Here is a 57,671-nt window from a genome sequence, read left to right on the forward strand (position 1 = left end):
CGCTCGGTGAGCCGCCGGTAGACGGTCTCCAGCCGGTGCAGCGGGGTCTCCGTCTCGGAGATCTGCACCTCGCTGACGGCCAGCCCGCGCCGCTTGGCCCGCTCCGCCAGCCAGCGGGCGAAGAACGTCTTGCCGGACCCGTACTCGCCCCGCAGCGCGTGGAAGGCGGAGCCGCCCCGGGCGACCGTGGCGAGGTCGTCGTCCAGGGCGTCGGTGAACCGGTCGAGACCGACGGCGAACAGGCCCAGCCCCTGCTGGGGCACGGTCCCGCGGCGCAGCGCGTCGGTCACGTCCCGGGCGCGGGCCGCGCTGATCCCGGGGGCGGTCGGGGAGTCGTCGTCCGGCGTGTTCACGGTGTGGTGTCTCCTGGGAACTGCTGCCGCAGCAGCTCCCTGTCGAGGTGGACGGTACGCCCGGACTCCACGAGCTGGAGCACGGGATAGCCGTCGATGTTCAGCAGCCGTTCGAGGACGGTCACGAACCGCTCCGGGTTGCGCTGCGACTTGCCGGTGGCTGCCTGCGCCGCGGCGGCGACGGCGGCCGGGGAGAGCTTGCCCCCGGCGTCGAGCAGCGCGTCGAGCGCGGCGGCCACGGCGGTGTCGGCCGGTGGCAGCCGGACGAACTCACGCTGTGTCCGGTACGGCGTGCTGCGCACGGTCCGTTCGCCGGCCGAGCCGTGTCCGGGCTGCGGGAACAGCCCCTCCGACTGAGGTGCCTGCTTGCGGGCGCCCTTGCCCTTGCCGGTCGCGGGAGCGGTCTGCTCGGCCGGCGCCGGTTCCGTGGTGCCGCGCCACCACTCCGGCGCGGTGTTCTCGGCGGGCAGGACGGTCCACCCCGCCGGGATCTCGCTGCCGGACGGCACGAACGCCAGCACGGGCACGGTGACTTCGGCGAGCGAGGCGCCCCCGTGGTACCCGGCCGCACGGGCGGTGTAGCGCAGGTCGTCCCGCCAGGCGGCGGTGATCCGTCCGGCCGCGGCACGCACCCGTGGCCCGGTCAGCTCCACCTCGCCCGCCTGGGCCTCGCCGGTGCGCCAGCGGGCGCCCTGGACGCCCTCGGCCTGGGTGATCCGGCTGTCCCGGGCACTGCGGTCCAGGAGGTGCCCGTGATCGGAGACGAGCAGCACCGGCCGTCCGGCGCCGAGCGCCGCGTCCAGCAGATCGGCCAGCTTGGCGATGTCCCCTATCCGCCACCGGCCCCGGCCGCTCTCCCGGCCGTCGGCGAGCGCGTCGTCGATCGTGTTGAGGATCACCCCGACCACCGTCGAGTCGTCGGCGAGCGCCCCCAGCAGTTCGGGCGCGAGCCGGTGCCCGGCCGTGCCCTCGAAGCCGCCCTTGTGGAACAGCGCCGACTCGCGTCGCCGCTTCTTCCAGAAGGCGGTGAAGCCCGCCCGCTCCACGTCCTGCCCGCCTTCGGCCGCCGCCCCGCTGAGCAGCGAGGCCCGGCTGACCCGGGTGACGGTGGGCAGCATGGCGACCGCGGCGAGCCGCCCCGGCTGCCCGCTGGGCACGATCTCGGTCCACACCCGGCGGTCGAGTCCGGCGGCCAGTTCGATGGCGACGTCGGCGCTCATCCCGTCCAGCACCAGCACGAGCGGCCGGCCGCCGTCCCGGGCGAGCGGCGCGGCGGCCTCCGTGAGCACGTCCTCGATCAGCAGCACCCCGTGCGGAGCCTGCTGCGAGGCGGCTTCGGCCCAGGTGGAGAGGAGGCCCGCGAACCGCTCGTCCAGCTGCCTCCGCCGGTCCCGCACCCGCCCGATCAGCCGGTGGTACGCCTCCCCGACGGTGCTGTCCCGGGAGGCATCGCCCTCGGCGAGCACGGCGACGGCCAGGTCCACCCACCCGGTGGACGCCAGGTGTCCGCGGACGCCCTGCGCGACGGACTCCGGCTCGGGCCGCGGCCCGTCGAGCCAGCGCAGCAGCCGTACGGCGGTACGGGCCCGTTCGGTGGAGTCCGCGTGGAGCACGGCGAGCTGGTGGTCGGCCAGTTCGCGCAGCGCCGTGTGCGCGGTGTCGGGCCGCCCGTCGAGCGTGGCGGCGACGGACCGCAGCCGGGTCCGGTAGCCGGACGGCAGCAGCCGGTCCCCGGCGAGCAGCCCGGTCAGGCGCCCGGTGTCGGCGAGCTGATCGGCCCGTTCCAGCACCGCCAGCACCCGGGTCCGGGCGTCATGCCCGGCGGGCCCGCCCGCTTCCGCCTGCGCGAGCCAGCGGGACAGCACTCCGGTGGCCGCCGCCGCGTAGGGCGCGAGCGCGTCGAAGGAACCGAGGGCCCGGCCGAAGAGCGTGCCGAGCGCGAACCCGGCGTCGGCGGCGGAGGGACAGGCCAGCGCCGCGGAGGCGAGCGCGCCGAGCGGCAGGGCGTCCGCGCCCCGTCCGTCGGCGGCGAGGGCGAGCAGCGTCGGCGCCGCGGGCCCGGTCACCTCCTCCAGCCACACGCCGAGCCCGGTCCGCTCGACCTCCGGCAGCTCCGCGAACAGCCGGGGGCCGACCGGTCCACGGCTCCAGTCGAAGAGCGTGTCGGCGTCCAGGTCCAGTGATTCGTCCCGGGTGTCGCCGAGGCCGACCCGGGCCGCGAGCAGGGCGCGCACGGCCCGGTCCCGGGTGAGCAGGGAACCGGCGCGCGGCCAGCCGCCGGAGGGCTCGGCCTCCAGCAGGGCGTCCAGCAGCCAGTTCTCCCGCACCATCCGGGTGTCCAGATCACCGGCCCCGAACAACTGCTTGACGATGTCGGCCCGCTCGACCGCCAGCGGCCTGCGCCGCAGCGCGTGCCCGCGCAGATCCCAGCCGAGCTGGTCGGCGGGCACGCGCCCGGTCACCACCAGGACGCTGTCCGCGGCCGGGCCGGTGTCCGTGAGGTGCCGTCGCCAGGCGTCGGCGATCCCGAGCGGTGAGTCCTGGTCGGTGACCCGCACCCGGCGGGGCGCCCCGTCCACCTGCACGGTGAACTCCCGCTCCTCGTCCCGCCCCGCCCACACGGCGTCCACGAGCACCAGCCGCCGCCCGTCGGCGCGCGGGAGTTCGGCCTCCAGCAGTACTTCGATGGCCCGCCGCCCGGCGGCCGGCCGGACCGCCGCCATCAGCGGTCACCGGACCCGGCGGCGGGGTCGGAAGCCTCCACCGGCTGCCAGCTGATCTCCACCGTCGCCCCCGGATGCGCGTCCAGGAAGGCCCGGATGTCGTCCCGCACGCCCGCCAGCTGATCGGCCACCAGCTCCTCCACGGGCGTCGGCCCGGAGGCGTCGATGAGCCGCCGCCGGGCGGGCTGGGCCCGCTGCGCCGGGGTCACCTGGACGGTCGGTGCGACGGGAGCCACCGGCGGTGTGCCGCCCGTCCCCGGGTGGGTGGTGGCGACCTCGGGCTCGCTGACCTGGACGTCCCGGGCGCCCGGCGTGGGTTCCTGCCGGGGGGTGAACACCGTCTCCACCTGGAGCGCGGCATTGATGATCGCGTTGGCCTTGTCACCCGCGTCGCCGAGCACCGGCACCAGCGACCGTTCGAACTCGGAGGCCCGCGCGGTGACCGCGATCTCGTCGAACAGCCGCCGGGCGCGGTCGCCTACCCCGTCCTCACGCCCGGTCAGCCCGCGCACATTGCCCAGCGCGGGCCAGGCGGCGTCGTCCAGCGTCCGCAGCACCTCCCCGGCGCTGCCCATGGCGGTGTTGAGGTCCCGCTCGCTCGCCGTGTACGAGGCGGCGGCCAGCTCGCGCACCAGCGCGGTGGCGTCGCTGCCGTGCCGGTTCAGCCGGGCGAGCAGGGCGGCGGCCTCCCGCAGGATCGCCGCACGCGGCGGCACACCTTCGCCGGGGGCGTCCAGGCCGAGCAGCGGACCGTGCCGCTCCAGCGAGGTCCGCACACCCGCGACCTCCTTCTCCCACCCCTCGGCCCTGCCCCGGATGTCCTCGGCGAGCCGGTGGACACTGCGGGCGTACATCTTGGGTTTGGCGGAGACACCGAACAGCCGGGCCGCCCGTTCCCGGGCCGCCTCGTACTCCTCGTCGCTGGGCAGCGGCTGGGCCCGCAGCGACCAGCCGGGCCCGATCTCGTGCAGTGCGGGCGCGTCCCGCTCGGGGCCGCCCTGGAAGACCCAGGCCCGGTCGTCCAGCAGCGCGTAGGTGGCGATGAGGAGGTTCCCGGTGAGCTTGTCCAGCCCGCCGAGGCCGACATCCTTGACGATCCAGCCGCGGATGTCCTCGACGGCCAGGTCCCCGCGCTGCTTGTGCGCGGCGGCGGCCTGGTTGATCCTCGTCCGCCAGTCCTGCCGCATCACCAGCGGCCCGTCGTGCACATCCCCCAGTTCCAGCGGCTCCACGATCCGCTTCACGGTCCGCAGATGATGGCTGTCGACGTTCTGCGCCCGTCCGCCCTCGTCCATCGCGCGCGTGATCCACTCCAGGGCGGTCCGCAGTTCGGCGGGCGCCACCGCCTTGCGCTGCCCCTTGGTGTCCGGGCCGAAGTCCGGGTGCTTCGGGTACAGCGCGGAGAAGAGACCGTCGGCGAGGTGCTGCACATTGGCCTCGAAGCCCTTGCCGCCCTCCTCGCGGGGCTGCGCGAACTCCGGCTGGAGCGACAGCACATGCCGCCCGTCGGGCACCTCGGGCCCCGGGTTGGAGTCGGTGGGCCGGGCCAGCCCGTACACCTCGGCGAGCGCCCCGGTGAGCTGCTCGGTGAGGGTGTCCCGGGCCACCTCCAGCTGCCGCCGGACCTTGGCCCGGTCGTCGGGCGGGAAGTTCCCGGTGTAGTCGGTCAGCCGGTCGCGCTCCAGGAGGAAGGTGATCCGCATGAGCCGGCCGAGCTGCGCCTTGCGCTGGTCGGAGAAGAAGTCGGTGAGCCACACCAGGGTCGGGGCGGTGACCCCGTCCTTGCGCAGCTCCTCCACCCGGTGGAAGTCGTCACTGGGGAAGTGGTCACCGTCGTCGAACGGATAATCAAGGACGAAGCGGACGTTCCCGGCGGTCGCGGGCAGGAACATCTCGGCCGGGAGATCCCCCCGGTCCCGCACATTGCCGAACACGAACTCGGCCAGCCGCCGCGTCCCCCGCCAGACGATCTCCTTCTCGGCGACGAACTGCCCGTCGCGTACGCCCATGGCCTCCCACAGCCGGTCGCGCAGCCACACCCGCCGCACCCCGGCCTTGTCCTCCTCGGCGACCGCGTCGAGCAGCGGCTCGATGTCCAGGTCGGACAGATGCAGCGAGAACACCGGGTCGGCCTCGCCGTCCGAGCGGATCTCGGAGGGGAACGCGGCCTGGAGGTCCCGCATCCGCCGGATCACCACATCACCGGCCGGGACGGTACGGGAGCGCACCGACCCGTGGTTGAGCGCGGCGAGCCGCGCCCCCGACAGCCGCCGCAGCGCGGGCACGTCCGGCGCCAGCGCGCCCAGCAGCAGCGTCTTCACGAACCGGTCGTCGGCCCGGAAGTCGGCGTGGGTGTCGGACCCGTACTTCTCCAGCAGATGGGTCCGGGCCTTGCCGTAGAAGCGGACGGCGGCCTCGGACTCCTGCTTGAGCTTGTCGGTGAAGGCGGCGCCGGTACCGTCCACCAGCACGTCCCACAGCTCGCCGAGCGGAATGAGCTGCCCGACCGCGGCACCGGCGTTCTTCTCCAGCAGCTGCTGGACCAGTTTCAGACCGGTCCGCTCCCGCTGGAGCGCGCCGGACAGCGCCACCAGCACATTCAGCAGTGCCGGGGAGAGCGGATAGACGGCCCGGAAGTCGTCCCAGTCGGCGTGGGTGGCGCCGCCGCCGTCCAGCAGGATGTCCTTGACCTGCTGATTCGACCGGTCGACCCCGGCGAAGGCCGCGTCCAGCACGGTCTCCTTGCCGGGCAGCGGCTTCAGCACCCGCTCCTTGATGATCTCCGGCAGGTTCCGGTCCTCAAGATCGACCGTGTCGAACCGCTCGTTCAGATACTCCAGCGCCTGTTCCATCGCCTTGACGTCGGCGCCGAGCACATCGGACCCGACGAGCTGCGACAGATCCCGCTGGCGCGAGATGAAGGAGACGATCGGCACAGGCCGGTCTGCGTCCCCCGACTCGATCAGCTTCACCAGCTTCTGGATCTCGCTGTTGACGAAGGTCCGGTCCCGCATATGGGCCTGGAGCCACAGCACCAGCTCATCGAGGAACAGCACCACACCGTCGTAGTTCAGCGTCTGCGCGTGACGGCTGATCGCGGAGAGCCCGTTCTCCAGCGGCACATACTTGGCGGCGTCGCCGCGCGCGCTCTCCGCGTACGCCTGCATCGGCCCGCTGAGCAGCGCGGACACCAGCCGCTCACGGCGGGCGTCCCCGGCCGGGGCGCGGAAGGCGTCGTCCAGCTCACCGGAGGTCCAGGCGCCACCGGACCCGATGACCTGAAGCTCGTCGTCGTCCTCGCCCTCCGGGGCGTCGGCGGGCAGCAGCCGGACGAAGGCGTCGTCGCCGAGCTGCTCACGCATCCGCCGGGCGTCCGCAAGCAGGGAATCGGACCGGAAGACGGTAGGAGTGGGCGCCTCGGGATGCTGCGCGCGCACGGCCCGCACGTACCCGCCGAGCAGCGCCTCGTCCAGGTTGGCGGCGCCGACCAGGTGGTACGGCACCATGAGGAACCGCTTCCCGCGCAGCCACTCGTCGTGCTCGGCGATGATCTCCCGCAGCCGGGGCTTGGCCCGAGCCGAGGGTTCCTCGTTCAGAACAGCGTGCAAAACGGTCAGAAAATGGCTCTTACCGGCACCGAACGACCCATGGAGATAGGCGGCGTACGAGGACCCCTTGCGCACCGCGCCCCGCACCAGCTTGAGCGCCTTGCTGAACTGCTGCTGGAGCTGGGGAGTGACGACATACTCCTCGACCCGCCCCGCGGCCTGCCCCGTGAACCCCTGGGACAGCTCGACCTTGAAGTCGCCGGCGTACACGTCCTCCTTGATGTCGAGGACGTCTCTCAGTACGGCCGTCGAGGCGCCTGTGGCCATCGGCTGCTCCCGCTCCCCTTGGTGTTCGCGAACCTGTCCAATCCTGCCAGGTCTGGACAGGGCGGGGATGGGCCTGGACGGATCGTGCGGGCAAGTGCGGCATATGTCAGGGGCCGGGTGTGCAGGCGATGACGGCCCAGACGGTTTTGCCGGGGTCGCCAGGGTCGCCGGGGCGTGGCGCGGTCCCCCACTCCTTGGCGAGCGCGGCGACGAGGGCGAGCCCGCGCCCACCCTCGGCGAGGACCGAACCGGCGGCGACCGGGAGAGGTAACCGCTCCCCACGGGCGTCACTGATCTCGACACGCACACAGCGGTGGTCGTCGTCCCGGCTGAGACGCAGCTCGACGTCGAGTCCGGGCGCCCGACCGTGGGTGACGGCGTTGGCGGCCAGCTCGGCGACGACGGTCTCGACGGTGTCGTTGGGCGCACTTCCGTAGGGCCATCCCCAGCGCTCCATCTGCTGACAGCTGAGCCGCCGGGCGAGTCGGGCGCCTCGGGGCGTGGCGGTGAAACGGAGGGTGAGGGCGGCTTCCGCGTCGTCGTGGATGTCGGTCATGGAGCGAAGATGGCGCGCGGGGATCACCCATGACCAGGCAGGACGCGGCTACGGACGGTCGCTGTAGGGGTGTGGGGCGGGCGTGTAGGGGCTGTCAGTGTCGCCGTGGTCGGCAGTGCTGGCAGTGGGTCTCGTCGCCGAGGGGGCGGAAGAGGGTGGGTTGGAGGTGATCGCCCTGGCATTCACGGCTGGCGAGGAGACGGGGGGAGAGCCGGAACCCGCCGGTAGGTAGAGGAGCGGGGGCGGGGCTGGAGGAGGGGGCATCTTCTTGGACAGGTGGGACATCGCGGAGGAGGTGGCGGAGGAGGCCGCCGGGCCGGTGGACAGGGGTGCCGTCGTCGGGGAGGCCGCGCAGGATGTGGGTGCGGATGGCGGTGGGCGGGTGCCCGGCGTCGAGCCAGCGGTCGGTGAGCTGGGCCAGCTCGGGGTGCATGGCGGTGGGGATGTGGCGGAGGTCGGGCGAGAGGTGGGGGTAGGTGGCGGCGAGGGCGCGGGCCTCTGCCGAGGGCTCGATGGGAGGTGCGGGGGGTTTGGGGGGTTGGTTGGGGGTGTTCTCAGGGGGTGTTGGAGTGGGATAGCGGTCGGTGGACGGGGTGGTCGGCGCACCGACGGCCGGTAAACCGGGACTCGGTGGGACCGGAGGGAGGGGTGGGAGTTGGCCGAGCAGCTTGGCGGCTTCGGTGTCGCTCAACGGCACGCTGGAGACGAGCTGTTGGGTGATCCAGTGCCCGCCGGGCCCTTGGAGCCGCCGCTCGTGCACGAAGCCCTCGTCCTTGAGCTGTCGTTTGGCGCGAGTGAAGGCGCAGGCGCCGATGTTGGCGCGCTCGGCGGTACGGGAGAGGGGTTCGCGGGCGCCGTCGGGCAGGGAGAGCTGCCAGGTGAGAAGGCGGACGGCGTCGGAAGAGAGGCGGGGGTGCCGGATGATGTCGTGGGAGAGCTGGGTGTACGCGCGCGAGGGCGCGATATGGTGCCTGTAAATCACGGGTGGAGGCTCGTTTCCACTGGTGGTCGAGGCCCTCGTCATCGGTTGCAGCCGATGCGGGGGCCGTATTTTTTACGATTCTCCGGTGACCGTACAGCACGGAATGTGCGGGTGTGGACGCGTTGAGTGAAGAAACCTTTCGGGAATCGTTCACTCACACGACTCAACTTGTCCCGGTCCAACCTCTGTTGACGTGCTGGAGTCCTAGCCTGCGCTCAGGGTGACGGGTCGGAAAGGAGAGGCGGGAGATGAGCGAGGCGGGAGCGGACGCGGGTGTGGGGGAGACGGAGCAGGATTCCAATATGGAGTTCCTCCAGTCCTTCGGACGGCAGATGAAGCTCCTACGCGAGGCGGCGGGCCTCACCCAGGCGCAGTTGGGGGCGCGGGTGGGGTACGGGGAGGCGCAGATCGCGGCGGTGGAGCAGGGGAGGCGGATTCCGAAGCCGGAGCTGATCGATGCGGTGGATCGGGCGGTGGGGGCGCGGGGGGTGTTGTCGGCGATGAAGGGGGAGGTGGCTAAGGCTCGGTATCCGTCGTTCTTTCGGCGGTATGTGGCACTGGAGGCGACTGCGGTAGAGCTGCACGCCTACATCAGCCACGTCATAAAGGGGCTGTTGCAGACGGAGGACTACGCGAGGGCGGTCTTCCGTATGTGGCGTCCGTTGCAGGATGAGGAGTCGATCGACCAGGGCGTGTCCACGCGGATGGAGAGGCAACGGCTGTTCGTCCGGCGTCCTGCGCCGCTGCTGAGTTTCGTCATCGACGAGCACGTGCTGAGGCGGCCTCTCGGGGGCCGTGAGGTATGGCGTGGCCAGTTGGAACAGCTTCTGATCTATGGGCATCAGCGCAATGTGGAGATGCAGGTCATGCCGGTGGACCGGGAGGAGCACGCTGGCCTTGCAGGTCCGTTCACATTGATCCACTCGGAAAAGCAGCGCAGGATGGCGTATGTGGAGGTGCAGGGGGTGAGCCGCCTGCACACGGAACCGAAGAAGGTCAGTCCGCTGGAGGCGACGTACGGCGTGCTCCGAGCCCAGGCGTTGACTCCTCGGGAGTCACTGGCCTTCATCGAGAAGCTGTTGGGAGAGCTATGAAGGCAAGCAGCCCCAAGCCTGCTGTCGGTGAACTGCGCTGGTTCAAGAGCAGCTACAGCGCTGGTGACGGCGGTGACTGCGTCGAGGTAGCGGACGCCGGCACGGCCGTACTGGTCCGTGACTCCAAGCGACCGGGAGACGCACTCCTCATGGTCGGAAACGACGAGTGGACCGCGTTCGTGCGGATGGCCGCGCGCGGTTGAGGTGAACGAGGGGCGGTCCGAGGCCGAGGCTGGCATCGGACCGCCCTTTGCGTTGCGCGTACTGCCTACTCGGCGGCCTTCTTCTGCCGCCCACGCGCCTTCTTCTCGGGGCGCCAGTTGACGAGGTCGGTCTCGGAGAGACCCGCGTCGGCGCGACCGGTGTCCAGGGCGGCCTGGAACTCCTCGGCGGGGTTGCCTTCCCATTCCTCGTCGTACTCGCCGTACCACTGGTGGACCCAGGGGAGGACTTCGCGGAGTCCGGCGAGGAGCGGGGTCAGCCGGGGGTCCTTCTTGTCCCAGCCGTCGTTCTCGACGCGGCTGCGGATCAATCCGACGAGGGCGTCGGCTTGGTCGCGGTGGTTCCAGCCGGCCCAGCCGAGGAGGAGGGAGGGGTCGGAGTCGGGGGAGGCGCCGGGGTAGGAGATGAAGCGCTCTTTGGGGACGTCGAGCTTGCCCCGGTTGGACCAGAAGGAGTTCTTGGCGAAGTCGGCGCTGGTGTACTTCGGCGGCACCTTGATGTCGAGCCGCTCCCCGGTCCGGTCTTCCTCGCGCTGCTGCTCCCAGACCTGCTCCCACTGGGCCCGCTTGCGCAGCCCGGGGTCCTTGTAGCGGAGAGCGGCGAGGTGCGGGACGTGTTCGGCGTCGATGACGGCGGCGAGAACGGTGGCGAGGGAGGCGTCCCGCTTGCCGAGGTGATCGGTGGCGTACAGCTCGGCTACGGCTTGGACGTCCTTGTCGGCGCGGAGCGCGTCGGCGAGCTGGTTGACGGTGAGGGGGCGGGGGACGGTGAAGCCGTCGCGCTCCTCGTACCAGATCGCTTCGCGCTCGGCGGCGTCGAGCAGCCAGGAGCGGAGGGCGGCGGCCTCGCGCTTCTCCCAGGGTTCGGTGGACCAGCGGCGCTTGTATTCGGGGCGCTCGATCAGGCGGATGTCTTTGTTGGCTTCGATGAGGTCGATACGGGCTTGGACGACTTGGCGGTAGGGCTCGGGCCAGTGGGCGGGGATTTCGGTGACGGGGGTCGACCCGTGGCGCTCGAACCAGGCGGTTTCGGCTTCCCCGGCAGCGACTTTACGTGCGAGCACGATCTCGAAGGCGCGCTGGCCCAGGGCGACTTCGGGGGCGTCGGAGGTGGTGGTTCGGGCTACTTCTTCGGGGGTGAGGAGGTTGTATGCGCCGTAGACGGTCCAGTCGAGTTCTTCTTGTTGGGCGATCATGCGGGCGCGGAGTTGGTCTTGGGCCTGGTGGGCTTCGTTCAATAGGCTGCGGGATGGCAATGTGCCCCGGACGAGTGTGGACGGCTGGTGTTGGGTCAGTTTCTCGGCGAGCCCGTCAAGCTCCTGGCTCAAGGCGAGTGGAATATTTGCTGGCAATGGGAACTCTTGGAGCTTGGTACCGGTGAATTCGTAGCGGTCGATCCATGCTTCCGGCGTCCATCGATTACCTCCGCCACTGGAGTTATCGGTCCCGCCCTTTGCCTGACTTACTTGCTTGAGCCAGAAGCAGGCCGACGAGGAATTTAGTACTCCTATCAACTCAATATGCTTCTGCTCGCTCGCTTCTTCCGGCAACTTGATCACCGGAGCCGAACGATTGAATACCCTTCCGCCTCGGTCTAGGGTGAAATGATTGTGTGTGGCAACAAAAGCAAATGTGATAGACAGCGGCGTTCGCAACTTGCTAGCCGTCAACCTTCCGTATTCCGACCACTCCAACCCGCCTTCGATTTTCGTCTTACCGCCGAATAGGAGATTGTTGGAAATGGTGGTTCGGCAGGCCCACATGAACCGATAAAGGATGGGAATCGTCTCAACTTTCAAGGGTCGAAAGTCGGAGGTGTATGGGAATACGGCCGAGCTGAAGTCTCCTTCAACCCAATCTCGGATCAGATCCCCTGTCGCCATGGAGCGGAGTTGTGCGGTTGGCAGACGACGTGTGGATGCCGCATGCCCGGGAAGGAGGAATAGATCGTCTTCCAGGGTGAAACATGTGATGCCGAGGGAGTCCGCCACATCATTGAGGCGCCGAGCTGCCATTGAATCGATCCGTGCCTGAGTGTCACCAGCACCCCCGCCGCTCAAAGACCAAGGGTGGTCGGCGAACCTCCTGCGGACAGAGTCCTCTGCACTCACCCACTCAGACTCGCTTCCAGGCACTCCCACCTGCCGCACAATCGCCGACCAAACCAGCCCCTCAGCCGCATCCTCCGGCTGATTCGGCTCCCCCCGAACCCCCAGCACAGCCCGAATCGGATCAGCCTGCCGCGCCTGATGATTGCGCCCGGCCAGGATCACCGTCGGTGTGCCATGACCGGGAATGAACGCACCCGAGGTGTCGATGACGTGAGTAAGGGTGACACCCGGGAAGTCGCGCTTGCGCCCCGTCCCGGGGTCCTTAAATTCTCGCCCGCCTTGGAAGTAAGCCTCGATCAAGACCTTACCGAACTCGCGCTTCATAAAGGAGTTCGAAGTGATCTGCCCAGTGAAACCACCATCCTTTCGATCCCCATCCGCCCGAATCGAAAGCTCGAAGATCCGCTGAGCGAAGGGCACCGAAAGTGCATATTTTCCGACGCAAGAGAAGTATGCCTTCCGATAATTCTGGCTCTCCTGGCTGTCCTTCACCGTGATGTACGGCGGATTACCCACAACCACGTGATAGGTGCCACGCCCGAGCAGGTCCACCTCGTCGGCGTACCCCTCCACATCCTCCGTCCGGTAGTAGAAGGTCTCCTCTTCCGCGAACAGCGTGTCGAACGTCTCCGTCACCGTGTCCAATGACCGCCCATGCAACAACGAATCCGCCACAGCCACCCGAATAGGCAACCCCGGAGCCGCGCTGAACTCCCGCACACCCCCGGCCTTCAGCGCCGCCACCAGCAACCGGAACCGGGCAATCGCCACAGCGAACGGATTCTTGTCGGCCCCGTGGACGGACTCCAAGGCCCGCCGCACCAGCACCCACGCCTCACTTCCGGGCTCGGCCTCCCGCCACTTCGCAAGGAGCCGCTCGAAAAGCCCCAGCAGGAAGTGCCCGGAACCACACGCGGGGTCGATACACCGAAGCCCCCGGACCACTTCCTCACCCCCGGGCCCGTCGGCCCACACCTCCCCCTCCCACCCACGGGGCCGGTGCTTCCACTCCGGGGTGAGCCCGAATTCCTCCACCGCCGGTTCAAGCGTCAGGTCGAGGATGAACTCCTCCACGAACACCGGCGTCTGAAGCAGCGCGTACGTCTTCCGGGCATGCTCGGAAAGGTCCTGATACAGGTCACCGAGGAAACGCGTATCGAGGTCACCGTCAGTGAGATCGTGCACGATCTCACCATCGGCACCACGCTGCCGCCAGAACGCCAGCAGCGCGGTCGCCGCCTCGTACGACGGAGTCACCTCGTACAGCGGATTGTGCGTACGGTCGAAAAGCCCGGCCACGGTCGCGTGGGACGAGGCGAGCGCGGCGAACGACTCCTCCAGCCAGTCCCGGTCGTTGTTCTCGGGGTTCTCCCGGAAGTACGCGTCATGCCGGTCCTGCGCCTCGGCGAGCCGCTCACCGGGCCCGGACAGCCACGGCTCGGGAATCAGCCCGTTGTCCTCACTGAACCGCACGAACACACACGCCAGCACCCACGCCGCAGCGATCTGCACGACCCGCTCATCACGCCAGGTCTCATACATCGCCGCCGTACGCTCCGCGGCGACCGCCTTGCCGTACTCCGCCTTCAACGCGTCCCGGAACTCCGGCTCGGAATCCGTCCGCAGCCGAAGGTCGTCCTCCAGCAGCCGCGCCTGCGCCTGGAGATCCTTCAGCAGCCGTACGCGGTCCAGCCCGGACCCCGTCCCCTCCGCCGTAGCCGTAGTCACCTTCGGACCACTCCTCACCGCTCGCGCACCCGCATCGCACGGACCCCCACGGTCCATCGCCCCATCCTGCCAGCCGGGCCGAGGCGCATAGGGGACGAACCTGGAAGATCCCCGGCTCAGGCCCGCAGGTGATCCGGCACGATCTGGGAGACCAGTCGCCACATGCCCGTTGACGGATTCGTCTTGTGTTCCTCACCGGCTTTCGCCAGCGCCTTCGCGCGCTTCACGGCGCTCGGCCAGGTGTCCCGGTAAGGGGAGAAGTCGAATTTGTCGGCTGTCTTGCTGTAGCCGGGGTGATGAGGCACGAGAAGCCGCGCGGCCTGCTGGTATCCGGTGATCGCGGCATGATGGTCCCGGAAATGCAGGAGGAGCCACAGTTCGAAGCACGGATGGGACAGCGCCACCTCGATGCCCTCGTCCCGGGCCACCTGAAGCGTCTCTTCCAGGTGATCGAAGTCGTCCACGTCCAGCACGCACCAGACGTGGGTGTAGTGCTCCCCCGCCTGGTCACGCAGCCGCACCGCGTATCGGATCACGGACACCGGGTCGCGCGGACACACTTTGACCCGCACATCCACCGCGCGATTGTCGACCGCCCGCAGCAGCCCCCGCAGATAGAGCGGCTCGGTGACCTTCGCACCGCACACCACCAGGATGGCCGGTAACTCTTCCCGATAGGCAGGCCGCCTGCGGAGCGTGGACTCACGCCTCGGGCTTCTCCGACCGTCCGGCTTCGGCTCCCTCGCCATCGGTATCCGCATCCCCCCGGCCGGCGATCGCCAGCGTGAACGTGTCATCGATCATCGGAACGGCGCCGTAGCTCCCGCTCAGATAGCGCCGCTCCCGGTTCTCCTCCTGGCGCGGACGGAAGTCCGACAGCGGATAGAGCGAGCTCTCCCCGAACTCGTTCTTCGTGACGAACCAGACCTGGTCCCGCTTCAGGATGTCCTCGCCCGCCCTGCGTCCCAGCAGGCTCGCGTCATGACTGGTGAACAGCAACTGGGCGCCCCGCGGATTCCGCTGGGGATCTTGGAAGAGCGTGACGAGGAACGCGCTGAGCCGGGGATGCAGACTGCTGCCCAACTCGTCCACGACCAGCGTGCCGCCATGGCGGGCCACACTCTCCAGGGTCATGGCGTACTCGACCAGTGCCTGCGTACCAGCGGACTCGGCGGCAAGCGGCACCTCGAAGGGACCGTTCCTGCCGGTGTGCCACAGCAACAGCTCGTGCCGCAACCGCTTCGGGCGCTGCTTGACCGTGAAGCGGGGGTCCTGCGCGGCGCCCAGCGGGAAGCGGGCCTGGACTGCCGCTCCGACGGTCAGGTAACTCTCCTCTTCCCTTGTCTCGACTCGGAAGTTCTCGATCCCCAGGTCCGCGACGCGCAGCAGCTCACGCAGATGGATGGGCTCACGGCCTCTGATCAACCGGCCCGCCAACTGCTTGAGCAGCACACTGCGGTGAATCGGACCGCCACCCATGCTCAACGGTCCGCCGAACACCAGATCATCCCGGAACCACCGATAGACCGGGCTCACCACATCCATCGCCGTCTTGGACCGGCCCGCCATGGTCAGGAACAGCACGTTCGACGCGGTCACATCCGCGACCGTACGCAGCTCCTTCTGATGCTCCTGAGAACTGCCGGCACGGAAGTCCTCGGCATCCCGCTCGAACACCACCCGTTTGCGTCCCTCGGGATAGGCGTACAGCCACTCACCGACGACACGCAGATCGTCCACCTCGAAGCCGTAGGCATAGCGCACCCCGTGCACCAGGAGATCGGCGACGTACCAGGACGAGCCGGTGTCCACGACGTCCTCCAGGAAGGGATGCCGTGTCACGCCTTCGCCGTCCTCGGCCAGGAGATGCGAGCCCTTGACCATCTCCGCCATGTACCGCAGCGCGTCCACCACGTTGGACTTCCCCGCCGCGTTCGACCCGAAGATCCCCGCGACCGGTACCGCCTTCCAGCCCGTACCCGGTGGGCGATCCCCCTCGTAGACCGGCTGAAGCTGCCATTCCAGTTCATCGCGGATGGACCGATGGTTGGCCACCCTGAAATTCAAGAGCATGAGCACCCCCTCTCTCAGGCTAGTTTCACCAGCTTTCGTGCAAGTGAATCGCCGGTAGGGGTAGCTGGCAAGCGAAACAAGGCAATCAGGCCATCGAACGAATCTTCCGTCACGCGGTCGCCGCGGCCCGCAGCCCCTTCAGATAGAGCCCGTCCAGGACCTCCCACTCGGTGACCCGGTCCACCACCTCCACCGTCCGCCCGTCCAGCGTGGGCGTCGCCCGCGGGTCCTCCGCGGGCAGCAGCAGCCACATCCCGTGCGGAACGTCGGCGGGACGGCGGGCCGCCTGCTGGAGCGTGGCCAGCAGCTCCCTGCCCCCGGCCTCCCAGTAACGGGCCAGCAGCCCGGCCTCATGGACCAGCACGATGGAGCGCGGGCCCGCGGACTCCGCCAGCTCCACCACCCGCTGCCCCACCCGCTCCGCGGCCAGCCGCGTGTACGACGCCAGCGCCGCGCCCAGCGTGCCGGTCGTCGCGAACTTGGCGTCGGCCCTGAGGAGGGCCTCCCACCGCACGGACTGCTCCTCGGACAGCGTCCGCAGGGCGTCCAGGAAGAGCGTGTTCGCCGGGACCGGGGTCACCTGGTGGTGCTCGGCCAGCGCCTGGGCGATGCCCGGCAGGTCAGGCCCCTTCAGGGTGAGCGCCAGGAAGCCGCCGCGGCGGTGGGCCTCCGTGAGCCGCGCCGCCAGCAGCTCGCGAGGGTCCTGCCCCTCGGCTATCCGGCCCTGAGCCGCCGCGTAGAGGGAGCTGGTGCTGGTCAGTACCGAGGAGGAACCGACCTGCACGGTGCCCGTCCCGTCCTGGGACAGTGGCAGGAAACGGCGTTTGGCGGGGTCGTACGCCAGGGGGAACTGCGCCTCGGCCAGGGCTTCGGCCAGCTCCACGTACGTCGTCTCGCCCAGCACGGTCAGGCCGGGGAAGCGGGCCCGGACCCGCGACAGCAGATCCTCGGTGCTGATCCCGGCCTCGGGGCGCACCCCGGCCGGCGCCTGCGAGATACGCAGGGCGCGGGTCAGTCCGAGGTCGAGCGGGAACAGCTCCAGACGCGGCGACACCGCCACTCCGCCCGCCATCGACGCCGCCAGCTCCACCAGCCGGGTGTCGGCGACCGGCACCATGCCCTCGGGCGCCGTGACCGCCCGCAGCGCCCGCAGCACGGTGGCCCGGCCCGGCAGCGGTTCGCGGGCCGCGAGATCGGCGGCCTGCTCACCGAGGGCAGCCGCGTAGTCGGCGAGTTCGGCGGGGGTCGGGTCGTCCGAGCCCGGCTGGTCCTCCAGCGCGATGACCACCCGGCCGCCACGCCGCTGCACATCGAACCGGGCCTGCGCCTCCTGCCCGTCCTCGGGCTCGTCGTCGTCCCGCTTGCGCAGCTCGGTCTCGACCGCGGCCCGGACCACGGCCAGCGCCCTGCTCTGCGCCACACCGGCGTCGCTGCTGCCCGCCCCGTGCCGGGCCCGCAGCTCCGACGCCAGTTCCTCGGCGGTGGAGACCCGGTCCCGGTCGGCGAGGATCGCGACCAGTTCGTCACGGACCCGGGACAGCCACGGCAGGGCCGCCCACTGGCCCACCGCCACCTGCTGGTTCTGCGAGACCGTCGGCTGGCTGATGCCCAGCGACCGGGCGATCTGGCTCTGCGCGGGCCATGCCTCCAGCGCCTCCCCTTCCTCCAGCACACCGGGGAGTTGCAGCGTCGCCCGGATGACGTCGGGACAGGGCCGGGTGCGCCGCTTTCCCTCCGGCGGGGTCAGCCGCGCCGCCAGGGTGTCGACCGACTCCAGGACCTCCTCCGCCGCGTCCGGCTCGATGGCCACCGGCCGCTTCGCGGCGGCCTTGCGGCGCAGTGCCTGCGTCCACTGGCGGTGGCGGCGGTTCAGCTCCTTGCGGATCGCGTTGCCCGCGCCGCGCGCCCGGGAGATCAGGTGCGGCGGGATGTCGAGCAGGTCCTCGACCGTGTGGGCCTTCAGGCCCTCCGCGACGGACACGGCACGTGGCGACAGACCGGCCGCCGCCAGCGGCGTCTTCAGCTTCGCCGCCTCGGCGGCCTGCTCCCGCGCGTCCTCCAGGTCGTCCGCGCTGATCCCGACCGTCGCCGGAGTGGTCGCCGGACGGGCCGCGTCCGCCCGGCGGAAGACCTGCCGCCACGCCTCCTGCAACTGCGCCAGGCTGTCGTAGCGCTGCTCGACATCGCGGTGCAGCGCCCGCTCGAAGAACTCCTTGAGTCCTTCGCTGAGCGCCTGCGGGAACAGTTCGGCCGACACATGCAGTGCCGCGTCGGCGACCATCCGGGGATCGCCCTGGCCGTCCCCCCACACCGGGCGCTCACCGGACGCCATCTCGTGCAGGGTGACCGCGGCGGCGTACCACTCGGCGTGGTCGTCGTACCGGGACCGGCCCGCGCCCCCGAGGAACGGGTCCAGGTAGGCGCGCGTACCCGCCTGCACATCCTGGTCCGGCGCGTCGGCCAGCGAGAAGTCGAACAGCATCAGCTGCCAGGAGCCGTCGCTCCGCTTGAACAGGCCCAGGTTGTCCGGCTTGATGTCCCGGTGCCGCACACCCCGTGCCGCCAGGGTGTCCAGGGACTCGAACAGGTCGTTGCCGAACCGCTCCAGCTGGTCGTACCCCAACGGACCCTGGTCGCGCAGTCGCGAGCCCAGACTCACCGGCTCACGGTCGTGCTCCGACCGGAAGCCGCCCGCGTACTCGATCTCCAGCGCCGTATGACCGCCCAGGTCGCGCGGTTCGGCGTACAGCTTGACGATCTTTCCGCCGCCCACCTCCTGGAGCGCCTTCGCCTCCGCGAGCAGCCGGGCGTCCTTCTCCTGGTCCAGGGCGACCTTGAAGACCCGCACCGAGTTCTCGCCGTCCGTGGCGTCGACGCGGTGCACCAGCAGCGCACGGGCCGTCGCGCCCGTGCCCAGCACCCGGACGACCAGCCAGGTGTCGTCCAGCTGCTGACCCGCCTGCACGACCAGCGGGTCCACGGTGGAGACGCTGGACTGCGGGGCCGCCGCGTCCGCCTCGGCCGCGGCCAGCAGCTCCAGGAACTCGTCGACGGAGGCCAGCCGGTCCCGTACGTCCGCCGTCGTGGCCCGGAAGACCAGGGTGTCCAGTGCGGCGGAGACGGAGTCGGAGACGGCGTACGGGTGCAGTCCCTTGTCGCTCTGGAGCCGCTCCAGCAGCGCGCTGCGGCGGTCCGCGGGGGAGCGGCCCGTCAGCAGCAGATAGGCGAGCGAACCGAGACCGAACACATCCAGGTCCACCGGGTCGGCGAACTCCTGGTCCGTCTCCGGCGCCAGGTACACCTGCGCGGTGTCCGCGATGAGTCCTCCGTCCAGCGGGGTCTCGCCCAGTGACACATGCAGGGACGTCTCGAAGTCGCGGGCCGCGGTCTGCCAGTCGGCGATCCTCAGGACGGGTTCGGCTCCGTCCTCACGCGCCGACACATAGACGGACCGGGCGGACAGCGCACGGTGGTAGAGGGACCGGTTGTGCGCGTAACGGACCGCCTCGGCGAGCTGCCGGACCAGGTCCAGCCGCAGCGCCGGGGTGAGCTTGCCGCCGTACGCGTCGAGATAGGCGTCGAGCCGGAGATCCGACTCGCGGTGCCGGAACAGGATCGCCGGACCGCCCTGATGCTCCCGGATCTGGACCGCCTGCACGATCCCGCGATGGTTGATGCCCTGCAGCACCTGGTACTCACGGCGGGCCGCCCGGTCCACCTTCGCCCGCTGCTCCTCGGAGGCGGCGGCACCGGACAGATAGATACGGACCCGGCCGCTCTCCTTGACCAGCTGGTCGTCCCGCACCGCGAGCCGGTCCTCCCAGCTGGGGCCGGCGTCGAGCGCGCGGGGTTCCAGCTTCCAGCCTTCCCCGAACCGCAGATGCGCGGTGGAGTGGCTGATGCCGATCTTCAGCATCAGCTGTTCCAGCCGCTGGCTCACCACGGGGCTGATCCGCCAGCTCTCCCGCTCCGGCGGCCGGCCCAGCAGGTCGTCCCAGATCCTCGGCAGCCCGCTCGCCCCGTCGTTGAGGCCGTAGACGGAGGTGCGCTGGAATTCGTCGAGCTGGCTCACCAGGCCCGGGTCGTGCAGGAAGACCGCGGGCTTGATGAACGGGATCTGCCGGGGGTCGATCTTCAGCACCCGCGCGGCCCGCTCCAACTGACCCTTCAGCTCTTTCGCCTTCAGATCCGTCAGATGCAGCGGATTGCGGATCGTACGGACCCGGTCGCCATGGAACTGCCAGGTGTCACCGTGGTTCACCACGCGGCCGGGGTGCCCCTTCAGCTCCAGCAGATAGAGCCCGCCGGGCACCGCGATCAGCACATCGCACTCGTTGATCCGGCCCGAGGCGGCGGTGAACTGGAAGGTCGCCCACGCCCGGTGCGGTTCGGTCTTCGGCATCAGGGCCCGCAGATGGTCCAGCCCCTCCTGCTCCCACCGGAAACCGGACCGCCGGGGCTGGAACCAGCGCTCTCGTGGAGCGGGAGCCGTCGGCTTCGGACCAGCGGGCACCGGGCACCTCCGGAGGGCGGCAGGGGAGAGGGGACACGGGTGCCGCAGCCCCCGGGTCTCCTCCTACGACAGGACCGAAATCCTAGTCGCCCCCTCTGACAGCCGTCCCTCCCGAAGCAGTACCGGCCCGCTCCCTTTCGACCGCACGACCGCAGGGCGCTTCCGACTCCCGGAGTACTCCTTATTTACTGTGCCTACTGCGGCCCGTACTTCCGTCCCGTCCGCGACGAGATCCCCCCGAGCATCCCCCGCGGCACCACCTTCGCCACCCCCATCAGCGCCTTGTACCGCGGGTCCGGGATCGACAAGGACTTGCCGCGGGCCAGGTCCGTGAGCGCCTCGGCGACCACCTTGTCCGCGTCGAGCCACATCCAGCCGGGGATGTTGTCGGTGCCCATGCCCGCCCGCTCATGGAACTCGGTCCGGACGAAGCCGGGGCACAGCACCATCAGCCGTACCCCGCTGCCCGCCAGGTCCCGCGCCGCGCCCTGGGTGAACTGGACCACCCACGCCTTGGACGCCCCATAGGTGCCGCGCGGCACGAACGCGGCGACCGAGGCCACATTGACCACCCCGCCCCGGCCCCGCTCCCGCATCGACTCCGCCGCCGCCGAGGTCAGCCGCAGCACCGCCTCGCAGTGCACCTTCAGCATCCGCAGCTCGTCGGCCATGGGGACGTCGAGATAGCGGCCCTTGTTGCCGAAACCGGCGTTGTTCACCAGCAGGTCCACCGGGTTCTTGCGGTCGCCGAGGCGGGCGGCGACCGCCTCGATACCGGTGTCCCCGGCGAGATCGGCGCGCAGCACCTCCGCCTCGATGCCGTGCCGGTCGTGCAGTTCGGTCGCCTGCTCGCGCAGCCGCTTGTCGTCCCGTGCCACCAGGACGAGGTCATGCCCGTCGGCCGCCAGCCGACGGGCGAACGCGGCACCGATGCCCGCCGTCGATCCCGTAATCAGAGCCCTTGTCATGGCGCAAGATTAGTGACCCGCGCCACTTTCCGAGGACGCCGGAAGGTCCTTCGCCGGGCTTCCACAGGGTCCCCGCATGACGTTCCGTCAAGAGCCGTATTTCGCCAGGTACTTGTCGATGGCGTCGACCGACTCGGGGTGCAGGGCGTCCCGCGCGGGCCGCAGTTCCGGGAGGAGGTCCCGGCGGGTGGTCCGGGCGCGGAACTCCAGTTCGACCGTCACCGCGTGGTCCGGCCGGTGCTCGATCCGCACCTCGTCCCCCGCCCGGATCTCGCCCGGCTCGATCACCCGCAGATACGCCCCCGGCGCCGCCCGCTCGGTGAACCGCCGTACCCAGCGCTCCTCGCCCAGATGCCCCTGGAAGGTCCGGCACGGCACCCGGCCGCAGGTCACCTCGAGCAGCAGGTCGGGGCCGATCCGCCAGCGCTCGCCGATCAGCGCGCCGGAGACGTCGAGGCCGAGCGTGGTGAGGTTCTCGCCGAACGCCCCGTCGGACAGCTCCCGGCCCAGCTCGTCCTGCCAGGCGTCCAGGTCCTCGCGGGCCATCGCGTACACCGCCTGGTCGTCCCCGCCGTGGTGGCGCAGGGAGCAGATCACGTCCCCGGCCAGCCCGCTCCCGCCGGTCCCCTTCGGCCCCGGCGCCGTCACCCGCACCGGCCCGGCCACCGGCCGCTTGTCGATCCCGGTCACCCCGTCCGGATGATCGGTGTACGGCACGGGTCGGGCCTGGCCCAGATTCACAGACAGCAGCTTCATGACCTCACGGTATGCCGATCCGGGGCAAAGTGGCGCCGCAATATTCCGCCCTCGCCCCAAGGTCCGCTTATGCTCGAAGGATGATCGAGGCCCGCCATCTCCGTGTCCTGCGTGCCGTCGCCACCACCGGGTCCTTCTCGGCGGCGGGGCGCGAGCTGGGCTGCACCCAGCCCGCCGTCAGCCAGCAGATGAAGGCGCTGGAGTCGTCCGTGGGCACCCCGCTGCTGGTGCGCAGCGGGCGCGAGATGCGACTGACCCAGGCGGGCGAGGCCCTGGTCCGGCACGCGTCGGGCATCCTCGCCGGGCTCACCGCCGCCGAGGAGGAGGTCGCCGCCATCGCCGGGCTGCGGGCCGGGCGGGTACGGCTGGTCTCCTTCCCCAGCGGCAGTTCCGCCCTGGTCCCCACCGCGCTGGCCGCCCTGCGCGCCGCCCACCCGGGCACCCGGGTCTCCCTGGAGGAGGCCGAGCCGCCGCGCTCGGTCGAACTGCTGCGCGAGGGCGACTGCGATCTGGCCCTCGCCTTCCGCTACGAGGGCGCGAGAGGCACCGGTGGTGTCGGCGACGCCGGGGATGAGTGGGACGACCTGGTCGTCCGGCCCCTGCTGCGGGACCGGCTGGTGGCCCTGGTGCCCGAGCGGCACCCGCTGGCCCGCGCCGCGTCCGTCGCCATCGGCGAACTCGCCGGTGAGCCCTGGATCGCGGGCTGTCCGCGCTGCCGGGGGCAACTGGTGGAGGTGTGCGAGGGCGCGGGCTTCACTCCCCGCATCGACTTCGCCACCGACGACTACCCGGCGGTGGTCGGCCTGGTCGGCGCGGGCCTCGGAGTGGCGGTCCTGCCGCAACTGGCGGTGGAGTCGGTACGGCCGCGCGGTGCGCGCACGGTGACCCTGGAACCGGCGGTCCGGCGCGAGATCGTCGCCCTGACCCTGCCCGATCTGGCCCAGGTCCCGGCGGTCGCGGCGACCCTGGACGAACTGGAGCGGGCGGCGGGCCGGCTGCTGCCGCCCCGCTGAGCGGGACGGGGCACGCCAAGATGCCCCCGATAGTGCAGAAACGTTACTTCGTTGGCTGATGACGTCAGTGGCGGGTAGCGGTGCCGCCGTTGCCGCCGGCCGCCGCGCTCGCCGGTACCAGCCGGTTGCGCGCCCGCCCCATCAGCTCTTCGCGCTCGTCCTCGGTGAGCCCGCCCCACACGCCGTACGGCTCACGCACCGCCAGTGCGTGCGCGGCGCACTCCGCGCGGACCGGGCACCTCATGCAGACCTCCTTGGCCGAGTTCTCACGGGCGCTCCGTGCCGCACCGCGCTCGCCCTCCGGATGGAAGAAGAGCGAGCTGTCCACCCCGCGACAGGCAGCCAGCAACTGCCAGTCCCACAGGTCCGCGTTCGGTCCGGGAAGGCGGGAGAAATCTGCCATTACGTGACCCCTTGTAGCCGTTTCGAGCGGATACGGTGCCCACGACCGTACAACTACGATCTAAGGAGATGAAAATATGACCACTTGCGAATCTAGCCTCAGACACCAGTAAAAGGGAAGAAAATGGGCCAAATGGGGCATAGCTTGTGACGAAACCTTGAGGGTCCGTTGTGCATGTCTGCACTGTGTCCGTCCCCTCACGTAGAGTGCCGGAGACGGCGTACGGCCCCGTAACTCTTTCGAGTGACCATCGTTGAGAGTGCGGAGGCGGTCGAAAAATATGCGCTCGGGCACACGTCCGAGACGGTCGACCGCACCGGTGACGATACGTACCAGCCTGGAGGCTCAAGGTGACGCGCATCAGCTGCGGAGGGCGGCCATGACTTCCGTCCTCGTCTGCGACGACTCCCCGCTTGCCCGAGAGGCGCTCCGCCGCGCGGTCGCGACCGTGCCCGGCGTCGAGCGTGTGACGACGGCGGCCAACGGCGAGGAAGTCCTCCGCCGCTGGGGTGCCGATCGCTCGGACCTGATTCTGATGGACGTACGCATGCCCGGACTGGGCGGCGTCGAGACCGTACGGCGGCTGCTGTCCGCCGACCCCGGAGCGCGCATCATCATGCTCACCGTCGCCGAGGATCTCGACGGAGTGGCCCTCGCGGTCGCCGCCGGGGCCCGCGGCTATCTGCACAAGGACGCCTCGCGCGCCGAACTGCGGGCCACGGTGACGCAGGCGCTCGCCGACCCCACCTGGCGGCTGGCCCCGCGCCGGCTGCGCTCCGCCGAGATGGGCGCCGCGCCGACGCTCACCGCACGCGAGATCCAGGTGCTGGAAGGAATGAGCCACGGCCGCTCCAACGCCGAGATCGGACGCGAGCTGTTCCTCTCCGAGGACACGGTGAAGACTCACGCGCGACGCCTCTTCAAGAAGCTGGGCGCGTCCGACCGGGCGCACGCGGTGGCCCTCGGATTCCGGTGGGGGCTGGTCCGTTAGGGCCGGTCCCGGACCAGCCCAGAACCTGTTCCGGACCTGTTTCCGGGCCTGTTTCCGGGCCTGTTTCGGGCCTGTCCCGGACTTCTCCCGGACTTCTCCCGGGGGGAGCAGCCCGGCCGCCGGACCCCCCGTCGGCCGAGGGAGCGCGCGCGTCGCCGACCGGACCGTGAACGTCGTCCCGCCCCGTCTGCCGTGCGGCGGACGGGGGGTGGTTCGACGGTCCCCCGGACGCCCGCTGCTCGTTTCGCGGCGGATGCCGCATCCTTGAGGGTGTGGAGTTCCTCGGGGACGAGTCGGTCGAGCGGAAGGGGAGGGCGCAGGGGATGAGTTCCGGCGCACCTGCTCATAACGCTTCGGTGCACAACCACCAAGGCGGTGCCACGGAGGCGACAGCGCCAAGGCACCATGGTCCGATGCGTGACGACGATGCGGGCAGCCCCCAAGGGGCGATCGGCGCGCTCGTCCATCGCGCCGTCGACGGGGACGAGCAGGCAACGCACGACCTGCTCGCCCATGTCCACCCCCTCGCCCTGCGCTACTGCCGCACCCGGCTGTCCCGGCTCCCCGGCGACGCCCGGCACTTCGTGGAGGACCTGGCGCAGGAGGTGTGCGTCGCCGTCCTCCTCGCCCTGCCGCGCTACCGGGACACGGGCCGCCCCTTCGAGGCGTTCGTCTTCGCCATCGCCGCGCACAAGGTCGCCGACCTCCAGCGCGCCGCCATGCGCCACCCCGGGTCCACGGCCGTCCCCTCCGACGAGATGCCCGAGCGCCCCGACGACTCCCTCGGCCCCGAGGAGCGCGCCCTGCTCAGCAGCGACGCCGAATGGGCCAAGAAACTCCTCGCCAACCTCCCCGAGAACCAGCGCGAGCTGCTGCTGCTGCGGATCGCCGTGGGCTTGACTGCGGAGGAGACCGGGCAGATGTTGGGAATGTCACCGGGGGCCGTCCGAGTGGCCCAGCACCGGGCCCTGAGCAGGCTGCGGGCACTGGCCGAGCAGTAGCCCCACCCCCGTTTTCCCGCTCTCGTGGCCCGGCGATGAACAGGCGGCCCGACGCCTCCGTACGAACATACGAAGCCCGTGGGCAACCGGAACCGTGGAATGAGAGCCCCTCGCTTCCCGTTAGCATGGACATCCGCACCGAGCAAGGCCATATGGGGAAGGTGTCATGACTGCCAACGTCGACGGAGTGCCCGGCAAATTCGCGACCCTCGGGCTGACCTACGACGACGTGCTGCTGCTGCCGGGCCCGTCGGACATGGCTCCCGACGAGATCGACACCGCCTCGTACGTCTCCCGGAATGTGCGGGTGAACATCCCGCTGCTGTCCGCCGCCATGGACAAGGTCACCGAATCGCGTATGGCGATCGCGATGGCCCGCCAGGGCGGCGTCGGCGTCCTGCACCGCAATCTCTCCATCGAAGACCAGGCCAACCAGGTCGACCTGGTCAAGCGGTCCGAGTCCGGCATGGTCACCGACCCGATCACCATCCACCCGGACGCCACCCTCGCCGAGGCCGACGCGCTGTGCGCCAAGTTCCGCATCAGCGGCGTCCCGGTCACCGACGGCGACAAGAAGCTGCTCGGCATCGTCACCAACCGTGACATGGCCTTCGAGACCGACCGCGCCCGCCGGGTCCGCGAGGTCATGACGCCGATGCCGCTGGTCACCGGCAAGGTCGGCATCTCCGGCGTGGACGCCATGGAGCTGCTGCGCCGCCACAAGATCGAGAAGCTGCCGCTGGTCGACGACGGCGGCGTCCTCAAGGGCCTGATCACGGTCAAGGACTTCGTCAAGGCCGAGAAGTACCCGAACGCCGCCAAGGACGCCGAGGGACGGCTCCTGGTCGGTGCCGCCGTCGGGGTCGCCGGGGACTCCTTCGAGCGGGCGCAGGCGCTGGTCGAGGCCGGTGTCGACTTCATCGTCGTGGACACCGCCCACGGCCACTCCCGGCTGGTCGGCGACATGGTCGCCAAGATCAAGTCGAACGCGGACGGCGTCGACGTCATCGGCGGCAACGTCGCCACCCGCGACGGCGCCCAGGCCCTGATCGACTCCGGTGTCGACGGCATCAAGGTCGGCGTCGGACCCGGCTCGATCTGTACCACCCGGGTCGTCGCCGGTGTCGGCGTCCCCCAGGTCACCGCCATCTACGAGGCGTCCCTCGCCGCCAAGGCGGCCGACGTCCCGGTCATCGGCGACGGCGGCCTCCAGTACTCCGGCGACATCGCCAAGGCCCTGGTCGCGGGCGCCGACACGGTGATGCTGGGCTCGCTGCTCGCGGGCTGCGAGGAGTCGCCGGGCGAGCTGCTCTTCATCAACGGCAAGCAGTTCAAGTCGTACCGCGGCATGGGCTCGCTCGGGGCCATGCAGACCCGGGGCGAACGCAAGTCCTTCTCCAAGGACCGCTACTTCCAGGAGGGCGTCGCCTCCGACGACCAGCTCGTGCCCGAGGGTATCGAGGGCCAGGTGCCCTACCGCGGTCCGCTCGCCTCCGTCGTCCACCAGCTGGTCGGCGGCCTGCGCCAGTCGATGTTCTACGTCGGCGGCCGGACCGTCCCGCAGCTCCAGGAGGGCGGCCGGTTCGTCCGGATCACATCGGCGGGTCTCAAGGAGAGCCACCCCCACGACATCCAGATGACCGTCGAGGCACCGAACTACAGCCGCAACAAGTAGCCACCGTCCGTGACCGAGGGCGGCTCCGGAAGCTCCGGGGCCGCCCTCGTCGTGCCCGTCGGTGATACTGGAAGGCGCTGCAACGCATCAGGGAAAGGCCACACACGTGACTGAGATCGAGATCGGGCGCGGAAAGCGCGGCCGGCGGGCGTACGCCTTCGACGACATCGCCGTCGTCCCCAGCCGTCGTACGCGGGACCCGAAGGAGGTCTCCATCGCCTGGCAGATCGACGCCTACCGCTTCGAGCTGCCGTTCCTGGCCGCCCCCATGGACTCGGTCGTCTCCCCGGCCACCGCCATCCGCATCGGCGAGCTGGGCGGCCTGGGCGTCCTCAACCTCGAAGGACTCTGGACCCGCTACGAGGACCCGCAGCCGCTGCTCGACGAGATCGCCGAGCTGCCCGCCGAGGCCGCCACCCGGCGCGTCCAGGAGATCTACGCCGCGCCCATCAAGGAGGAGCTGATCGGCGCGCGCATCAAGGAGGTGCGCGACTCCGGCGTGGTCACCGCCGCCGCGCTCTCCCCGCAGCGCACGGCCCAGTTCTCCAAGGCCGTGGTCGACGCGGGCGTGGACCTGTTCGTCATCCGCGGTACGACGGTCTCCGCCGAGCACGTCTCCTCCTCGCACGAGCCGCTGAACCTGAAGCAGTTCATCTACGAGCTGGACGTCCCGGTGATCGTCGGCGGCTGTGCCACCTACACCGCCGCCCTGCACCTGATGCGCACGGGCGCCGCCGGTGTCCTGGTCGGCTTCGGCGGCGGCGCCGCCCACACCACCCGCAACGTCCTCGGCATCCAGGTCCCGATGGCCACCGCGGTGGCGGATGTCGCCGCCGCCCGCCGCGACTACATGGACGAGTCCGGCGGCCGGTACGTCCATGTCATCGCCGACGGCGGGGTCGGCTGGTCCGGCGACCTGCCCAAGGCCATCGCCTGCGGCGCCGACTCGGTGATGATGGGCTCCCCGCTCGCCCGCGCGACCGACGCGCCCGGCCGGGGGCACCACTGGGGCATGGAGGCGGTCAGCGCCGAACTGCCGCGCGGCAAGAAGGTGGACCTCGGCACGGTCGGCACCATCGAGGAGATCCTCACCGGGCCGTCCCACACGTCCGACGGCTCGATGAACTTCTTCGGCGCGCTGAAGCGGGCGATGGCCACGACCGGTTACAGCGAGCTGAAGGAATTCCAGCGCGTGGAAGTCACGGTGGCGGACTCCCAGCACCGGCGGTAGGCATCGCGCGGTAATCGCCGTACGGCTTTTTGCTGTGCCCGCGTATTGCCGTACGGCGGTATTCGAAAGGCCCGGACCTGTGAGGTCCGGGCCTTTTCGTGTGCCGGGTGGGGCGCGCGAGGTGTGCAGGGGGCGCGCGGTGGTGTTCGGGGGCTCTGTGGGCCGAATGGGTTATTCGGGGCGGTAACTTTCTTGTGTGGCGCCCCAGTTGTGTGGGACGCCCCCTTCCAAGGATTTGTTCCGGACCCCGGCTCCTCGGGGCCCGGCCCGATTCCAATCGACCGTCCACCGGGCTAATGGGCGGCATCGTGGAAGGGGGCGTCCATGGGACGTCACCGCAAGCCCACTCGCTGGGATCGGAGCCGGCTGTGGCTGGTGAAGTGCCGGAGGAGGTGGATCTTGCGGATTTTCGGATGGTGAGCGGCCGCCCCCAAACACATTAGGGGCGGACACTCCGTGATCCATCCAGGAGCCTGCCGCAGTAGCCTCTGCGGTGGGCTCCACCTGATTCCACCGTACTGGGCGTGGCAGTCGGGTGCCAGCAGGTCTGGTGAGGTCGTGCCTCCGCGCGCCCCTTGTTCACAACCTGTGCGCCGCGCCGGTCGGGGTGGCTCCTCGGGTGTCGAGGAGGAGCTGGGCCTTCACGGAGAGGCCCTGGAGGTCGTAGGTGCGGTGCTGCTGGAGCAGGATCGTGAGGTCGGCGTCGGCGGCGGCCTCGTAGAGGGAGTCGGCGCGGGGGACCGGGCGGTCCAGGACGTTCCAGGACGCGATGTGGGGGTCGTGGTAGCTGACCGCGGCGCCGAGTTCCATCAGGCGGACGGCGATCTCGTGGGCGGGGGTGCTCTGCTGGTCCGCGAGGTCGGGTTTGTAGGTGACGCCGAGGAGCAGGACGCGGGCGCCGCGGGCGGACTTGCCGTGCTCGTTGAGGAGGGTGGCGGCGCGCTGGACGACGTAGCGGGGCATCTGTTCGTTGACGTGGCGGGCCAGTTCGACCATGCGCAGGCCGCGGCCGGAGGGGCCGGTGAGGGCCTGGGGGGCGGTGTGGCCGCCGACGCCGGGGCCGGGGCGGAAGGCGTGGAAGCCGTAGGGCTTGGTCTCGGCGCAGCGGATGACGTCCCAGAGGTCGACGCCGAGGTCGTGGCAGAGGACGGCCATCTCGTTGACGAGGGCGATGTTGACGTGCCGGAAGTTGGTCTCCAGGAGCTGTACGGTCTCGGCCTCGCGCAGGCCCCGCGCGCGGACCACCTTGTCGGTGAGGCGGCTGTAGAAGGCGGCGGCGGACTCGGTGCAGGCGGGGGTGAGGCCGCCGATGACCTTGGGGGTGGTGGCGGGGGCGGCGTCGCGGTTGCCGGGGTCGATCCGGCTGGGGGAGTAGGCGAGGTGGAAGTCGCGGCCCGCGCGGAGCCCTGAACCGGTCTCCAGGAGGGGGCGCAGAAACGTCTCGGTGGTGCCGGGGTGGACCGGGGACTCCAGGATGACGGTGGTGTGGGGGCGCAGCCGGGGGGCGAGGGTGCGGGCGGCGGTCTCGATCTGGCCGAGGTCGGGGTCGCCGTCGGCGCCGCGCGGGGTGGGGGCGCAGATGACGGCGTAGCGGACGCGGCCCAGCTCGGCGGGGGCGGGGGCCCGGCGGTAGCCCTCGGCGAGCATCCGGCGCATGTCGGCGGGGCTCAGGCCGCCGGTCTCGGGTCCGGTCGGGTAGCCGACCGTGGGGATGCCTGCGGCGACGGCGGCCTGGGCCAGGGGGAGGCCGAGCGCGCCGAGTCCGATGACGGCGAGATCTGCGGGCATGGCGTGAGCCGTCCTTCCCGGGTACCGACCCAGGTACCGAAGCGGGTAGCGGGCACTAGCAGGGGTGGTGCGGGTGCGCAAGCCCTGTGGACAGAACGGGGCAGCGCAATGTCAGACTAGGAGTAAATATGACCGAAATACGGCATTGCCTCCTTGTGTCGCGGGGTCGGACAGGCCATTCGACGGCCATCGGAAGGTCATTCGCCGACCATTCCGGCGGTCGGCTCGCGTTGCGCCGACCGGCAGGTTGTCCACAGGCTGGAGGTGTGTGGTGGCTGGAGCCGGGCAGGACGGTCAGAATCTGGGCAGGGGGATGCGGACGGGGCCGTGTGCGATGGGCGCGACCGACGAGCGGGAGGCAGTGGTGAGGACAGCGACACTGGGGCCGGAGCAGCGTGCTCAGTCCCTGGCATCAATGGCCGAGCGTGAACTGGACGTGCTGGTCGTGGGCGGCGGAGTGGTCGGCGCGGGAACCGCGCTGGACGCCGTCACACGCGGACTGTCCACCGGTCTGGTGGAGGCCCGCGACTGGGCGTCCGGCACCTCAAGCCGATCCAGCAAGCTGATCCACGGCGGGCTGCGCTATCTGGAGATGCTGGACTTCGCGTTGGTGCGCGAGGCCCTCAAGGAGCGCGGCCTGCTGCTGGAGCGGCTCGCCCCGCACTTGGTCAAACCGGTGCCGTTCCTGTACCCGCTCCAGCACAAGGGCTGGGAGCGGCTCTACGCGGGCTCGGGCGTCGCCCTCTACGACACGATGTCGATGGCCCGGGGCCATGGCAGGGGCCTGCCCATGCACCGCCATCTGACCCGCCGTCACGCCCTGCGCGTCGCCCCCTGTCTGAAGAAGGACGCCCTGGTCGGCGCGTTGCAGTACTACGACGCCCAGATGGACGACGCCCGCTATGTCGCCACCCTGATCCGCACGGCGGCTGCCTATGGCGCCATGGTCGCCAACCGGGCCCGGGTGACCGGCTTCCTGCGCGAGGGCGAGCGGGTCGTGGGCGCCCGTGTGCAGGACGTCGAGGCGGGCGGTGAGTACGAGATCCACGCCAAGCAGATCGTCAACGCCACCGGGGTGTGGACCGACGACACCCAGGCGATGGTCGGCGAGCGCGGGCAGTTCCATGTCCGCGCCTCCAAGGGCATCCACCTCGTCGTCCCCAAGGACCGGGTCAGTTCCACGACCGGTCTGATCCTGCGGACCGAGAAGTCCGTGCTGTTCGTCATCCCCTGGGGGCGGCACTGGATCATCGGCACCACCGACACCGGCTGGGACCTCGACAAGGCCCACCCGGCCGCGTCCAGCGCCGACATCGACTACCTCCTGGAGCACGTCAACTCGGTCCTCTCGGTGCCGCTCACCCGCGACGACGTGGAAGGTGTCTACGCCGGGCTGCGCCCGCTGCTGGCCGGTGAGTCCGACGCCACCAGCAAGCTGTCGCGGGAGCACACCGTGGCCCATCCGGCGCCGGGCCTGGTCGTGGTGGCGGGCGGGAAGTACACCACGTACCGGGTGATGGCCAAGGACGCGGTGGACGAGGCCGCGCGCGGGCTGGACATGCGGGTCGCCGACTGTGTCACCGAGGACATCCCGCTGATCGGCGCGGAGGGCTACCGGGCGCTGTGGAACGCGCGGGCGCGGATCGCCGCCCGCACGGGACTGCATGTGGTGCGGGTCGAGCATCTGCTCAACCGGTTCGGCTCGCTGGCCGAGGAAGTCCTCGAACTGATCGCCGCCGACTCCTCGCTGGGCGAACCGCTCCAGTACGCCGACGACTATCTGCGCGCCGAGATCGTGTACGCCGCCTCGCACGAGGGGGCGCGCCATCTGGACGACGTCCTGACCCGGCGTACGCGGATCTCCATCGAGACCTTCGACCGGGGCACCCGCAGCGCGCGCGAGGCGGCGGAGTTGATGGCGCCGGTGCTCGGCTGGGACAAGGACCAGATCGAGCGCGAGGTCGAGCACTACGAGAAGCGGGTGGAGGCGGAGCGGGAGTCGCAGCGGCAGCCGGACGATCTGACGGCGGACGCGGCGCGGCTGGGGGCACCGGACATCGTGCCGCTCTGATCCAGCGTGCAGTTCTGATCCGGCGTGCGGCACTGGTCCGGCGTGCGGCACTGGTCCGGCGTGCCGCACTGACCGGGTGTCAGCGGGCGTCGCTGGGCGCGGGAGGAGACGTTGGGGCGCGCGGGGGCGCCCTGGGGGGAGAGCGCGCGTGTGTGTGCCGGGGCTGTGGGAGGGCTAGGGCTGTGGTGGGGTTGTGCGAGGGGCCGTCGGGGCTTGTGGGGAGGGAGATGGGGGAGTGGCTGGTTCCATTCCCGCGGTGTTCGTTATGTCACCCGAATGAGTGTATGAGGCCGGGATCTTCGTTCGAGGGTGGCTCGTTCCACTGGTGTCGGGCGGTGTACGGGCCGGATTCGGGTGGTGGGGAGGGGAGCGGCTGCGGCGGGGGTCGGTGAAGGGCACCCGGGGCGCTGAGCACTTGTCGGGTGAGGGACAATGGAGCCTCTGTCAGGGCGGGTTGCATGAGGGGACGCATGTCGGACGCGGAGCGAGTGGGGGCACCCCGACAGGACCAGAGCGCACGTCTCCTCGCCGGGCGCTACCGGCTGGGGGACGTACTCGGCCGCGGCGGCATGGGCACGGTGTGGCGGGCCGAGGACGAGACGCTGGGGCGGACGGTCGCCGTCAAGGAACTGCGGTTCCCGTCGAGCATCGACGAGGAGGAGAAACGCCGCCTCATCACCCGTACGCTGCGCGAGGCCAAAGCCATCGCGCGTATCCGCAACACCAGCGCGGTCACGGTCTTCGACGTGGTCCAGGAGGACGACCGGCCCTGGATCGTGATGGAGCTGGTCGAGGGCAAGTCCCTGGCCGAGGTGATCCGTGAGGACGGGCTGCTGGAGCCGAGGCGCGCGGCCGAGGTGGGCCTCGCCATCCTCGACGTCCTGCGCTCGGCGCACCGCGAGGGCATCCTGCACCGCGATGTGAAGCCGTCCAATGTGCTGATCGCCGAGGACGGCCGGGTGGTGCTCACCGACTTCGGCATCGCCCAGGTCGAGGGCGACCCGTCCATCACCTCGACCGGCATGCTCGTCGGCGCCCCCTCCTACATCTCGCCGGAGCGCGCCCGCGGCCACAAGCCCGGTCCGGCGGCCGACCTCTGGTCACTCGGCGGTCTGCTCTACGCGGCCGTCGAGGGCGCCCCGCCCTACGACAAGGGCTCCGCCATCGCCACGCTCACAGCGGTGATGACCGAGCCGCTGGAGGAGCCGAAGAACGCGGGGGCGCTGGCCGAGGTCATCCGCGGTCTGCTCACCAAGGACCCGGCGAAGCGGCTCGACGACGCCGGTGCGCGGGCCAAGCTGCACGCGGTGATCCAGGCGCCGGAGCCGGGCGAACCGGCGGACGCCACCCAGGTGGTGCCGCTGCCGCCGCAGCCCGACCGGCGCGCCGAACAGGGCCGTGCGGGCGGCCGGAAGAGCGGTGAGCCCGGTGAGCGGCGGCGTGGATCGCTGCTCGGCCGGAAGGGCGCGGCAGCCGCCGGGGCCGGTGCGGTGGGCGCGACCGCGGTGGGCGCGGAGGCGGGTGCGGGTGCCGGGGCCGGTGGGGAGGCCGCCGTCGAGGGCGCGGCTTCGCTGACGGCGGGTATGCCGGCCAAGGCGGCGAAGGCGGGGGCGGGTTCGGGTACCGATACCGCTGACGGTGGGGGAACGGCGAGGGCTTCCTCGTCCTCCTCCCGGTCCTCGTCCGTCTCCCCTGGTCCTGCCCCGGGGGCCGCTTCTCCGGCGGCCTCGTCCGTCTCCGGGAGTGGTGTGGCGGGTGGGCGGAGTCCGTCGGGGTGGCCCGTCGTGCCGCCGCCGGATCTGCCCGCGCGGTCGGCGCCCAGGGCGTCCCTGACCGACGTGGTGCCGAGGCGGACGCTGGTCATCATCGCCGTGGTGGCGGCGCTGGCGGTGCTCGGGGTGGTGCTGACCATCGCGTTCGCCGGGAACGACGGCGACACGGACGCCCGGTCCGGGGATGCCGGGAAGGCCGGTGCTTCGGCGAGCGCCGACACCCGGTCCGACGAGAGCGGGGGCACCGACACCGACGGCCAGGCCACCGACCCGGCGACCGGGGGCGGTTCCCCCGCGGCGGGCGGCGGTGCCCAGCCCGACGGCGAGGAGGGCTCGGACGACGCCTCCGACGACACCGGTGAGACCGGCGACCCGGCGGAGGGCACCGGCGGCGCGGCCTCGACGCACGAGGGACAGCAGGGCTACTCGATCGGGCTGCCCAAGGGCTGGAAGTACGCCTCCTCCGGCGCCGCCGGGGACCGCTTCACCGGACCGGACGGACAGCGGCTGCTGATCGGCTGGACATCGACGCCCAAGGACGACCCGGTGGCCGACTGGAAGAACCAGGAAGGGTCGATGACCCGCGCCCAGTACGAGCGGATACGAATAGCGGCGGTGGACTACCGCGGCTGGAACACGGCCGACTGGGAGTTCACCTACACCGAGGGCGGGACGGCGTACCGCACGATCGACCGGGGGTTCGTCGTGGACGACGACCAGGGCTATGCGCTGATGTACACGGCGAAAGCGGCCAATTGGGGCGACAGCGAGCGGGCGGCGACCTGGCGGACGCTGACGGAGTCCTTCGAACCCAAGCCGTGAACGGGTAGAACCGGGGGCGGAAGCGGGTAGGGACGAGGAGATGTCCCATCCTTCAATGCGAATTGCCTCCGGCACGTATCGTGAGTGCCTGCGAACCGTACGCATCTGGAACGGGACGCCTGACGAACGGAATTGACCGACCCGGAAGGGACCGGCCCGGACGCCCGGGGGAGGCAACGTGGACGACTACGCGGGGCGGGTGCTCGCCGACCGCTACCGCCTGCCGCTGCCGCCCTCCGACGAGTACGAACTCGCCGAGAGCCGTGCGTTCGACACCTACAGCGGACAGGAAGTCCTGGTACGGCAGGTGCCGTTGCCGGAGGTCGTCGAGGCGGAGGTGCTCGACGCGGAGGGACTGCCCGAGGGGTTCACCGCACGCGGTGGCCCGGGGCGCAGGCAGCCCGCGCGGGGCGCGGGTCCGCGCAGGCCGGTCGACCCGGCCGTACGGCGGGCCGTCGAGGCGGCGCAGGCGGCGGCGCGGATTCCCGATCATCCCCGGCTGGACCAGGTCTTCGATGTGTTCGCCGAGGGCGGGTCGCTGTGGATAGTCAGTGAGATGGTCCCGGCCCGGCCGCTCGCCGCGCTGCTGGCCGAACAGCCGCTGACCCCCTACCGGGCGGCCGAGGTCGCCTCGGATGTGCTGATGGCCCTCAAGGTGCTGCACGCCCATGGCTGGGTGCACCGCAACATCACCGCGCGCACGGTGCTGATCTGCGACGACGGCCGGGTCATGCTCACCGGGCTCGCGGTCGGCGCGGCGGAGGAGGCGCTCTGCGGGTACGACCCGGTGCCGCCGCCGGACGGCGACGAAGGCGGGGCGGGGGGCGGGCCCGGTGCTCCGGGTGGGCCGGGGGCGTCCGGTGTGCCGGGTGTGCCGGGGACGTTCGCGAGTGGTTCCGGAGGGTCTCGGTCTGGTTCTGCGGGGGCTGGTGGGGGCTCCGGCTGGCCGGGCGGGGGTCCGGGCGGGGCCGGTGGTGGCGAGGGGAGTGCGCCGCCGTTCGGGCAGGGGCGGACCGGTGCGGCCGGTGCTGTCGGTGGGGTCGGCGGGAGCGCCGGTGCTGGAGGGCCCGTGGGTTCCGCCGGGTTCGGCGCGGGTGATCCCGAGGCCGCGCGGCGGGCCGCGATCGAGGCGCGGGCGGCCGGAGGGCTGCCGGTGGTCGGTGCGGAGCGGGGCTCCCCCGGCCCGGCGGTGCCCGCGCGGCGGACGGCGGAGAGCGGCGGGGACATCAGGGCGGCGCGGGCCGGGGCCATCGCCGCGTACCGCGCGGGCGCGCGGGCGGCGGCCCGGGTGCAGGAGTCGCAGAGCGGACGGGCGGCGCTGCCCGGGGCCCGTCCGGCGCCGGAGGCCGAGCAGCCGTCCGGGCCGCCCGGCCAGATCGCCGACCCGTACGGGGTGCGGGGACCCGCGGCGGCCGGGGCGCTGCCGCCCGCGCCGCCCAGGGGCCAGGGCCCCGCGGCCGGACCCCGGTACGGGCACGGGCACGACATCGGGCAGGAGCAAGGGCACGGGCTCGGCCATGAGGAGGGCCACGGGCTCGGCTATGAGGAGGGTCAGCAGGGGCACGGAGCCGGTCCGGTGGGCTACGGGGCGGGAGTCCCGGCCCAGGGCGGTCCGGCGGGCGGACCGGGACCGCAGGCCCCGGGGGACGGGCGGTGGGACGAACCCGGTTCCGGTGTCCGGCCCGTGCGGCGTGGGCCCGCGACCGCGCTGGCCGCCGAGCGGGCCCGGCAGGCGCGGATGGCCGTCGTCGGCCCGGTGACCGAGCGCTGGGCGCCGGAGCAGGCCGGTCCGGTGCACGAGAACTGGCAGCTGGCCGCGCCGATCGGTCCCGCGACCGACCTGTGGGCGCTCGGGGCGCTGCTCTTCCGCTCCGTGCAGGGACACGCCCCGTACCCGGAGGACTCGACCGCCGAGCTGGTGCAGATGGTGTGCGGGGAGCCGCCCGCCTTCGCCGAGGAGTGCGGCCCGCTGCGGCCGGTCGTGGAGTCGCTGCTGCGTCAGGACCCCACCGAGCGGATCGACTTCGAGGAGCTGCGCGGCTGGCTGCGCTCCCTGGTGCGGTCCGCGCCTGAGCCGGAGGCCGGGGTCCATGTGGTGGCGGCGCCGCCCGCCGGGACCAGCCGGCTGCCGGTGGTGCGCCGCCGGGGCGAGCTGGTGCGCCGCCGCAAGGCCGGGCTCCCGGCGACCCACGGCCGCCACAAGCGGGCCCGCGAGGAGCACCGGCCGCCGCGCAGACTGGGCCGTACCCTGCTCGTGCTGGTGCTGCTGGCGATGGCCGGGGCGATCGCGTATGCCGCGCTGTTCCTGCCGAAGGCCGGTGAGGAAGGGGCGAGCGGGGCGAGCGGCACCGACCGGACCGGCACGGCGGGCGGGGTCAGCGAGGAGTCCACCGAGCCCGACGCCAGCAGCGAACCGCGCCCCGACCAGACGACTCCGGGCGGCGAGGGCGGCGGTGACGGCTCGTCGGACGGCACGACGGGGTCCGCCGAGACCCAGACCGCCGGTCCCGACGTGGCCGACGGGTTCACCCTGCGCGACGACGACGAGGGATTCCGGGTGGCGGTCGCCGACGGCTGGGACCGCACGGCGGAGAACGGACGCGGGCAAGTGGTCTACTCGAAGGGCTCCTTCGAGCTGATCATCGTCCCCGGCCGGGACTCGGCCGAGGAGTTCGGCTCGGACCCGATGGAGTACCAGCGCGAGCGGGAGCCCGAGCTGTTGCCGTACCGCGACTCCAGCTGGGCCGTCGCCACCGGACTGAAGTCCATCGAGGTGGGCGGGCGGACCATGGCGGAGGGACAGTTCACCTGGACCGGGACCGACGACCGGGAGCTGTTCGTCCGCAATCTCGCCATCCTCGTCGACGGGCGCTACCACGTGGTGCAGGTGCGCGGTCCGGAGGCCGAGCGGGACGAGGTGACCCGGCTGTACGAACAGGCGGCGGCCACGTACCAGGTGACCGGCTGAATCCTTGATCCGGGGGACGGCCGGAGGGTGTTCGCCGTGGCGGCCGGGGAGGGTTCATCGCCGGCGCCGAAAGCGACAACCGTCACAGTGCGGTCTCCGTGCCCACCCCCTGGTTCCCCGCAGGCAGGGCGGTCCCTACGCTGGCCCTGTCAAGAGCATTGCGGGGAAACGTGAATCAGATGCAGGGCCTGCTCCTGGGGGACCGTTACCGGCTGACCGAATCCATCGGCAGCGGAGGCATGGGACGGGTGTGGCGCGCCCATGACGAAGTGTTGCACCGGGCTGTGGCGATCAAGGAGCTGACCGCCGCCCTCTACGCCTCCGACGGCGACCAGGCGGTGCTGCTGGCCCGCACCCGGGCCGAGGCGCGGGCGGCGGCGCGGATCAACCACTCGGCCGTGGTCACCGTCCATGACGTGCTCGAACACGACGGCCGGCCATGGATCGTGATGGAACTGGTCGAGGGGGAGTCGCTCGCCGACGCGGTGAAGGAGCGGGGCCGGATCGAACCTGCCGAGGCGGCCCGGATCGGGCTGTGGGTGCTGCGGGCGCTGCGGGCCGCGCACACCGCCGGGGTGCTGCACCGCGATGTGAAGCCGGGCAATGTGCTGCTCGCGCGCGACGGCCGGGTGCTGCTCACGGACTTCGGGATAGCGCAGATAGAGGGCGACAGCACCATCACCCGGACCGGCGAGGTCGTCGGCTCCGTCGACTATCTCGCGCCCGAGCGGGTGCGCGGCCACGACCCGGGACCGTCCGCCGACCTCTGGGCGCTCGGGGCCACGCTCTACACGGCCGTGGAGGGGCTGTCGCCGTTCCGCCGCACCTCGCCGCTGGGCACCATGCAGGCGGTGGTGGAGGAGGAGCCCGCGCCGCCGCGCCAGGCGGGTGCCCTCGGCCCCGTCATCACCGCGCTGCTACGCAAAGATCCGGCCACCCGCCCCGGCACCGCCGAGGCCGAGCAACTCCTCGCCGAGGCCGCGGAAGGGCGGCGTCCGCGCGACGCCCAGGCCTATGTGCCGACCACACCGCACCCGACGGAACGGGCCACGGGCGGCGGCCCCCACGGGACCGACGGCACGCACGGCACGCACGGTGCTCACGCTCCTCACGGGACTCACGGGACTCACGGGACTCACGGGACTCACGGGACTCACGGGACTCACGGGACTCACGCGGCCCATGGCGCGCCCGACCCGCACGCCGGTACGGGAGTCGGCGCGGCAGCCGGAACCGGCGCCGGGTCACCGCTGCCGTACCCGTCCGGCGCATCCCGCCCCGGCGCCACCGCCGTTCCGCCCCCCGGACCGTCCGCCTCCCCCGGCGGAGCGTCCCGTGGGCCCGCGCACGGGGCCGCCCTGCCGCCGCGCCGCCAGCGGCGGTTGCGCACGCTCGCGCTGGTCGTCGCGGTGGCCGCCCTCGTCGGCGGCGGCACGGCGGTGGTGCTGGACAGCTACGGCGGCCAGAGCGACACCACCACGGACGGCCGCCAGGACACGCTGGCCGACGATCCGGTCACGGACGCGACCACGTCGGGCGGGACGGCGCCGGAGTCTCCGACGACCGGGAGCGGACCGGACCGGGGCGCGGTGCCGGACGACTGGAAGACCGTCTCGGACCCGCTGGGCTTCGGGCTGTCGCTGCCCCAGGGCTGGAAGCGCCAGGAGCCCACCGCCTCCGGCGACCTCCGGCAGGTCGACTACACCCCGGACGGCGGACGGCACTTCATCCGGATCGCCGTCGACAGCGCGCCCGACTACACCGACCCGTATGTGCATCTGGCCGACCTCGATCAGCAGCTCGGCGACCGGCTGGTGGACTACCGGCGGACCGCGCTGGAGCGGAACACCTACCGCGACCGGTCCGGCGCCCGCTGGGAGTACGGCTGGACGGCGCTGGCCAAGGACACCGCGTTCCCGGGGGCGTACCGGGCGGTGGACCAGATGTATCTCGCGCGCGACGGTGTCGAGTACGCGCTCTACATGGCCGCCCCGGCGGAGGAGTGGGACACGGCGCTGGAGGAGTTCGAGATGGTGCTGCGTAGCTGGAGCGAGCCGGTCGGCTGACCCGGACCCCGGCGGGACACCGCCGGTTGGGCCATCGGTGGGGGCGGGATTCGGTCGTGTCGGGCGATCGGGTTTCGTACGGTGATCTCCGCGCGGCTCGGGGGAGTTGTCCTGTCGGACCCCGGCTGACGTGCCAGGACCGGCGTCGGTTGTCGGCCACGTCGGAGCCCGTGGGCCGGAAGAGGCGGCTCCAGGTCGGGCATGATGGGGCGCATGGGGACCGAGCGCGCGGATGGCCGTGTGATCGTGGGCCGCTACCGGCTGGAGGCGGTGCTCGGACGGGGCGGTATGGGGGTCGTCTGGCGGGCCACCGATCAACTGCTCGGTCGTCTGGTCGCGGTCAAGGAACTCGATCTCGACACCTCCTCCCTCTCGCCCGACCGGGCCCGGGTGCAGCGCGAGCGGATTCTGCGCGAGGCGCGTACCGTCGCCCGGCTGCACCATCCGCATCTGATCGTGGTCCATGACGTGGTGGAGCACGAGGAGCGGCCGTATCTCGTGATGGAGCTGATCGACGGTGGTTCGCTCGCCGACCGGGTCGCGGCGGACGGTCCCGTCGATCCGCGCGAGGCCGCCCGGATCGGGGTCGCCCTGCTCGGCGCGCTCGGCACCGCCCACGCGGCCGGGGTGCTGCATCGTGATCTGAAGCCCGCCAATGTGCTCATCGAGTCCGGTACCGGGCGGGTGGTGCTCACCGACTTCGGGGTGGCGCGGGTCGCCGGGGCGTCCACGCTCACCGAGAGCGGGACGTTCGTCGGATCGCCGGAGTACACCGCGCCGGAGCGGATGACGGGCGCGGGCACCGGACCGGCCTCCGATCTCTGGTCGCTGGGCGCGCTGCTGTGCGCGGCGATGAGCGGCGAGTCCCCGTTCCAGAGGTCGTCGGTGGGCGGCACGCTCAACGCCGTGGCCTCCGGGGAGATCCGGCTGCCCGCCGAGGCGGGTCCGCTGCTGCCCGTCGTACGGCGGCTGCTGGAGCGTGATCCGGAACGGCGGCTGGACGCGGCCGGGGCGGAGCGGATGCTGCGGGTCTTCCTGGACACGGGCCGGGCGGAACGGCGCCGGTGGGACCGGCTGCTGTCCCGGCGCCGCAGTCTGCTGGCCGCCGCGCTGCTGGTGGCGGCGCTGACCGGCGCCGGGGTGTCGGCGGCGCTGCTGGCGGCGGGGGACGGCGACGGGGAGGGCGGCCGGGACGGGAAGCCGGGCGGGGGCGGGGTGACGGCGACGGTGAGCGCGACGGTCAGTGTGACGGGGAGCGCGACGGGGAGTCCTTCGGTGACGCCCTCGACCAGCCCGTCGACCGGTCCTTCGGTGAGCCCCTCGGTCAGTCCCTCAGCCCGTCCCTCGGTGAGCCCCTCAGCGACGCCCCCGTTTCCGCTGCCGTGATCCCGAACTCCCGCACTCCCGGGCTCCCGGGCTTGCGTGCGCCCAGCTCAGGGCTAGTGCCATAAAAGGGAGATAAGTCGCGGCCTTGGTCACGGGTGTGTGACCGGACCGTATTCGTGGTGGATACAGGGGCGTTCCGCGCGATATGGATGGGCCCATGAGCAGCAACGGGGGAGCCCGCAACGGGGCCGACGAGCCGACAAGTTTCGAACTGCAACCGCCCCGCCCGGCGGCCCCGCAGGCGCGCGAGGGCGCCTCGCAGCAGGGCGACCACCCCACCGGTGCCCCGCGCCCCGGCAACCCGTACGCGACCCCCGCGCCGCCCGGCCCGCCGCACGCCCAGTCCTCGCCCGAGCAGTCCGCGCAGCCGCACCCCGCCGAGCAGCCGCAGTCACCGCAGCCCCCCGCCCCGCAGCCCCCGGTCCCGCGGTCCCCCGCCCCGCAGCGGGCCGCCGTACCGCCGCAGGGCGTTCCGCACGCGGCGCCGCGTGATCCCGGTGCGGGGCGGCTGATCGCCGAGCGGTACCGGCTGCTGTCCCGGCTCGGGCATGGCGGGATGGGCACGGTCTGGCGGGCCAAGGACGAGACCGTGGACCGGGAGGTCGCGGTCAAGGAGCCTCGTGTACCCGACCATCTTCCCGACCGTGAACGGGACAACGCGTTCGAGCGGATGCGGCGGGAGGCGCGGGCCGCGGCCCGGCTCGACCATCCGGCCGTGGTGAACGTGTACGACGTGGCCGTCGTGGACGGGCGGCCGTGGATCGTGATGGAGCTGGTGCAGGGACGTTCCCTCGGTGACGCGCTCCAGGAAGGCACGCTGGGCGCGAGGGAGGCCGCCAGGGTCGGACTCGAGGTGCTGGGCGCCCTGGAGGCCGCGCACGCCGCCGGGATCCTGCACCGGGACGTCAAGCCGGACAACGTCCTGCTCGGGCGGCACGACCGGGTCGTACTCACGGACTTCGGGATCGCCCAGATCGAGGGCGAGACCAATCTGACCGACACCGGTGGCTTCGTGGGCTCGCCCGAGTACATCGCGCCGGAGCGGGTGCTCGGCCAGCGGCCCGGACCGGCGAGCGATCTGTGGTCGCTCGGTGTGGTGCTGTACGCGGCGACCGAGGGCGTCTCGCCGTTCCGCCGCAGCAACACCCCGGCCACGCTCCAGTCCGTCCTCAACGCGGCCCCCGCCCGGCCCGCCGTCGCGGCCGGACCGCTCGCCGAGGCCATCGACGGCCTCCTCCAGAAGGACCCCGCCCGCCGCCCGGACGCCGCCCGGGTCCGCGCCCTGCTGGAGGCCGCCGCCCACCCGCCGGTACCGCCCGCGCCCGCCCCGGCGCCCGCCGCCGCGCCCGAGCCGCCCCGCCGGACCCGGCGCCGGTTCGGACCGGTCGCCTGGACCGCGGCGGGCGCGGTGGTGGCCGCCGCCGCGGTGGGGTCGTACGTCGTGGTCGCCGACCCCTTCGCCGGGCCGCTGCCCGACGGCTGGAAGACCCGGGAGGAGGCGGCGCTCGGCGCCAGTCTCGCCGTGCCCGAGGACTACCGGCGGACCGTGCCCGAGGAGGACGACGAGACGCACTGGGTGACGTACTCCGACGCGAGCGGTGCCGTCTGGATCGGGCTCGCCCTGGAGCGGAAGGCCGAGGACACCAGCGGGGACATCGCCGACTCGGCGTCGGCGGAGATGTACGACGACAACGCGGGCTTCAAGGAGAGCGGTTCGTACGAGCTGAGTATGCCGGAGGCGCCGAAGACCGAGCCCCGGCCGGACCTCGCGTACGACGGCGGGCGCAAGGCCGCCGAGAACACCGTCACCTACACCACCACCGACCTCCAGAACCCGCGCCCCCGTGAAGTGCGGATCTTCTACTACAAGACGTCCGGCGGGGACATGTACAAGCTCACCGTCGGCTACCCGGGCCAGGGGGACTTCACCGCGCGCGGCCGGGACGTGGCGCGCACCGCGATCGAGCACCTGGACATCGGCAAGCTGTGAGCGTGCGCCGGGCGTCGGGGCCGCGTCGACAACGACGGGGTCCGCGCGGTAGTCATGGGGCATGAGCGACGGCGGCGCGCACCGGTCCAGCGAAGCTGAGGGACCCGTGGGCGGGGGGCAGTTGATCGGCGGTCGCTACCGGCTCGCCGAGCGGATCGGTTCCGGTGGCATGGGTGCCGTATGGCGGGCGCACGACGATCTGGTGGACCGGGAGGTCGCCGTCAAGCAGCCCCATCTGCCCGGCTCCCCCGACGATCCCGCACACCAGCGGGCCGCGCACCGGCTGCACCGGGAGGCGCGGGCCGCCGCGCGCGTGGACCATCCGTGCGCGGTGACCATCCATGACGTGGTGGTCGAGGACGGGCTGCCCTGGATCGTGATGGAGCTGATCCGGGGCGAGTCGCTGTACGAACGGCTGCTGCGGGGCACGCTGTCGCCGGTCGAGACGGCGCGGATCGGCCTCGCCGTGCTGGGCGCGCTGCGCGCCGCGCACGCCGTCGGGATCGTGCACCGGGATGTGAAACCGGCCAATGTGCTGCTCGGTCCGCACGGCCGGGTCGTCCTCACCGACTTCGGGATCGCGCACGTCCAGGGCGAGGAGTCGCTCACCGTCAGCGGTGAGTTCGTGGGCTCGCTGGAGTTCATCGCGCCGGAGCGGATGTCCGGGCGGGGGGCGGGACCGGCCTCCGATCTCTGGTCGCTCGGGGTACTGCTGTACGCGGCGGTGGAGGGCGGTTCGCCGTTCCGCCGTACGTCACTGGAGTCCACGCTCGCCGCGATCCTGGCCGCCGATCCGCCAGAGCCGGAGCGGGCCGGGCCCTTGGGCCCGTTGATCCTCCACCTGCTGCGGAGGGAGCCGGAGGCTCGGCCGGACGCGGTGGCGGTGGGGGAGGCGCTGGAGGGGGTGGTGGGGTCCGCGACGGGGGGCTGGGCGGGGGGTGTCACCGGGTCTTCGGCGGGGTCTTCGGCGGGGTTCTCGGTGGGGTCTTCGGTGGGTGTCGGGCCGGGGGAGTTGCCTCCGGGGACGGATGTGACGGCGGGGGACGAGGCGGGGGAAGAGGCGCCGGAGGGGACGGGGCAGGAGACGGGGGCCGCTCAGGAGCCGGAGGGGTTGCGGGAGTTCGGGGAGGACCAGGGGACCGTGCTGCTGGGGCAGCGGGCGGGGGAGAGGGCGGAAGCGGCGAAGGAGACGGAGGGGAAGGAAGCGGCGCCGGGGGCGGGGTCGGCGGCGGGCTCGGCGACGGGGGAGGAGTCGGCGAAGGCGGCGGGGTCGGCGGCGGGCTCGGCGACGGGGGAGGAGTCGGCGAAGGCGGCGGGGTCGGCGGCGGGCTCGGCGACGGAGGAGGAGTCGGCCAAGGCGTCGGCCAAGGCGTCGGCGTCGGCGGCAGGTGAGGAGGAGAGGGCCAGGTCGGAGACGGGCGCGGGGCAGATATCCCAGGCCCCGCGCAAGCCCCCGCACCGACGCCCCCTCGCCGTCGGCCTAGCCGTCGGCCTCGTGGGGGCGCTGCTCGCCGGCGGGGTGTGGGCCGGGATCGCGGCGGTCGGTGAGGAGGGGGGAGGCGCGGACGGAGCGGCCGGCGTCGGGGCGCCACCGGCCGAGACGGACGCGGAGGACCCCGAGGACGAACCCGACCCGGACGACGGGGACGACGGGACGGAACCGGCGGGGACCTCCGGGTCGCCGTCCGGTTCGGCCGACGCCTGGGTGTCGCACACGGAGACGGAGATGGCGGCCGTGCTCGCGCTTCCGGAGGAGTATCAGGAGATCGCGCGGCAGGGCGGGCCGGACTACCAGCCGAGGCTGGTGGTCTACTCGGCGGGAGACGTGGACGTACGTCTCACGCAGTGGGACCGGGCGCCGAAGGACGCGCGGGGGCAGGCGGAGGCCGCGCACGACACCTGGGCGGAGTACGACCCCGAGGCGCGGACCCAGTACACGGAGACGGGGTTCGAGGACGGCGACGCGGTCATCGCGGACACCACGTACACCGTCGAGGGGACGAGCCGGCTCCGGGTGATGGAGCTGATGATCCTCACCGACGACGGGCGGATGTACGAGCTGCGGGTGGACATGCCGAAGGGGACACCGCAGGAGCGCTCCGGTACGTCGGTGTTCAAGGGCGCGCGGGACCGGCTGCTGCTCACACCGGTGAACTGAGCGGGCCCGGCGCGGGCGTACACGGCCTGATCAGCACGTTCGTTGCCAGTGATCACTGGCGGATTGTGGCCACTCGGTGAATGTCGATTACCGGCGGGTACACAAAGCTCCCGCAGCGGCATACCCTGCGGCTCATGACCGATGCGCAGGCCGCTGCCGAGCAGACCCCCGCCGCCCCCACCGCCTCCTCCGCCCCCGAAGCCACGGGTACGAACCCGGTCGCCCCCGTCCCGGCCGGCGTACGCACCGCCGCCGATGTGGTGACACCGGAGCTGATCGCCCAGCTCACCAAGGGGGTGACCGGCTCCGGCCGGACCGCGAACCACACTCCCTTCACCGGGGAGAAGCTGGCCGACCTGCCCGAGTCGACCCCCGAGGACGTGGCGCAGGCGTTCGAGGCGGCGCGGGCGGCCCAGGCGGTCTGGGCGCGGGTCCCGGTCCGGCGGCGCGCGGCCGTACTGCTCCGCTTCCACGATCTGCTGCTGGAGCGGCAGGCCGAGGTGCTGGACCTGATCCAGCTGGAGACCGGCAAGGCACGGCTGCACGCCCATGAGGAGGTGCAGGCCGTCGCCATCGCCGCCCGGCACTACGGCCGCCGGGGCGCCGCCTATCTGCGCCCGAAGCAGCACACGGGCGCGATGCCGACCCTCACCCGGGTCACCGAACTGCGCCATCCGCGCGGGGTCGTCGGTCAGATCGTTCCCTGGAACTACCCCCTGGAGCTGAGCGTCGGTGACGCGCTCCCCGCGTTCGTCGCGGGCAACGCGGTGGTGATGAAGCCGGACACGGAGACCTGTCTGACCGCGCTGTGGGCCCGTGACCTGCTGATCGAGGCCGGGCTCCCGGCCGAGGTGTTCCAGGTGGTGCTGGGCGACGGCCCGGTCGTCGGCCCGGAACTGGTACGCCACGCGGACTACGTCTCCTTCACCGGCTCCACCCGCACCGGCCGCGAGGTCGCCCAGAGCGCCGCCGCCCGCCTCGTCGGCGTCTCCCTCGAACTCGGCGGCAAGAACGCCATGCTGGTCCTCGCGGACGCCGATGTGGAGAAGGCGGCGGCGGGCGCGATCCGCTCCTGCTTCTCCTCCGCGGGCCAGCTCTGCATCTCCATCGAACGGCTGTACGTCCATGAGTCGGTCGCGGACGCCTTCCTGGAGCGGTTCGCCGCCCGCACCCGGGCCATGCGGCTCGGTACGGCGCTGGCGTACGGCGCCGAGATGGGCTCACTCGTCGGTGAACGGCAGCTGACGACCGTCCAGCGGCATGTGACCGAGGCGGTGGAGAAGGGCGCGACGGTGATCGCCGGGGGCGTGGCCCGCCCGGACGTCGGCCCGTACTACTACGAGCCGACCATCCTCGACGGCGTGACCGAGCCGATGGCCGTCTGCGAGGAGGAGACCTTCGGCCCCGTCGTCTCCGTGTACCGCTTCACGGACGAGGACGAGGTGATCGAACGCGCCAACTCCACCGCGTACGGCCTGAACTCCTCGGTCTGGACCAAGGACGCCCGGCGTGGCCGCGAGGTCGCGGCACGGCTGCGCACCGGCACGGTCAATGTCAACGAGGGGTACGCCTCCGCCTACGGCAGCGTCCAGTCCCCGATGGGCGGCATGAAGGACTCGGGGCTCGGACGGCGGCACGGCTCCGAGGGCATCCTCAAATACACGGAGGCGCAGACGGTCGCCGCGCAGCGGGTGCTGCCGATGGCGCCTTCGCTGGGGATGAGCGATGAGCAGTACGCGCGGTTCATGAGCACGAGTCTGCGGGTGATGAAGGCGTTGCGGTTCCGGTGAGCCTCGACTACGACGTGGTCGTCGTCGGCTCCGGCTTCGGCGGTTCCGTCACCGCGCTGCGCCTGACGGAGAAGGGCTACCGGGTCGGTGTCCTGGAGGCGGGCCGCCGCTTCACCGCCGCGACCCTGCCCCGCACCTCCTGGGACCTGAGGAACTACCTCTGGGCCCCCCGCCTCGGCATGTACGGCATCCAGCGCATCCATCTGCTCGGCAAGGTCATGGTCCTGGCCGGCGCGGGCGTCGGCGGCGGCTCCCTCAACTACGCCAACACCCTCTACGTACCGCCCCGTCCGTTCTTCGAGGACCCCCAGTGGCGGGACATCACCGACTGGCAGCGGGAGCTGGAGCCGTACTACGACCAGGCGCGCCGGATGCTGGGCGTCCGGCTCAACCCGACGATGACCCCGTCGGACGTCCATCTGAAGGCGGCGGCCCAGCGGATGGGCGTCGGGGACACCTTCCACATGGCGCCGGTCGGGGTGTTCTTCGGGGACGGGGAGGACGCCGACGGGACGGCGGGCGGGCGGGTGCGGCCGGGGCAGCGGGTCGCGGACCCCTACTTCGGCGGGGCGGGGCCCGAGCGGCGGGCGTGTGTCGAGTGCGGTGAGTGCATGACCGGCTGCCGCCATGGCGCGAAGAACACCCTCAACGAGAACTATCTCTACCTCGCCGAGCAGGCGGGCGCGGTGGTGCATCCGCTGACGACGGTGGTCGCGGTGACCGACGACTCGCGCGGCGGGTACGCGGTGACGACCCTGCCGACGGACGCCCGCAAGGGGGCCCGGGGGAGAGGCCGGGTGTTCAGCTGCCGGTGGGTGGTGCTGGCCGCCGGGACGTACGGCACCCAGACGCTGCTGCACCGGATGAAGGCGGGCGGGCAACTGCCGTACCTCTCCGGGCGGCTCGGGGAGCTGACCCGGACCAACTCCGAGGCGCTGGTCGGCGCCCAGACCGACAACCGGCGGTACCGCAAGCTGGGCGGGGAGCGGACGGCCGACTTCACCCGGGGCGTGGCCATCACATCCTCGATGCACCCCGACGCCAGCACGCACATCGAACCGGTCCGCTACGGCAAGGGGTCCAACTCCATGGGCGGCCTGTCCATCCTCCAGGTCCCCTACGCCGAGGGGTCCTCGCCGGTCGCGGCCTGGCTGCGCAACGCGGCCCGGCATCCGGTGCAGTTGCTCCGCTCCCTCTCCAGCCGCCGCTGGTCCGAGCGGACCATCATCGGCCTGGTGATGCAGTCGCTGGACAACTCCCTGACGACGTATCTGAAACCGGACGGCGTCGGCAAGGGCCTGCTCACCGCCCGGCAGGGCCACGGCGAACCCAACCCCCGGCAGATCCGCGCCGCCGTCGAGGGCGCGTCCGCCCTGGCCACCGAGATCAACGGCTTCGCGGGCTCCAACATCGGCGAACTGATGGGTACGCCGCTCACCGCGCACTTCCTGGGCGGCTGCCCCATCGGCGCGTCCCGCGAGACCGGCGTGATCGACCCGTACCACCGGCTGTACGGCCATCCCGGGATCTCGGTCGTCGACGGGGCGGCCGTCTCCGCGAACCTGGGCGTCAATCCGTCGCTCACGATCACGGCCCAGGCCGAGCGGGCGATGTCGTACTGGCCGAACAAGGGGGACACCGATCCGCGTCCGGCGCCGGGGGAGGCGTATGTGCGGGTGGGGGCGGTGGTGCCGCGGAGTCCGGCGGTGCCGGAGGGGGCGTTCGGGGAGTTGCGGGTGGGGACGTTCTTGGGGATGCCGGGGAAGCGGGTGAGGGAGGGGGCGGAGGAGGGGGATGTGGGTGAGGGTGGGTGACAACGGAGGGACCTGCGCCCCCCTCCGAGCGCAGGTCCCTCTGTCTCTTGCGTGAAGTTGTTGCCGCCCAGGCCGGGGGTGAGGCGGTGGCTACGCGTCCGTGCCGGTCTTGCGCCTGCGGACCACGAACACCGCGCCGGCGCCCAGCACGACCGCCGCGCCGCCGACCAGGCCGATGACGGGCAGCGCGGAGCTGGAGCCGGTCTCGGCGAGGTTCCCGGTGACCTGCGGGGTGCTGCCGCCGGGCCGGTCGTCGGTGACGGGGGCCTTGCCGCCCTCCTGCGGGCGGGTGCCCTCGGTGTCGGTGCCGGAGCCCACGATCTCGAAGCGGTAGGCGGCCTGGCCGTAGCCGGTGCACTGGGCGTCCTCGTCGCCGTAGACGGTCATGCCGAGCGAGAAGCCCGCGCCGACCGGGGCGGCGGACGTCACATTGATCCGGAGCGGGAGTTCGACCTCGTAGCCGGGCTTCAGTTCGTCCGTGTAGCCGACGAACCCGGCGGCGTAGCCCTCCTCGCTGAGGTCTTCCCAGGTCTCGTCGGCCGGGTTCCAGGTCTGGAGCTGGACCTGCTTGCTGCGGAAGAGGTCGTAGCCGTCGGCGTCGGAGGCGGCTCCGGCGAAGAAGCCCAGGTCGGTGAGGGTGGAGTCGGAGTCGTTCAGCACGTTCAGCGAGAACTCGTGCCAGCCGCTGCCCGCGGTGATACGGCCCGGCAGACCGGTGATGTCGACCTCGACGGACTGGTCCGCGCACTCGGAGGGCACGGGGTCGGGGGTCTCGGGCTTCGCCGGGGGTGTGGTGGTGGCGGGCGGGGTGGTCGACGGGGTGGTGCTGGGGGTGCCGGTGGTGTCGGTGCCGGTGTCCGTGTCGCTGTCGTCGGCTGGTTCGGTCGACTTGCCGTCGGTGGGCGGGGTGGTGGTCGGCGTGGTGTCGTCGCCGCCCGGCTGCGAGGTCTGCGTCTCGGGGGTCGTCGGTGTCGGGGTGACGGTCGACGACTCGTCCGCGGTGGGGCCGGACGACGTCTGCGCCGGGGACGACTCGCCCTCGGCGAAGGCGGCGGGCGCGGTGGCGAGCAGGGCGAGCGGCGCGATGACGGCCGTTGCGGCGGCGACCGCCAGGGCACGGTGGAGCTTCATGGAGACCTCAAGAATCCAGTACTGCGGGCTTGCGGCGCACCGTGGTCGGGCCTGGTGGGGGTGATCGGGTGCGTCTGCTGATGTGCGTGATTCGTGAGGTTGGATCGGTGGCGGCTGTGAAGGGTTGTTCTTCCTTCACATTCTTTTTATGTGAGGTGGGTCACGTCGGGGTGGGGAGGGGGTGCAGGGGGAGGGGTGGAGGGGGCGGACAGGGGAAGGGCCCCGCGGGGGTCGGCCGCGGGGCCCTTCCTTCGTCAGCACCGGCGTCAGGGCTGCGCCGGTGCCGGGGGGCGGCGCCGGGGGGTTGCGCCGCTGGTCGTGGGCATGGGGGGACTTGTGGAGAGGCTTGTGTGTACGGGGGGGGGAGGAGGAGGCGGGGGCGGGGACGGGGCTGGTCCCGCCGGTCGGCTCCAGGCGTCCCCGGAGCCGACCGTTCTCTTGGGTGACCGGGCTGCTGTCCCCTGCCGTCCGGTCACGACCCTGGAGCGAGGTCCCACGACGTACGGCACGATCCGTACGTCTCATCGCCCCAGCGAGCCACGCGTGGTTCTTTCGGGCCCGCGCCTGGCTGACACGGACATCGGTACCAACGAAGGGTCCTGCGGGGCGTCACGCGCCGTATGGGTGAGAGGGGATGCGTACGTACGTGCCAGGGTCCGCTGGTTGCTGGTTGCTGGTTGCTGGTTGCTGGTTGCTGGGCTCAGGTCCAGGTCCCGGGGCCTGGGGTTCAGATCTTGCCGCGGCAGAGTTCGAGCAGGGTCATGGCGAGGGCGGTGCCGGGCCTGCCGAGGGCGTCGCGGTAGTGGCCGAGGATCTCCATCTCGCGGGAGAGGTTCACCCGGCGTCCGCCGGAGGTGATGCGGGCGTCCTGGATCACGGCGGAGACGGCCATGCGTTCCTGGATCAGCCCGATGATGCGGTCGTCGAGCGCGTCGATCCGTTCACGGGCTCCGGTGATGACATCGGCTGCCTCGTGGGTGTGGGCGCCGGTCTTCTCTGCGGTCCGCTGGGGCGTCGGGGTCGTGGCGGGCGTCGGGGTCGTAGGGGTCGTAGGGGTCGGGGTCGTGGTGGTGGTCGTGGTGGTCATCTCGGGTTCTCCTGGAGGGGTGGAGGCCACGGGGCCGGAGCCGGGAGGCTTGAGGGGCGGTGGTGCCCCGGGAGGCCGGAACCCGAGAACGCAGAACGCCCCGGGCCTGTCGGCCCGGGGCGCCTGGGAGGTCGCTTGTCAGCAGCTCAAGCAACACGACCATGGCATCCGGCGGGCCGGCTGCCATAGGTAAAGAGGAAGGTCGGGTGCTTGTGCATGGGGGGAGTATGGCACGGGTCGGTGCGGGGCGGAGGGCGGAGCTGTCAGGGGGTCGAGGGCGGAGCCTTCAGGGGGGCCGGGGCGGAGCCCCGAGAAGGACTCGGGGCGGAGTCCCCAGGGGGACCCGGGGCGGAGCCCCCGGCGGCGGTGGCCGCCCCGATCCGTACCTCGGCAGAACCCGATCCGTACCTCGGTAGAATCGGCAGCACAGACCCTGCCCCACGCCGAAAGGCACCCCGTGTCATCAGCGCCCTCCGCTGCCCCGGCCCCCGACACCGTCCTGGTCGTCGACTTCGGCGCGCAGTACGCCCAGCTCATCGCCCGCCGCGTCCGCGAGGCCCGGGTCTACAGCGAGATCGTGCCGAGCACCATGCCGGTAGCCGAGATGCTCGCCAAGAACCCGGCGGCGATCATCCTCTCCGGCGGCCCCTCCTCGGTCTACGCCGACGAGGCCCCGCGCCTGGACTCCGCCCTGTTCGAGGCGGGCGTCCCCGTCTTCGGCATGTGCTACGGCTTCCAGCTGATGGCCCAGAGCCTCGGCGGCACGGTCGACAACACCGGCGCCCGCGAGTACGGCCGTACGCCGCTGCATGTGTCGAAGTCGTCGTCCACCCTCTTCGAGGGCACCCCCGCCGAGCAGCCGGTCTGGATGTCGCACGGCGACGCCTGCTCCGCCGCCCCCGCGGGCTTCACGGTGACGGCCTCCACGGATGTCGTCCCCGTCGCCGCCTTCGAGAACGACGAGAAGCGGCTCTACGGCGTCCAGTACCACCCCGAGGTCATGCACTCCACGCACGGCCAGCAGGTGCTGGAGCACTTCCTCTACCGCGGCGCCGGTCTCACCCCCTCCTGGACCACCGGCAATGTGATCGAGGAGCAGATCGCGGCGATCCGCGAGCAGGTCGGCGACAGGCGGGCCATCTGCGGTCTGTCCGGCGGTGTCGACTCCGCCGTGGCCGCCGCCCTCGTCCAGAAGGCCATCGGCTCCCAGCTGACCTGCGTGTATGTCGACCATGGGCTGATGCGCAAGGGCGAGACCGAGCAGGTCGAGAAGGACTTCGTCGCCGCGACCGGTGTGCAGCTGAAGGTCGTGGACGCGGAGGAGCGGTTCCTGACCGCGCTGAAGGGGGTCTCCGACCCCGAGGAGAAGCGGAAGATCATCGGGCGGGAGTTCATCCGGGTCTTCGAGCAGGCGCAGGCCGAGATCATCGCCGACTCCGGTCCCGCCGTGGAGTTCCTGGTCCAGGGCACGCTGTACCCCGACGTCGTGGAGTCCGGCGGCGGCACCGGCACCGCCAACATCAAGTCCCACCACAACGTGGGCGGCCTCCCCGAGGACCTTGAGTTCCAGCTCATCGAACCGCTGCGCCAGCTGTTCAAGGACGAGGTCCGGATGGTCGGCCAGGAACTGGGTCTGCCGGACGAGATCGTCCAGCGCCAGCCCTTCCCCGGCCCCGGTCTCGGTATCCGGATCGTCGGCGAGGTGACGAAGGACCGCCTCGACCTGCTCCGCGACGCCGACGCCATCGCCCGCGAGGAACTGACCGCCGCTGGTCTCGACCGTGAGATCTGGCAGTGCCCGGTCGTGCTGCTGGCCGATGTCCGCAGCGTCGGCGTCCAGGGCGACGGCCGCACCTACGGTCACCCCATCGTGCTGCGCCCCGTCTCCTCCGAGGACGCGATGACCGCCGACTGGTCCCGGCTGCCCTATGACGTCCTAGCGAAGATCTCCACCCGGATCACCAACGAGGTCCGTGACGTCAACCGGGTCGTCCTCGACATCACCTCCAAGCCGCCGGGCACCATCGAGTGGGAGTAGCGGCGGGGCTTGTGGCCGGGGGGTGCGGTGCGGGTTCCCCTGGCCGCGGTGTCGGGCGCCGCTCGCCGTAACGGCGGCGCGCGCCTTGGCCGTCGGCCAGGCGTCCGCTGAACGGGCCGGGACGGGGTGGGCCCAGGGCGGGGGCGGGACGGGGTGGGTCCAGCGCGGGTCGCGCCGGGGTGGGCCAGTGCGGCCCGGGACGGGCGGGATGGGTCCAGCGCGGGTCGCGCCGGGGTGGGCCAGTGCGGCCCGGGACGGGCGGGATGGGTCCAGCGCGGGTCGCGCCGGGGTGGCCCAGAGCGGCCCGGGACGGGACGGGTCCAGTGCGGGCCGCGCCGGGATGGGCCGGGACGGGATCGGGCCAGTGCGGGCCGCGACGGGATTGAGTCAGTGCGGGTCGGGTCGGGCCTGGCGGGGACCTGGTCCCCCGAACACATCAGGTCCGCTTGATCGTCCGCACCGGCGCCCCAGGCTTCCACACCTCCACCACCAGGTACGTGTCGTCCTCGATGGACGTCCGCACGACGTCCGTCACCTCGGTGCGGAAGAGAACAAACGGCTCCGGCGGCCCCACCGCCTCGCTGTACTCCCCCTTCCGCGCCGGGTCGGTGACCTCCACCGCCCGCCCGGCGATCCGCACATCGCCCCCGCCCATCGACTGCCCCTCCCCGGGATTCGCCTGCAAGGCGAACCGTCCGTCCCGCAGCAGATCGAGCGCCTTCACCGACCCCGGCATCATCCCCAGCCACAGCTCACCCCCGACGAACCGCACCTCAAGCCCGGTCGTCCGCGGTGAACCGTCCTTGCGCAGCGTCGCCAGCACATGGTGGGTGAACGCCCCGAACCGCTCCTCCACCGCCCTCGCCAGCTCCGGTTCGGCCGCCGCGAACCCGCCCCAGCTCATCCCCGCCGCCTCCGCCCCCACATCACCGGCGCCCTGGCTCTCCCGAGGGTCCCCCGGCGCCCCGGCGTCGACCTTTTTGCCCTTCGCAGCTGTCATACGACGAGTCTCTTCCCGAATCCCGACATCCACTGTCCGGTATCGGCCAGAGGCGTCCTCTTTCTCGCGGAGCCCTGTCATCTTCGGCTGACCGAGGGTAACTTCCCGCCCGTAAAGCTGCTCCAGTGCCGGAGGACCCATGCTCGGCCCCACTCCGCCCCCACCCCCACCTCTGCCCACCGAACGGCTGCGCTTCGCGATGCCACCGATGCACGAGTCCCTGGAGGACGAGCGTCGGCACCGCAAAGAACGGCTCGCGGGCGCCCTGCGGATCTTCGGCCGCCAGGGGTTCGAGGACGGGGTTTCCGGCCATATCACCGCCCGCGATCCGGAGTACACCGACTGCTTCTGGGTCAACCCCTTCGGTATGCCCTTCCGTCATGTCACCGTCAGTGACCTCGTCCTCGCCAACCAGGACGGGCAGGTCATCCAGGGCAGCTATCACATCAACCAGGCCGCCTTTACCGTCCACGCCCAGGTCCACGCGTCCCGCCCCGATGTCGTCGCCGTCACCCACTGCCACTCCGTGCACGGCCGCGCCCTCGCCGCCCTCGGCGACCTCCTCGATCCCATCACCCAGGAGAGCTGCGCCTTCTACGAGGACCACGCCCTGTACGCCGGCTACACCGGGGTCGCCGTCGACCTCGACGAAGGCCGACGGATCGCCGACGCCCTCGGCACCCGCAAGGCCCTCGTCCTGCGCAACCACGGCCTGCTCACCGTGGGTGACTCGGTCGACGCCGCCGCCTGGTGGTTCCTGTCCATGGAACGCTCCTGTCAGGTCCAGCTCACCGCCCGTGCCGCCGGACGCCCCGTGCTGATCGACCACAAGCCCGCCGTGGCCACCCGCGAACAGCTCGGCGGCGACCTCGTCGGCTGGATCAACTACCAGCCTCTCTGGCAGGAGATCAGCCGCAGCGAACCCGATCTGCTCAGCTGACGCGCCCTCACCCCTGGAACTCCCGCAGCACCACCGCCTTCGTCATCGCGAACTCCTCGTCCGTGAGCACCCCGTCCCGGTGCAGTTCCCCCAACTCCCGTAACCGCCGCAACAACACATCATGGTGACCGTCCCCGTACGCCCGCGCCCGCCACCTCCTGTCCTGTGCGGCGGCCCGGTCGCCCGGTGCCGAGTCCCGTGTGCCGGGGGCGTCCGGCGTCCGCGTCCGGTCCGGCGACGGGCGGTCCCCGGCCCGGACGGTCTCGCCCCCCTCGTCGTCCCGCCCGGCGGACGGATGCGGCAGCCGCGCGGTCACCGCGGTCGCCACCAGTGCCGTCAGCAGATCCCGCCGCACACTGCCCCACAGATCCAGCGCATACGGGTCCTTCTCCGGCGGCAGCTTCGAGAACGCCGCCTCCCGCGTCACGAACCGCAGAAACCCGTCCTCGTACCCCGAGTTGGGCAGCCACTCCACCCGCACCAGGTCCCGAACGCCGATGATCCGCGGCCCCGTCGCCCGCTTCACCCGGTCCGAGGTGTCGGCCCAGTCGATCCTGACCCGCGTCCCGTCGAACGACACCACGCCGTCGCTCGACCGCACCGACACCGGCACCGGCGGCCCCGGCAGCAGATACGCCTCCGTCGGTTCCTTGGGTATCTGGTCCAGCAGCAGCGCCTGCCGGATCTCCTCCGCCACATACTCGGCGACGCCCACCCGGTCCAGGTCCACCGCCAGCCGGTACGGATCTGCCGGGTCCGGCAGCCGGCCGCCGGTCGCCTGAAGCAGCGGGTCCGCCCCCTCGCGCAGCCGTAACCTCAGCCGCCCGCGCTTGCGTTCCGGCTCGTACACCACCCCCGCGACCGCCTCCAGCGGAACCGCGATCTCCCCGTACGTCTGCCGGAACAGCGGCACCGACCGGTGCAGCCCCGGTGTGATCCGCACCGTCGTGCCGTCGAAGGCCCAGGTCCCGTCCCGCTGGATGATCTCGGCCATACGGAAATTCTCGCAGCCGGGTCAACACGGCGATCCGCGATTCACCCGTGCCGCTGCCCGGTCCGTGGACCCGACGGGCGGACACCGCCTCCGGTAGGGCACAATTCGCTGTCGTCACACGGGAGTTGTGTGCCGGGGAGTGGGGTCCGGAGGGGGCCGGGTCGTTGCTCTGCCGGGGTGTCGCAGGTGAGGTCGTCGGGGGATCGGATCGCTGGTCCGGTGGTTCACCGGGTGCTCGGATCGCCGGGCTGCCCGGGGGGCCGGTGGCGTCGCCCGGTGGACACCGCGGGCCGTGCCTCCGTGGCTGGGCGAGTCGCTGGGACCGGGCCGGTCGCCGTGGCCGGTGTCGTGGTCGCTCGTCCTGGAGCGAGGCCACTGGTCGGGCAGCGGTCACCGTGGCAACCGACATCTGTGGGGCGGCAAGTCGAGTGGTGGCAGGTCGTGTCGTCGGGTCGGCGCGGGCCGGTTCGTATCGGTCTGCCGCGGCTTGTGTCGGAGCATTTCGCATCAGGTCATGAGGAAGGCGGTCGTCAGGCGTGGCGGTGCAGGAGACGGGGGCGGGCGCCCGGACGGGCGGGCACGGCGGCGGCTGCACCTGCGGGGACTGCCCGCACGGCGCCCGCGCGGGACATCGCAACGCGGTCGCCGCGTTCCTCCGCCGCCGCGACGAGTTCGCCGCCGGCCAGGGCCTTCCGGCCGCCGTCGCCCACTCGCCCTCCGCCTCCCGGCAGTGGGTCTCCGAGGCGCTGACCCAGTCCGCCGAGCAGGTCGCCGAACGCAGCCGCGCCGAAGGCGACGCCTGGCTCCACCGGCTCTGGGCACGGACCGCCGCGACCGTGTGGGCCGCCGTCGTCCTGCTCCTGCTCGGCCAGGCACTCACCGCCATCGGTGGCGGCTGGACCGCCGCCCGCACCGCCGCGCTGATCGCCGCGCTCCTGATGGCCGCCGCGCTCACCACCGCCTCCTGGTACCACCGCGCCCGCGGCGGCGTCCTCGCCCCCGTCATCGGTGAGGACAACCGGCTCTCCACCTCCCGCGCGGTGGCCGCCGCCTGGGTGCTGTTCATCGCGTACGCCGTGCTGCTCCTCGCGGGCCGGCTCGCCGCCGCCTCCACTCCACGCGAACGGGACGCCCTCATCTCCGGGCTCGACCTGGCCCGTGGCGCCGGAGCCGTCGTCGTCCTCGCGGTGGTCTGCGCCATCGCCGTGCTCGTCCGCCGGGTGGTCGGTGTACGGGTCCTGAACAGACGGCTCCAGAAGGTCCGCGCCCACCGCCCCCGCGCCGCCGACCTGCTCACCGACGACTCGGGCCGGGGCACCTTCGCCGACATCCAGTACATCGTCATCAGCGCCGTCGCCCTGATCTTCGCCGCCGTCCGGCTCGCCCGCCGCCCCGACCAACTCCCCGACCTGCCCTGGGGCCTGGCCGTGCTGGTCCTGATCTCGGCCGCCACATACGTCGCCGGTAAGTACGCCGACGGCGGTCGTCCCGTGATCCTCTCGGTCGTGCGCGCCCGCGAGGCCGGTGACCTGGACGCCCCCATCCGTACCGGCGACGACATCGAGATCCGCGGTGCCGGATTCGTCCCG

At 71.8% G+C, this 57,671-nt stretch carries 36 protein-coding genes (2 of these 36 cut by a window edge); 19 read left to right on the forward strand and 17 right to left on the reverse strand.

The genetic code is table 11. The features are described 5' to 3' along the window. The 5 genes from brxD to AB0D49_RS02870 all read right to left on the reverse strand — a co-directional run. A protein-coding gene (gene brxD, locus AB0D49_RS02850; RefSeq protein ID WP_362749624.1) for a BREX system ATP-binding protein BrxD crosses the window boundary here: on the reverse strand, positions 1–353 show its 5' portion. It extends 997 nt beyond the left edge of the window; the window shows 353 of its 1,350 coding nt (coding positions 1–353); it begins with the start codon at positions 351–353; its stop codon lies off the left edge, out of view. Beyond that, positions 350–3,076: a BREX-2 system phosphatase PglZ gene (gene pglZ, locus AB0D49_RS02855; RefSeq protein ID WP_362749627.1), complete on the reverse strand. Its 2,727-nt coding sequence runs from the start codon at positions 3,074–3,076 to the stop codon at positions 350–352. The genes brxD and pglZ overlap by 4 nt, the downstream gene beginning before the upstream one ends. After that, positions 3,076–6,951, reverse strand: coding sequence for a hypothetical protein (locus AB0D49_RS02860; protein WP_362749630.1), 3,876 nt, complete (start codon positions 6,949–6,951; stop codon positions 3,076–3,078). Before AB0D49_RS02860 ends, pglZ begins: the two co-directional genes overlap by 1 nt. A gap of 106 nt (positions 6,952–7,057) precedes the next feature. Continuing rightward, positions 7,058–7,507: an ATP-binding protein gene (locus AB0D49_RS02865; protein WP_362749633.1), complete on the reverse strand. Its 450-nt coding sequence runs from the start codon at positions 7,505–7,507 to the stop codon at positions 7,058–7,060. Positions 7,508–7,601: 94 nt separating this feature from the next. Then, positions 7,602–8,489, reverse strand: coding sequence for a hypothetical protein (locus AB0D49_RS02870; protein ID WP_362749636.1), 888 nt, complete (start codon positions 8,487–8,489; stop codon positions 7,602–7,604). A gap of 302 nt (positions 8,490–8,791) precedes the next feature. On the opposite strand from AB0D49_RS02870, the gene AB0D49_RS02875 reads away from it, so the two are divergent. Together AB0D49_RS02875 and AB0D49_RS02880 are read left to right on the forward strand one after the other, a co-directional pair. Further along, positions 8,792–9,583 carry a helix-turn-helix transcriptional regulator gene (locus tag AB0D49_RS02875; RefSeq protein ID WP_362750732.1) on the forward strand — a complete coding sequence of 264 codons (792 nt, stop codon included), beginning with the start codon at positions 8,792–8,794 and terminating at the stop codon, positions 9,581–9,583. Continuing rightward, entirely contained in the window at positions 9,580–9,786 is a 207-nt protein-coding gene (locus tag AB0D49_RS02880) for a DUF397 domain-containing protein (RefSeq protein WP_362749639.1), read from the forward strand. Before AB0D49_RS02875 ends, AB0D49_RS02880 begins: the two co-directional genes overlap by 4 nt. 65 nt (positions 9,787–9,851) lie before the next feature. Here AB0D49_RS02880 and pglX read toward each other — a convergent pair whose 3' ends face one another. From pglX to AB0D49_RS02910, 6 genes are all read right to left on the reverse strand, one after another. Beyond that, complete coding sequence (gene pglX / locus AB0D49_RS02885) at positions 9,852–13,643, reverse strand: BREX-2 system adenine-specific DNA-methyltransferase PglX (RefSeq protein WP_362749641.1); 3,792 nt, start codon at positions 13,641–13,643, stop codon at positions 9,852–9,854. A 116-nt stretch (positions 13,644–13,759) separates the two neighbouring features. Next, positions 13,760–14,290, reverse strand: coding sequence for an RloB family protein (locus AB0D49_RS02890; RefSeq protein WP_362749642.1), 531 nt, complete (start codon positions 14,288–14,290; stop codon positions 13,760–13,762). A 55-nt stretch (positions 14,291–14,345) separates the two neighbouring features. Continuing rightward, positions 14,346–15,716, reverse strand: a complete 1,371-nt coding sequence (locus AB0D49_RS02895) for an ATP-binding protein (protein ID WP_362749645.1) — start codon at positions 15,714–15,716, stop codon at positions 14,346–14,348. Positions 15,717–15,825: 109 nt separating this feature from the next. Further along, positions 15,826–20,229 (reverse strand): BREX system serine/threonine kinase PglW, encoded by a 4,404-nt coding sequence (gene pglW / locus AB0D49_RS02900; RefSeq protein WP_362749647.1) that lies wholly within the window; start codon positions 20,227–20,229, stop codon positions 15,826–15,828. A gap of 194 nt (positions 20,230–20,423) precedes the next feature. Next, positions 20,424–21,197, reverse strand: a complete 774-nt coding sequence (locus AB0D49_RS02905) for an SDR family oxidoreductase (RefSeq protein ID WP_362749650.1) — start codon at positions 21,195–21,197, stop codon at positions 20,424–20,426. Between the two features lie 87 nt (positions 21,198–21,284). Beyond that, positions 21,285–21,953, reverse strand: a complete 669-nt coding sequence (locus tag AB0D49_RS02910; protein ID WP_362749653.1) for an MOSC domain-containing protein — start codon at positions 21,951–21,953, stop codon at positions 21,285–21,287. Between the two features lie 80 nt (positions 21,954–22,033). Between AB0D49_RS02910 and AB0D49_RS02915 the strand changes: the two genes are divergently transcribed. Next, positions 22,034–22,966 carry a LysR family transcriptional regulator gene (locus tag AB0D49_RS02915; protein WP_362749656.1) on the forward strand — a complete coding sequence of 311 codons (933 nt, stop codon included), beginning with the start codon at positions 22,034–22,036 and terminating at the stop codon, positions 22,964–22,966. A gap of 64 nt (positions 22,967–23,030) precedes the next feature. Here the strand turns inward: AB0D49_RS02915 and AB0D49_RS02920 are convergent, their stop codons facing one another. Next, the gene (locus tag AB0D49_RS02920; protein ID WP_362749660.1) at positions 23,031–23,369 is read right to left on the reverse strand and encodes a WhiB family transcriptional regulator; all 339 of its coding nucleotides are present in this window, start codon (positions 23,367–23,369) and stop codon (positions 23,031–23,033) included. Between the two features lie 379 nt (positions 23,370–23,748). Here AB0D49_RS02920 and AB0D49_RS02925 point away from each other — a divergent pair, with 379 nt between their 5' ends. The 4 genes from AB0D49_RS02925 (at position 23,749) to AB0D49_RS02940 (ending at position 28,267) form a co-directional block, all read left to right on the forward strand. Further along, positions 23,749–24,360, forward strand: a complete 612-nt coding sequence (locus tag AB0D49_RS02925) for a response regulator transcription factor (RefSeq protein WP_003948568.1) — start codon at positions 23,749–23,751, stop codon at positions 24,358–24,360. Between the two features lie 413 nt (positions 24,361–24,773). Beyond that, entirely contained in the window at positions 24,774–25,361 is a 588-nt protein-coding gene (locus tag AB0D49_RS02930) for a sigma-70 family RNA polymerase sigma factor (protein WP_362749663.1), read from the forward strand. Positions 25,362–25,527: 166 nt separating this feature from the next. After that, positions 25,528–27,036, forward strand: coding sequence for an IMP dehydrogenase (guaB, locus tag AB0D49_RS02935; RefSeq protein ID WP_362749666.1), 1,509 nt, complete (start codon positions 25,528–25,530; stop codon positions 27,034–27,036). A gap of 106 nt (positions 27,037–27,142) precedes the next feature. After that, positions 27,143–28,267 carry a GuaB3 family IMP dehydrogenase-related protein gene (locus AB0D49_RS02940; RefSeq protein ID WP_362749669.1) on the forward strand — a complete coding sequence of 375 codons (1,125 nt, stop codon included), beginning with the start codon at positions 27,143–27,145 and terminating at the stop codon, positions 28,265–28,267. Positions 28,268–28,846: 579 nt separating this feature from the next. On the opposite strand, the gene AB0D49_RS02945 is transcribed toward AB0D49_RS02940, so the two are convergent. Next, positions 28,847–30,055: a nucleotide sugar dehydrogenase gene (locus AB0D49_RS02945; RefSeq protein WP_362749672.1), complete on the reverse strand. Its 1,209-nt coding sequence runs from the start codon at positions 30,053–30,055 to the stop codon at positions 28,847–28,849. Between the two features lie 364 nt (positions 30,056–30,419). Here AB0D49_RS02945 and AB0D49_RS02950 point away from each other — a divergent pair, with 364 nt between their 5' ends. The 9 genes from AB0D49_RS02950 (at position 30,420) to AB0D49_RS02990 (ending at position 48,892) form a co-directional block, all read left to right on the forward strand. Then, positions 30,420–32,126 (forward strand): glycerol-3-phosphate dehydrogenase/oxidase, encoded by a 1,707-nt coding sequence (locus tag AB0D49_RS02950; protein WP_362749675.1) that lies wholly within the window; start codon positions 30,420–30,422, stop codon positions 32,124–32,126. A 470-nt stretch (positions 32,127–32,596) separates the two neighbouring features. Then, on the forward strand, positions 32,597–34,720 hold the full coding sequence (locus AB0D49_RS02955) for a serine/threonine-protein kinase (RefSeq protein WP_362749678.1): 2,124 nt from the start codon (positions 32,597–32,599) through the stop codon (positions 34,718–34,720). 178 nt (positions 34,721–34,898) lie between these two features. Continuing rightward, entirely contained in the window at positions 34,899–37,688 is a 2,790-nt protein-coding gene (locus tag AB0D49_RS02960) for a protein kinase (protein WP_362749681.1), read from the forward strand. Between the two features lie 179 nt (positions 37,689–37,867). Continuing rightward, positions 37,868–39,754 (forward strand): serine/threonine-protein kinase, encoded by a 1,887-nt coding sequence (locus AB0D49_RS02965; protein ID WP_362749684.1) that lies wholly within the window; start codon positions 37,868–37,870, stop codon positions 39,752–39,754. Positions 39,755–39,967: 213 nt separating this feature from the next. After that, positions 39,968–41,140, forward strand: coding sequence for a serine/threonine-protein kinase (locus tag AB0D49_RS02970; protein ID WP_362749687.1), 1,173 nt, complete (start codon positions 39,968–39,970; stop codon positions 41,138–41,140). A 157-nt stretch (positions 41,141–41,297) separates the two neighbouring features. Next, positions 41,298–43,130, forward strand: coding sequence for a protein kinase (locus AB0D49_RS02975; protein ID WP_362749689.1), 1,833 nt, complete (start codon positions 41,298–41,300; stop codon positions 43,128–43,130). 61 nt (positions 43,131–43,191) lie between these two features. Then, positions 43,192–45,288 (forward strand): serine/threonine-protein kinase, encoded by a 2,097-nt coding sequence (locus tag AB0D49_RS02980; RefSeq protein WP_362749692.1) that lies wholly within the window; start codon positions 43,192–43,194, stop codon positions 45,286–45,288. A 134-nt stretch (positions 45,289–45,422) separates the two neighbouring features. Continuing rightward, the gene (locus tag AB0D49_RS02985; RefSeq protein ID WP_362749695.1) at positions 45,423–47,078 is read left to right on the forward strand and encodes a succinic semialdehyde dehydrogenase; all 1,656 of its coding nucleotides are present in this window, start codon (positions 45,423–45,425) and stop codon (positions 47,076–47,078) included. After that, positions 47,075–48,892, forward strand: coding sequence for a GMC family oxidoreductase (locus AB0D49_RS02990; protein ID WP_362749698.1), 1,818 nt, complete (start codon positions 47,075–47,077; stop codon positions 48,890–48,892). Before AB0D49_RS02985 ends, AB0D49_RS02990 begins: the two co-directional genes overlap by 4 nt. A gap of 90 nt (positions 48,893–48,982) precedes the next feature. Here the strand turns inward: AB0D49_RS02990 and AB0D49_RS02995 are convergent, their stop codons facing one another. Both AB0D49_RS02995 and AB0D49_RS03000 read right to left on the reverse strand, forming a co-directional pair. Further along, a complete protein-coding gene (locus AB0D49_RS02995) occupies positions 48,983–50,023 on the reverse strand; it encodes an LAETG motif-containing sortase-dependent surface protein (protein WP_362749701.1) in 1,041 nt (346 codons plus the stop codon). A 727-nt stretch (positions 50,024–50,750) separates the two neighbouring features. Next, complete coding sequence (locus AB0D49_RS03000; RefSeq protein ID WP_362749704.1) at positions 50,751–51,110, reverse strand: chorismate mutase; 360 nt, start codon at positions 51,108–51,110, stop codon at positions 50,751–50,753. Between the two features lie 457 nt (positions 51,111–51,567). Here AB0D49_RS03000 and guaA point away from each other — a divergent pair, with 457 nt between their 5' ends. Beyond that, positions 51,568–53,148: a glutamine-hydrolyzing GMP synthase gene (guaA, locus tag AB0D49_RS03005; protein ID WP_362749707.1), complete on the forward strand. Its 1,581-nt coding sequence runs from the start codon at positions 51,568–51,570 to the stop codon at positions 53,146–53,148. 436 nt (positions 53,149–53,584) lie between these two features. Here the strand turns inward: guaA and AB0D49_RS03010 are convergent, their stop codons facing one another. Further along, a complete protein-coding gene (locus AB0D49_RS03010; RefSeq protein WP_362750735.1) occupies positions 53,585–54,052 on the reverse strand; it encodes a pyridoxamine 5'-phosphate oxidase family protein in 468 nt (155 codons plus the stop codon). A 235-nt stretch (positions 54,053–54,287) separates the two neighbouring features. Here AB0D49_RS03010 and AB0D49_RS03015 point away from each other — a divergent pair, with 235 nt between their 5' ends. Beyond that, positions 54,288–55,088, forward strand: a complete 801-nt coding sequence (locus AB0D49_RS03015; RefSeq protein WP_362749710.1) for a class II aldolase/adducin family protein — start codon at positions 54,288–54,290, stop codon at positions 55,086–55,088. A 7-nt stretch (positions 55,089–55,095) separates the two neighbouring features. Here the strand turns inward: AB0D49_RS03015 and AB0D49_RS03020 are convergent, their stop codons facing one another. Next, positions 55,096–56,082, reverse strand: coding sequence for a DUF4429 domain-containing protein (locus AB0D49_RS03020; RefSeq protein WP_362749713.1), 987 nt, complete (start codon positions 56,080–56,082; stop codon positions 55,096–55,098). Positions 56,083–56,618: 536 nt separating this feature from the next. Between AB0D49_RS03020 and AB0D49_RS03025 the strand changes: the two genes are divergently transcribed. Continuing rightward, a protein-coding gene (locus AB0D49_RS03025; RefSeq protein ID WP_362749716.1) for a hypothetical protein crosses the window boundary here: on the forward strand, positions 56,619–57,671 show its 5' portion. It continues 225 nt past the right edge of the window; only the first 1,053 of its 1,278 coding nucleotides appear in the window; its start codon is at positions 56,619–56,621; its stop codon lies beyond the right edge, outside the window.

It is taken from the genome of Streptomyces sp. NPDC048290 (assembly GCF_040652095.1).
GTDB lineage: Bacteria > Actinomycetota > Actinomycetes > Streptomycetales > Streptomycetaceae > Streptomyces.

Coding starts and splice junctions, on each gene's coding strand:
- AB0D49_RS02970 (WP_362749687.1), top strand. CDS start 39,968: ATGGGGACCGAGCGCGCGGATGGCCGTGTGATCGTGGGCCGCTACCGG.
- AB0D49_RS02895 (WP_362749645.1), bottom strand. CDS start 15,716: ATGCTCTTGAATTTCAGGGTGGCCAACCATCGGTCCATCCGCGATGAA.
- AB0D49_RS02995 (WP_362749701.1), bottom strand. CDS start 50,023: ATGAAGCTCCACCGTGCCCTGGCGGTCGCCGCCGCAACGGCCGTCATC.
- AB0D49_RS02965 (WP_362749684.1), top strand. CDS start 37,868: ATGCAGGGCCTGCTCCTGGGGGACCGTTACCGGCTGACCGAATCCATC.
- AB0D49_RS03010 (WP_362750735.1), bottom strand. CDS start 54,052: ATGAGCTGGGGCGGGTTCGCGGCGGCCGAACCGGAGCTGGCGAGGGCG.
- AB0D49_RS02875 (WP_362750732.1), top strand. CDS start 8,792: ATGGAGTTCCTCCAGTCCTTCGGACGGCAGATGAAGCTCCTACGCGAG.
- AB0D49_RS02945 (WP_362749672.1), bottom strand. CDS start 30,055: ATGCCCGCAGATCTCGCCGTCATCGGACTCGGCGCGCTCGGCCTCCCC.
- AB0D49_RS03020 (WP_362749713.1), bottom strand. CDS start 56,082: ATGGCCGAGATCATCCAGCGGGACGGGACCTGGGCCTTCGACGGCACG.
- AB0D49_RS03015 (WP_362749710.1), top strand. CDS start 54,288: ATGCTCGGCCCCACTCCGCCCCCACCCCCACCTCTGCCCACCGAACGG.
- AB0D49_RS03000 (WP_362749704.1), bottom strand. CDS start 51,110: ATGACCACCACGACCACCACCACGACCCCGACCCCTACGACCCCTACG.
- AB0D49_RS02930 (WP_362749663.1), top strand. CDS start 24,774: ATGCGTGACGACGATGCGGGCAGCCCCCAAGGGGCGATCGGCGCGCTC.
- AB0D49_RS02920 (WP_362749660.1), bottom strand. CDS start 23,369: ATGGCAGATTTCTCCCGCCTTCCCGGACCGAACGCGGACCTGTGGGAC.
- pglZ (WP_362749627.1), bottom strand. CDS start 3,076: ATGGCGGCGGTCCGGCCGGCCGCCGGGCGGCGGGCCATCGAAGTACTG.
- AB0D49_RS02925 (WP_003948568.1), top strand. CDS start 23,749: ATGACTTCCGTCCTCGTCTGCGACGACTCCCCGCTTGCCCGAGAGGCG.
- AB0D49_RS02985 (WP_362749695.1), top strand. CDS start 45,423: ATGACCGATGCGCAGGCCGCTGCCGAGCAGACCCCCGCCGCCCCCACC.
- AB0D49_RS02910 (WP_362749653.1), bottom strand. CDS start 21,953: ATGAAGCTGCTGTCTGTGAATCTGGGCCAGGCCCGACCCGTGCCGTAC.
- AB0D49_RS02980 (WP_362749692.1), top strand. CDS start 43,192: ATGAGCGACGGCGGCGCGCACCGGTCCAGCGAAGCTGAGGGACCCGTG.
- AB0D49_RS02955 (WP_362749678.1), top strand. CDS start 32,597: ATGTCGGACGCGGAGCGAGTGGGGGCACCCCGACAGGACCAGAGCGCA.
- AB0D49_RS02915 (WP_362749656.1), top strand. CDS start 22,034: ATGATCGAGGCCCGCCATCTCCGTGTCCTGCGTGCCGTCGCCACCACC.
- AB0D49_RS02860 (WP_362749630.1), bottom strand. CDS start 6,951: ATGGCCACAGGCGCCTCGACGGCCGTACTGAGAGACGTCCTCGACATC.
- guaB (WP_362749666.1), top strand. CDS start 25,528: ATGACTGCCAACGTCGACGGAGTGCCCGGCAAATTCGCGACCCTCGGG.
- AB0D49_RS02865 (WP_362749633.1), bottom strand. CDS start 7,507: ATGACCGACATCCACGACGACGCGGAAGCCGCCCTCACCCTCCGTTTC.
- AB0D49_RS02880 (WP_362749639.1), top strand. CDS start 9,580: ATGAAGGCAAGCAGCCCCAAGCCTGCTGTCGGTGAACTGCGCTGGTTC.
- AB0D49_RS02905 (WP_362749650.1), bottom strand. CDS start 21,197: ATGACAAGGGCTCTGATTACGGGATCGACGGCGGGCATCGGTGCCGCG.
- AB0D49_RS02975 (WP_362749689.1), top strand. CDS start 41,298: ATGAGCAGCAACGGGGGAGCCCGCAACGGGGCCGACGAGCCGACAAGT.